This is a genomic window from Leptospira biflexa serovar Patoc strain 'Patoc 1 (Paris)' (assembly GCF_000017685.1).
GTDB lineage: Bacteria > Spirochaetota > Leptospiria > Leptospirales > Leptospiraceae > Leptospira_A > Leptospira_A biflexa.
Map to the genome: position 1 here is coordinate 1,776,544 of NC_010602.1, position 57,671 is coordinate 1,834,214.

Below are 57,671 nucleotides of genomic sequence, written 5' to 3' on the forward strand. Positions count from 1 at the left end.
CGGAGTCGTTTAACTTTAGTTTTTCGATTGCATCCACAAGAGCGTCAAAATCTTCTCCATTGATCGGAAATAATCCTGCAAATACCATTGGTTTTGCATCTTTAAACCCTTTCACATCTTCTGCCGTTTGGCGATTGGCATGCGTGATGGTATCCCCCGTTTTGGCGTCTCCCATCTTTTTCATACCCGCAACCACATACCCTACATCACCTGCTTGGAGTTCCTCACAGGCTACCATGGAGAGACGATTGATTCCCACTTCCGTCACAGTGAACTGACGGCCAATGTTCATCATATGGATCATTTCCCCTTTTTTTAATCGTCCGTCGTATAACCTGACTTTTGCGACGACTCCCATATAGGTATCAAAAAATGAATCGTAAATGAGTGCTTTGAGTGGCGCGTCCACATCTCCTACGGGAGGAGGTAATAAATAACAAATGGCTTCTAAGACTTCCTGAACATTGAGTCCCGTTTTTGCCGAAATGGGAATGGCTTCTTCAGGGTTCAGACCAAGAGATTCCTCAATCATCAATTTGCATTTATCAATGTCTGCCGATGGTAAATCAATTTTATTGATGACGGGTATGATCCGAAGGTCTAGGTCCATTGCGAGGTATAAATTGGCAAGGGTTTGGGCTTCTACCCCTTGGCTTGCGTCGACGATGAGGAGAACCCCTTCACAGGCGGCAAGAGATCGGGACACTTCGTACGTAAAGTCCACGTGGCCTGGAGTATCGATCAAATTGAGGTGGTATATATTTCCATCTTTTGCGTGGTAATCAAAGGAAGCGTTATTGGCTTTGATTGTGATCCCACGTTCCCTTTCGATGTCCATCGAATCGAGGATTTGGTTTTTTTGCGTCCTTTTGTCCGTGACAAGACCAATCTCAAGCAAACGATCCGCCAGAGTGGACTTTCCATGGTCGACATGGGCGATGATGGAAAAATTGCGGGTGAATTTTTGGCGTTCGTTCACGGTTCCCTCTTGTTTTTAAGTCATTTTCCTGGAACGAGGCTCTTTGTCGAAAAAGTTTATTGTCAGAGGCTTAAAATTCCTAAGACTGGAAGGAAATTATCCCTTAGGAGAAACAATTCCCGATGTCCCAAAAAGATAGCATTCGTTCCGTCAGAGCCCGTGAAATTATGGATTCCAGAGGAAATCCAACCGTTGAAGTGGATGTCACTTTAGAAGACGGTTCTTTTGGTCGTGCGGCGGTTCCCTCTGGGGCATCCACTGGAGAACACGAAGCAGTCGAACTGCGTGACGGTGATAAAAAAAGGTACGGAGGAAAAGGAGTCCAAAAAGCTGTCGACAACGTGAATGCAAAAATCTCTAAATCCATCCTCGGGCTTTCCGCAACGGACCAACTCCAAATTGATGGTACGATGATCGCGCTAGATGGAACTGCCAATAAATCCAAGTTAGGTGCAAATGCGATTTTAGGTGTTTCTATGGCAGTGGCAAAAGCAGCTGCAGTCCATGCAGGACTTCCACTATACCGTTACATCGGGGGAACCTTCGCTCGTGAACTTCCTGTTCCTATGATGAATATCATCAACGGTGGTGCCCATGCGGACAATAATATCGACTTCCAAGAATTTATGATCCTACCTGTGTCGGCTCCAAACTTCAAAGAAGCTCTTCGGATGGGAGCAGAAGTGTTCCATAGCCTTAAGACTGTTCTCAAAGGAAAAGGTTTGAACACCGCCGTTGGTGATGAAGGTGGATTTGCCCCAAACCTCACAAGTAATAGCGAAGCCATTGAAGTCATCCTCACTGCCATCGAAAAGGCAGGATACAAACCAGACCTCGATATCAAGATCGGACTCGATTGTGCTGCCTCAGAATTCTATGATGAGAAAAAGAAGAAATACATCCTCAAAGCAGAGAAAAAACCAGAAAAGACGGCAGAAGAACTCGTAGAATACTACTCAAATTTAGTGTCCAAGTATCCGATCATTACTATGGAAGACGGTCTGGACGAAAACGATTGGTCAGGCTGGAAAAAACTTTCCGAAAAATTAGGGAAAAAGATCCAACTTGTGGGGGATGATTTGTTTGTAACCAATATCAAAAAACTCGCACAAGGGATTGATAAAGGGATCGGTAACTCGATTCTCATCAAGGTAAACCAAATTGGAAGCCTTACCGAAACCCTAAGTGCCATTGAAATGGCCAAAAAAGCCCAGTACACGGCTGTTGTTTCCCACCGTTCAGGAGAAACAGAAGATGCGACCATTTCGCACATTGCTGTCGCAACTAATTCTGGCCAAATCAAAACTGGTTCCTTAAGCCGAACCGACAGAATTGCAAAGTACAACGAACTCCTTCGCATCGAAGAAGAGTTGGGTAAAAATGCAACCTATAGCGGAGTGAATACGTTTTACAACCTGAGATAATATGACAGCAACCAAAGCCTCTCTTCTTTTAACCTATGTTTGTGCTTTTCTCTACTTGGGACTTTTGTCTGAGTCTGGGATGGCAGAACGATTGCGTTTGGAAAAGGATCTTTCCCTACTGAATGCAGAGGTGGAGAGGCTTGTGGTGGAAAACCAAGGGTTGGAAGAAAAGGAACGCCGCTTAAAAAACGATACCTATGCCTTGGAACAAGAAGCACGGAAGTATTATCTTCTCTCGGAAACCGCACATGTCCTCAAGTTTGAAGAATTTCCTGAGAGAGCGGTAACAAAACCAAAAAGCCTACCGACCTCACTCCGAGCAGCAGGTTTTGGTGGGGAGTGGAAAGAACCTCCCCTCTTTTTGTTACGATTCTTTTATATTTCTTTTAGTGTTTTCCTGATTCTAGGTGTGTACTACAAGCTGAAACGCTTGCCTCATACGTCTAACCAGAAAAGACTGAACTAATATGCCAGAAGAAGAAACACCAGAAAAAGAAATCACCGAAACCATCCAAGATCTCATTAGCGATAAAAACATGGGAAAGAAGTTCCTGGAAAAACGGAAAATCTTTCTCTGGGGTCCTGTCACTGACGAATCCTCTAAAGAACTCACTGCCAAATTGATGTATTTGGAAATGGTGGATCCTGGGAAACCAATTACTTTTTATATCAATAGTCCCGGTGGTGTTGTCACCTCAGGTCTTGTTGTTTATGACACAATGCAAATGATTTCCTCTCCCGTTCATACAGTTTGTATGGGAATGGCAGCTTCTATGGGATCCATTTTACTCATTGGTGGAAAAAAAGGAAATCGTTACATTTGGCCAAATGGTCGAGTGATGATCCACCAACCATCCATTGGTGGGCAAATCCAAGCACCAGCAACGGATTTACTCATCCATGCACAGGACATTGTCAAAACAAAAGAAAAACTCAATCAAATGTTAGCTGACGCTTGTGGAAAATCCTACGAACAATTGGTGGAAGACACTGATCGCGATTATTATATGGATGCAGAACAAGCACTTGCTTATGGCATCGTAGATAAGATCGTAAACACAATTGACGTCGTCTAACAAAGATTTTAAACCAAGAAGATTTTTAGAAGGTCGACACCTTCAAACTGTCTACAACGTACTCTTTCCTCCAGACAACGCTTTGGAGGATGAGTATTATTCCGAAAGCATCCTCATTCCCACAAACGATGGCACTGGGGATACTTTATGGTTAGAACACAATCCTCCACTTGCAAAAGTTCGAAAACATGCTTCGCCTTGGAACGGTTATTATATAATGCTTGTTCATGGAATGGAAGGAAGTTCTGAATCCCATTATATGGTGAGTGTAGGGAAAGAAGCCCTAAACCGTGGTTATGGGGTGATCCGAATGAATTTGCGTAACTGTGGCAGGGGTTTAGGACTTGCAAAAAAGCCGTATAACGCAGGACAGTCGGAAGACATCGAAGTCGTTTTAAAGTACATATACAAACATTTTACAAAGTCCATTTTGGTTTCCGGATTTTCTTTGTCTGCCAATATCGTCTTAAAGTTTTTTGGTGAAAAGAGAGAACATTATGCTAAGGCATTTACCGCCACTTCCCCTCCCTTAGACTTAAAACGAAGTTGCGATTTTATTGATTCTAGAGCCGGAAATTTTTACCGAGACCATTTTTTAGATACCATGAAAGAAAAGGTGATGTTAGGCATATATGATATTTCAGAAAAAATGAAAGAACAAGTCCTACGCAGTAAATCCTTCTTTGATTTTGATGATTTTTTTACGGCACCAATCGCTGGCTATGCGAATGTTTTGGAATATTACAATATTTGTTCTAGTGTGAAATATTTATCTGGGATTAAAATTCCAGGACTCATTGTCCATGCGGATGATGATCCGGTGGTTCCCTCAGAAGTTTGGCATGAGATACGATGGAAATCCTATCCTTTGATCCAAACTGTACTCACAAAAAAAGGGGGGCATGTGGGTTTTATCAGCGACCCTTCCCCCGATAATCCTGAAGGCAGATGGTTACCCAGGATCCTACTTGATTTTTTTGATTCCAAGATCAAATCCTAACCCTAAAAAATACCAAGGAACGAAACGAAGGACGGTGTACAATGCGTGACCTATTAAAAGAATGTTTATCCGAAGAATCTGGATTCGTAGAATTACGTTATCACCATAAAGAAAGTCGTTCCTTTTTTGCGGAACGAGGTCGAGTAGAATCCACTGCCCTACGGAAACGAACTGGTGTTGGTGTCAGGGTTCTCGAATCGGGTACTTGGGGTTTTGCATCCACTAGCGAAATTTCGAAAGCCTCCATCCAAAATGCCATTCAAATCGCCAAAAAAGCAGCACGGCTATCTTCTGCTCTTAGAAAAGAGAAAATCCCAAATCTACCGAAGGCAAATTTTGCGATCGGAGATTTTATCGGCAAAGGGATCGAAGACTTTCGTGGTCGGTCTGTAGAAGAAAAATTAAAAATGGTTCTCGACATTCAAAACGAAGCTGTAAAACAATCCACCAAACTGCAGTCAGTTGGTTGTGGGTATTCTGAAATTTATGAAGAAAAAGCCATTGTCACGACAGATGGTGCTGATAGTTTTTTTAGTTTGGTACGACCAGAATTTCGAGTCTCTGCCGTCGCAAAAGATGATGGGAAACTGGAATCAGGCTCGCATTCCATTGGTGTGACGGGTGGTTGGGACTGTCTCTTTCGTTCCCAATCTGCCACGGAAATTTCAGAAGAAGCATGTAAAACCGCAGTCGATTTGTTAACTAGCGAACTTCCCGATGGTGGTCTTTCTACTGTCATCCTTTCGCCATCGATTGTGGGACTTCTTGTCCATGAAGCCATTGGGCATACTGTGGAAGCTGATTTTGTGTTATCAGGCTCTGTGGCCCAAGGCAAAATTGGCCACCGTGTTGGATCCGACTTGGTTACGTTATGCGACTCAGGTAATTCTGAGTTTTATGAAGGAGCTGGAGGAACCATTCCTGTGGACGATGAGGGGATCATTCCTACCAATACTGTCATCATTAAAAATGGAATCCTAACATCCTACCTTCATAATCGAGAGACTGCGGAACGATTTGGTGTGGCTCCAACGGGATCTGCAAGGGCCTGGGAGTATGGGGACGTCCCATTGATTCGGATGCGTAATACCTTTTTGTTACCAGGAAATTCCAGTTTAGAAGAAATGATCGCTAGTACCAAAGATGGGTATTATTTAGATGGTGCCAAAAACGGCCAAGCAGATGCCACAGGTGAGTTTATGTTTGCCGTTCAAAAAGCCTATCGCATTCAAAATGGGAAGGTCACTCATTTGTTAAAAGGTGTGACCGTTTCAGGACTTGCGTTTGATGTCTTACAAAATGTAGATATGGTGTCGAAAGAATTTAAGTGGGATTTAGGTTCGGGCCACTGCGGGAAAGGCCAACCTGCGAAAGTAGATGCCGGTGGACCATATGTTCGAACTAAAGTGTTGTTAGGTGGTAAATGATGGATCGTGGTGCGATAGAAAAACGATTGAATCACCAAAAAGATTTACTTTCGAATTTAGTAAAGAAAGCCAAGTCAAATGGAATGGATCAAGTAGAGATTTATTCCAGTTATGGATATTCCGAAGATGTCAGTTTAGAAAAAAATGATTTAAACAACTGTACAGCGAATGAAGAAAATATGTTTGGAATTCGAGTGATCCACGAAGGGAACCAAGGATTTATTATTTCTAATCATATTCCGAGTTTGTACGAGTCCATAGAAGAAGCTTATCAATTGGCCAAAAGCCAAACTACTCCTGATCTTGATTTGATTTTACCTGAAGCCCGACCAATCGACAAACAATTTGATACCTATGATATGACTCTTGATTCAATGGGAATCGAAGATTTGGTTTCTTATGCCAAAGAAGCACTTGGTTGGCGAAATGAGTTTTATGGAAAGGTCAATATTGATTCAGGTGAGTTTTCGCTTAGCAAGGGTTACAAATTAATCGTATCCTCAAAAGGTGTAATGGCACATGAACTTGGTGCGGAACTTTCTGCCTCTGTGATGGGTATGGGTGTGGACGGGGAGCTTGTCGGTAGTTTTGATTACGATTCAGCGAGTGGGTTTCAAAAAGATCAGTTCCAATCACTTTGGAAAAAAGCCTTTTTTAATTTTGGCGATAAATGTATGGGAGCTCTTTATTCGAAACCAATTTCAGGGTTCCAAGGAAAAGTATTATTACCTCCTGAAGCTGTGTATTCATTTTTTCTCGGACTTTTTATTGGATCTTTGAACGGGACAAGTTTACGAAAAGGAAAATCGAAGATGGAAGGGAAATTAGGCGAAAAAGTAGCCTCTTCTCTACTCTCCATTTGGGATGATCCAACAAATATTGGTTTTATGGGATCGACTGGTTTTGATCGCGAAGGAATGCCTACCAGTTTTAAAAAAGTTCTCACCGAAGGGGTTTTGGAATCCTACTTTTATAATACCTATGAAGCTAAAAAAGCAGGGCTTATCACATCCAATGGATCGGCGACTGGTGGGGCTCAAAGCCTTCCTGGTTGTGGACCGAAACAATTACAAATTGCACCAGGTACTTCCTCGAAAGATGAGTTTTTCAAACAACCAGGAAAAACCTTGTTTGTGAATCGAATTTCTGGAACAAAAGATGGTGCTTCTGGTGATTTCTCTGGAGTTGTGAAAGGAGGATACCTTTTGGAAGCGGGTGAAAAAATACCGGTCCGAGAGGTGCAAATTGTGGGCAATGCCTTTGATGCCTTACACCAAATAGAAGCCATCTCAAAAGAAGGCGAATTGCTTGGTGAATCATCCTTTGTGCCCTACCTCTTACTCGATGGATTTACCGTCACAGGTGTTTCGGAAAATTAATCATGCCACAAGAAATTTTAGAAAGGCCACCAGGTGCATCCTTTTTTCTCATCGTATCCTATGAGAATGAAGATACTTTTTTTGAGTTAAAAAATTTAGCTGAAAAAAAGTTTTCTAAAATCATGTATGAATCCATCCTTTTACCCAAATGGATCCCTGATGAAACAGAGAGGGAGTTTGCTTATCCTGGACGATATACAAAGGTTTTATCGTTCAAACAAAGGATTCACAGAGAGGAAATTGTTGAAAAAAAGAAAGAATGTTTGGAATTCCAGATATTACTTCAAAAAAAAGATTTGAGTGTGTTGTTGATTCCGGGTTATGTAACTTCGCATAACATAGTGATAACAAAATCGAAAGATGATTTCCATCGAATGTATTTATTCCAAGGAGTATTTGCGGAGACGGTTTATTATTTTACGAGAGGTGTTTTGCAACCACTCTCTTCCACACAAAGTTATTTTAAAGAAAAGGAAGTCATCTATTTCTTTAATACCTTACGAGAATCCTATGAATTTAATAAGTTTAAAAGCTAATTTTTATGATTTCAAACCTTTTCCATTGATCTCACGTTTCGTAAGTTTGTTTTGTTTTGTTTTTTGTTTTTTTTGCCACGGCACGAATACAAATCCATTCCAGTTTTGTGATAATTTTAATGATCGACTTGATTGTACAGAACCCAAAACAGAAAACGACTTAGTCCTTTTGGATCGGTCAAAATGGAAAAAAGATAACCCAAATTACGAAGATTTTGGAAACTACTTATATTTTACCGCAAGAGAAACCCCAGGTTTTCGTTTGGTACTTTCCAAACCTTGGAATGGAGTTGGTTCCGATGCATTCAAGAACCAGTACATTGCTTATTTACAGTATGGAAATTCGAAAGAACGAATGGAAGGAAACCAATTCAATCCGAATGCGGTTGTTTCCTTTCATTATTTAGGTGCCCTCTTGAAAGAAGAATTCAGACATTTAGGAATTGATTCCAAACCCTTCCAATTGGAGGCTTTAGGTCCAATTTCACTCAACTATCTTGTGAATGTTCCTGGGATGGAGCCCATCTCCAAACAGCGCACCATCCATTTGCAGTGGAAACCATAAAGTTTTACTTTTATCGTTCGATGTACAAAGCGTTTGGATCAAAGAAAAAATCCATAGGCGTATAATCCAAATACAAAAGAGATAACACTGAAAGTGCGATGGCACCAAACACAGGTATGAGTAAGTTGTCATCAATTAAACCTTTTGCCGTTGTATTGGAAAAAAATTCGGTCGCACATGATACAAGGACAGAGACAAAAACAATGACTATGGGAGTCCATGTAAAACCTTGATGGTCATAAAGGGATAAAAAACTTTCCGGATGGGTTTTCGTGAAAAGATACAAAACGAGTATCGAAAATAAAAACGCTGGGATTAAAAAACCAAACACTCCCTCAATGGACTTTCCATTGTAAAAACGGTGTTTTCCATATTTACTTCCCACATAGGCTGCGAATGGATCTCCGATCACAAGGAATAAAATGGCAAGGATGGCGATTTCTGCTGGGAAAAAACAAACAACAATTAAGTTGGCTAAAAAATAAGGAACAGTTCCATTAAAACGTTTTCGTTCCGATTCTTTCATGAGGAATCCGAAGTATCGATAAAAAAAAGCTTCAAATCCGCTATGGGTCAGTCGCACAATTTCTAAAAGAATCAGCCCCAAAAGAAAAAACCCAAGGCTTGTGACTAGAATTGCCCTTGTTGCATACATCAAATCAAATGCACCTTGGAAAGGATCCAAATACAAAGTTACGGGAATGATGAGGCCAAGTACATGCCAAATTTTACGGAAAAAATTAAATCCTGAATTCATTTTTGATTTACCTACTGGGTCTTGAAGCCATTTTAAATGCTGCTTCTTCATTATTTGCAATTGGGAATAAATTACGAACCCCTGCCATTAGAAAAGCCTGTCTTACGCTTAACGGAAGGTTGATGAGGATGATTTTATGTTTTTGTAAGAACGCTTCTTCGTTTAAGGTTTTAAAGGCGATGATGCCTTGGGTGGTGACCATATTTAGCTCTTCCAAATCCAAGATGACCGATCCATGTTTTAAGGAGTTGGTTACAGATTTGATGCATTTTTCTGCAGTGAAGTTGTTTAGATTTCCCTGTAATTTGGTTACGTATACGGTATCAATTTTTTCAGTGGAAACTACTAAATCGTCTAAACTCATAAATTTTTCTAATTTTCTTATTTCATTCTTGCACTCTATTGCAAGTAAATAAAAGTTTTGGAAGGAAGTGCGATTTGAAGGTTACTGTTGCTCATCTTTATAAAAAACTGGACGAACTTGACCGTGATGTGGTGGAACTGAAAAAACTCACGGATCGGCTTGCTACTGACAGGGAATATTCTCCCATTTTGAAAGAAACATTTTTATCAGAAATGGCTAAGTTAGAAGATCAAAAATCAGAAATTTTGGGTCTTCGAGTGGAAAAACTAGGTTCTACCTTAAAACCTCTCAAATCCAAACCAAACCAAGAAGATCCGAAACCCTTGGAACGAGCCAAAGAAGAAGTGACCCTTTCGCTCCCCCAAGAACCCAAAAAAACAGAACGACCCGTTCGCAAATACTAATCAACTTTAAAGACAGAAAAAAGACAAGGAACCCCAATGATTCGAAACAAACTAATCCATCGAGTGATTTTACTCGGTTTCATTCTCCTACCCCTTATCAATTGTTCCAAGGATACAGAAATCCTAGCGACATTTGATGGTGGTACGGTGACCCGTAGAGAGATGAATTTTGTAATTGAAGCCTCCAAACGAGGGAACACGGAACCACAACCAATTAGTGCCGACATCCAAGGGAAAATTTTGGAAAGCATTGCCCTAGAAAAAATTTTACTGAAAGATGCCATTGCCGCTAAAAAAGTATCAGAAGCTGATGTTGCCAAAATCGAATCGTTAGTAAAAGATTTTTTAAAGCTCAATGTTTATATGCGTGAGTATGTCAAAAATGGTTTGAAATCAAAACCATTAGAATTTATAAACTTACAACTAGCACTCGTTCGTGGTGAAGACGAATCTGAAAACTTAAAAAAAGCACAAGAGTTAGCAGATCGTTTGAATACTCTTTCTGATAAAGAAGTAGCGGTTGAGATTTCAAAAGCGACTGACGATATGACTAGAAAACCTATCGGTGGAAAATTGGAACCTTTTTGTACCAATTGTGCAGAAACTCCATTGGAAGATATTTTAAATGAAGTCCGAATCGTCAAAGAAGGAAAATTCATCGCCTACGCAAAACAAGGTGAAGGTAGAATTGTTTATGTAGTTCGTTCCCTTGGAAAAGAAAAAGTACATCCAGAAAGACTCAGGCAATACTTTACTTCTATTTTTGATTCTTTTAGAACAGAAGCCATTGAATATGGAAAAACCCACGAAGATGCAGAAGCCAAAGCAAGTATTGCTTACTTCACTGAAGGGGAATCTTTTGACAAAGCGAACCAATTTGCTTCTCATACAATGAAAGAGTATGAACAAGGATTGTACCAAAAAGAGTTAAAAAAGATCACAGAAGAAAGTGGGATCACAGTGGCAAACCTTCCCAGGTTCACAGGTCCAGATGATGTGGATCCAAAAATCTTCACTCCTGAATACAGTCTGTTTTCCAACAAAGAAGGAAAAAGTTATACTTGGAAAGATTTGAATGCTGATTTTGATGCCATCCCTTCTCAGCTCAAACAAGAATACAAAACAGAAAAAGCAAAAACTTGGGATATGTTGAACCTATTCCAATCAACCATCCTACAAGGAAAAATTGCGGAAACATCCAAACGTGTTCAAAACGTCGAAAATGAAATTGGTTATTTGATGCAATTGGATAAGATGAAAGTGAGTTTGGCACTCAAATCACTTCAGGATGAGATCAAATCAATTCCCGTAAACGTTACAGAAGCGCAAATGCGTGATGCTTATGAGGCAGGTAAGTTGTATGCTTACTCTGACCAAGACCCAAAGAATCCTCAAAATCGAATTCCAAAACCATATGTTGCGGTAAGAGAAAGGATCAAATCCGAAATGGAAGGAACCCAAAGGAATTCTTTCATCGAACAGAAAGTTTCGGGTCTCAAAACTACGTATAATTTGGTGATAGCAAACGATCGTTTAAAGGAAGTTACACTTTAATCTCCCACAAGATTTGGAATATGGCAAAATTTTTTTATTGAATTTTGCCATATTTGACATATTTTGACTGTTAGGGGGGATAAATGAACAATCACATTTACATGCTTCGAAAGAAGAGAGGCATCAAACAGTACGATATGGCAAGGGCTCTGGGGGTTTCTCCGAGTTATCTTTCCAAAATTGAGACTGGTGCCCAAGATCCGACTGAAAAATTCAAGTCATCTTGTGCCAAGTATCTCAAAACGTCCGTTGATAAACTCTTCAATGATAGCGCTGTGGAAGACATCTACCCTGAGTTTTCCAATGGATTGAAAAACAAACTTTGGGCAGTCCGACGGGAGTTAGGAATCAAACAATACGATTTCGCTAAGAAATTGAAAGTTTCGACTCCGTTTCTGTCAAAAGTAGAACTTGGACTTTTAGAACCACCAGAAGATTTTAAGAATCTGGTTTCAAAAGTTCTCAAAATGGAAAAAAACGAGCTTTTTTTAGGCTAAATTGAAAATCAACAAAGCAAGGTCTCTCTGGCCTTGCTTTTTCTCACTTCCAGACAAAAAGATTTTGTCACATAATTCCAAAACCATTCAATAGTCCATGATGAAAGAGAGACAAGCGGAACACCAAGAAGGTTGGGCCAGTCGTGTCGGTTTGATTTTAGCGGTTGCGAGTGGTGCCATCGGGCTTGGGAATTTTTTACGGTTTCCTGGACAGGCGGCACAAAACGGTGGTGGTGCCTTTATGGTACCCTACATCATCAGTTTTCTCATATTGGGTATCCCCGTTTGTTTGGCAGAATGGACCATGGGAAGGATGGGTGGAAAACACGGTCATAGCACTCCTTTTATATTCCGTGAATACCTAAAAGGATTTCCATTACGATTATCAGGAACCATCGGTGTGATGATTTACGTATATTATGTTTTCATTGAATCCTGGTGTTTGGCATATGCTTATTATTTTTTAACTGGCCAAATGTCATTATCTGCGACCACACAAGCTGGTATGACAAAAGAAGCTTCTACATTTTTTATGAACCTGACGGGAGCATCAGAGAATGGATCTAGTTTTCATTCCCCAATCATTGTCTTTTTTCTGATTTGTGTCTTATTTAATTTTTTTTTAGTGTATCGGGGATTATCCAAAGGTTTGGAAGCATTTGCAAAAATTGCAATGCCATTGATGGGGATATGTGCAACCATCATTTTAATTCGAGTCCTTACCATCCCTGGGATTGAAAAAGGGCTTGCTGTGATGTGGAATCCAGATTGGTCCAAATTAACCGAACCAAAAGTTTGGATCAGTGCTGCAGGCCAGATTTTTTTCTCTTTATCAACAGGATTTGGAATTGCTCTCGTGTTTTCTAGTTTTCTGAAGAAAAAAGATGATGTTGTTTTATCAAGTTTGTCGTCTGCTTCGATCAATGAATTCGCAGAAGTTGTGTTTGGTGGAATGATTACCATCCCAGTTGCTTTTTTATTCTTAGGAATGCAAGTAACATCCTTTGGGACTTTTGGGATGGGATTCATTGCCTTACCCTCTGTTTTTGGAATGATGCCTGGTGGGGATTTTTTTGGTGGTCTTTGGTTTCTTGTACTTTTCCTAGCTGCCATCACCTCTTCTGTCACTATGTTACAGCCAGGGATATTATTTCTAGAAGAAGGATTTCGAATGGGAAGGCGTAAGTCCTCATTGATGCTGTTTCTATTTACATTTGTATTATGTTTACCGATTATTTACTTTAACAAAGATTTTGCGGCGCTTGATATCGCCGATTTTTATATTGGAACGATTATGATTTATATTTTGGCTTCCATTCAAATATTTGTCTATGTCTTTAAGATAGGTGTGGATAGAGGAGAAAAAGAGGCGAATGAGGGAAGCTTGATCCCTTTCCCGAAACCGATTAAATTTGTTTTAAAATACATCACTCCTTGGTTTTTATTTTTTATTTTTGTATCCTTTTGTTATATGAATTTGCCTGAATATTTAGATAAAATGAACCCCGAAGTGATGGGACTTCTTGCTGAAAATAAAGGCCAAAATGTTGAGGATGCCAAAACAAAAGCTGTGATTGCCAGATCCGTTGTGATTGGACTTTTACTCATCTACGGTTTTATATATTTTTTGGTCTCAAAAGCATTAGAACATAAAAAAGATAAGGTACTCACTTAAATGACGACACAAGCTGAACTCAATTGGCAAGGAATCCTGATTATGACTGTTTCTTTGGTTTCTGTGATTAGTTTAACTGTTGTCTGTGTGATCCTTCTTTTTAGAAACAGGCATTAGAATTTGGACGTTTCATCTGTTTTTACCAAACAACTTCCAAAACTTTGGAAAGACTATGAAGTCAGAAAAGAACAAATGGAGATGTCTCAGGCAATCGAGTCTGCATTTCAAACTGGTTCCAATTGGGTGATTGAAGCAGGTACTGGGGTCGGTAAGTCGCTTGCCTACCTTATTCCAAGTGCCCTTTTTTCGCTCGAAAATGAATGTACCGTTGTTGTTTCCACGGAAACAAAATCATTACAAGACCAACTTCTTTATAAGGATATCCCTCTTGTTTCTGAGGCTTTAGGGGTTCCCATCAATGCAATGGTTGCACTTGGTGCAAACAATTACCTTTGCAAACGAAAATACAACCGAGTCATGGAACGAGGTGATTTTGGTCCAGAAATGGAATCGTCACTCCCCTATTTTGTCAATTGGGAGAAACAAACGGAAAGTGGGATTCGGGCTGAATACGATGGCTTTTTGTCTAATTCGTTTTGGTCTTCTGTCGCTCGTGAGTCTGACAACTGTTTGGGGAGAAATTGTCCTAATTTTAGTTCCTCGTATTATTTTTTAGAAAAGGATAAATGGAAAAAAGCAAATATCTTAATTGTAAACCATCACTTACTTGCAAGTCATTTGGCAGGTGATTTTAAGCTTTTACCTCCTTTTTCGCAACTCGTCATTGATGAAGCACATGTTTTTCCAGAAATCGTTGGCAAAGCTTTTGGATCAGAAATTCGTTATGAATTTATTTTGAATTTGCTCCATTACCTTTATTTTCCAGAAAAACGTACTGGATTGGTTTTGAAATTAAAGTCGAATGAAAAAATCATCAAACAAATAGAAGCAAGCATTAGTTATGCGAATGATTTATTTCGGATGCTTTTGTCTGCTATTCCTTTACAATTCAATCAATTTTCTAGCCGGCATACGGAACGAATCAAACTGGATAATGGTGCTTTAGAAGATACATTGGCTGACCTTTCTTCAACCTTAGAAGGACTATTATCGAAGTATAAAAAAGATAGTGACGATATGGAAGAAAAAGAGTTGGCTTTGGGTCTGGAGATGGTGGCTGGAAATTTAAAGAAGGTTTCTTCTTTCCTCACTGACTTTCGATTAAAAACAAATCCAAATTTAGTGTTTTGGATTGAACCTCCACCGCAGATGGCAAAAGATCCGTTCTACTATTTGTTTTCCCAACCAAAAAATACAGATGAAATACTAGCAAATACTCTTTTTCCCAATATGGATTCCGTTGTCTTAACCTCTGCTACACTGTCACCTACAGCGGGAAACTTTCAATATTTTTTAAAAGAGGTGGGCACAAGTGAAGTCAAAACAAAAACCCTCAATTCTCCTTTTCAATACCAGACTCATTCGCTTCTTTTTGTACCCAAACAAATTGCCGATCCTGTTTCTGATCCGAAACGAAACAAAATTGACCTTTCCTATTGGATCACTCGGCTATTGAAACTTTCAGAGGGAGACGCCTTTGTATTGTTTACCTCGAATAAATTACTTTCAGAATTATATGAAGAGATTCGAAATTTAGTCCCCTATCCTATTTTTGCCCAAACGGAAATGGGGCCTATTGCCGCCAAACGTGAGTTCCTCGCAAACAAAAATAGTGTACTTTTTGGTGTATCAAGTTTCTGGCAGGGTGTGGATATCAAGGGTGATAAACTTAGAAATGTGATTGTGACAAAACTTCCTTTCCAAGTTCCAACAGAACCTGTTCTCCAAGCAAAAATGGAAGATATGGAGAAAAAGGGAAAAAGTCCCTTTTGGGAAATGCAAGTTCCAAAAACATGTTTGTTACTCAGACAAGGATTTGGAAGACTCATCCGCTCCCAATCCGACACGGGGATGGTGAGTATCCTCGATCCACGGATTCATACAAAATCCTATGGAAAAAACGTCTTGCAAAGTTTACCGAAAGGAGTTCCGCTCATTACGGAATTTAATGATTTAGAAAGAAAATTCCATTTATTGCCGAAGTGATTAGTATGAAGCGAACATTTATTTTGATCTTTTTCTGTTTTGGAATCACAACATTTGCGAAACCCATTGAAGATAAAGATATCTATTCGTCGGTTGTGAATTGGACAGAACAAGTCATTGTCTCTAGTGTCAAAGAAACCATTCCGAAAATTGTATTCGATGAAGATGATCCTGAATTTTTTGGCAAAAATACAGCAACGAGCCAAGGCAAATCCCATTCTATGGCGAGGAAAAAAGCAAAAGAGAAACTAAAAGTAAGGCTTAGCCAGAGACTCGAATCAATGCTTTTTAACGCCGATTATACGATCTTTGAATATACCCAAGTCAACCAACAAGCTAGATTACGACTCAACTCCTATATAGGAGCGGAAAAAGAAGAATACGATTTCCAATTTGTGAAAAATGTCTTAGAAGCTAAGGCAAGCCTACCGATCAAAGGAAAGGATGGGATCCTTGCCCATATACCGATGGAATATGGTACAGAACGAGTTCCTGAATTTAGCGAAGATATGATCCCAGTGGAATTTTCAGGCCTTGTCGTCGATGCAAGGCACCTTTCAGTCAAAAGAGCTTTGTTTCCAAAAATACAAACGGATAGAGGCCTTGATGTTTATTCTCCCTTCTATGTGAAGGATGCGTACGCTATCGAAACAGGATATATTGTCTATCGAGAAGATCAAAATGGAAAAACGTTTGAAAACAAGGTTGGAAAAAATCCTTACTTTGTATTAGCTTTATCGACGGCAGGAAAAAACCAAACAGACTTAGTGATTCCAACTGATGAGGCGGCTAAATTTCTCAGCCACCCGGAATCCAGAAAAAACATCACACGTTGCAGAGTTTTGATTTTAGTTTCTCAGTAAGAGACAAAAACATTTTTTCCGCTTTTCCATACTCACCATTGAATAGATAAGCAAAACCCATATCTTCTAAATCTTTGTGATTCAGGGTTGTTGATTTTTTCTCTAAGTCTACAATGTTTTTGTAAACAGAATCATACATTTTTCTTTTTTCTTCGAAACTAGGAAGGTTTAATTTATTTGGAATGTTTTCAAAGATAAGATTCGCTTCTTTATGGCGGTCCAAAAAGAGTAATGCCATCCCTACCAATTTGTGGATATCAGAATCATTTAACAATTTCATATGATCACGAAACAATTTGATCACTTCATCATATCGTTTAAGATAATAATTGCAGATTAATTCTTCCTTGGTAAACGATAGATCATTCCATTGTTTTTTATATCGAGTGATGATGTTTTTTGCATCCTCATATGCTTCCGCTCGAAAATAGATTTTGATTGCTGTTTGGATGATGGAAAAACAGAGAGGGTTGGCTTGCGTTTGGAAGTACAAACTAAGATTTTTTGTAGCCTCTCCACTTTTGCCTAATTCAAAATTTTGAATGGCATCAACGAGGGGAGCCAGGTTCGAGATTCCTTTCGGAGCAGACGTTGTGACACGACCTGTGAGTTCATAAAGCGCTAAATAGGCTAAATGTTGTACATAAAAATTGTCGAGGTTTCGTTTTGCTAAAACCACAACATCTTCATTGGATCCTACCTCATATAAATCCCAAGCTTCTTTTTCTACAGATGTGTTTAAAACTTGGGTTGCTTGTTGTGCCATAAGGTACCTCTCTTTCTTTAAAAAGATCGGTCTTATGGTTTGTTTTCCTCGAAAAAAAATTATGGTGTCAAACGGTAAATCATCCTTGGAAAAGGAATACACTCCCGAATATGAGGCAATCCACAGATCCAGGCGATCACACGTTCCAGACCCATTCCAAATCCCGCATGAGGTACAGAACCATACTTTCTTAGGTCCAGATACCAGGCATAATCTTCTGGCGGAAGGCCTTCTTCTTGTAAACGTTCTACAATTTTTTCATAGGATTCTTCCCTTTCCGAACCACCAATGATTTCGCCGATCCCATCTGGAGCTATCAAATCAGCTGACAAAACGGTCCTTGGGTCACCTGGATTTTGTTTCATATAAAAGGCTTTGATGGCACGAGGGAAATTTTGAATGAAGATGGCTGTTCCGAAATGAGTGGTGAGGATTTGTTCTCGTTCTGCATTGATGTCTTCACCCCATTCGATACTTTCCCCTGCTTCTTTTAGGATTTGAATGGCAGTTTCGTATTCCACTCGTGGAAACGGTTTGTTTAGGTAAGAAAGCAGAGTTTCCGGGTTTCGTTCTAAGGTTTTTAAGTCCTCTATCGTTCGTTCGACCGTGACTGTCAGAACAGATTTCACGAATCGCTCCTGTAGGTCTAAATTTCCCTCTTGTCCCAAAAATGCAGTTTCTGCTTCTAACATCCAAAATTCCGTTAGGTGTCGTTTGGTTTTACTTTTTTCGGCTCGAAACGTCGGTCCAAAACAATATACCTTGGAATGGGCAAAGGCAGCTGTCTCCAAATAAAGTTGCCCTGTCTGGGCCAGGTACGCTTGGCCCAAATCGAAGTATTCAGTGGAAAATAAAGTCCCAGCCGATTCTCCAATCGAGCCTGTAAGGATGGGGGTATCTATGAGTGTGTAACCTTCGTTACGGAAGAACTCCCTGATGGCAAAGGACAACTCAGAGCGTACCCTTTGGATGGCAAGTTGGCGTTTGGATCGTAACCACAAATGCCTATGGTTGTGTAAAAAATCAGGCCCGTGGTCTTTTGGTGTGATGGGGTAATCAGATGAGGCACCAACGATATGGAAGGATTCCAAAACCAATTCCTCACCGCCAGGAGCCTTTGCATTTTCTTGCCATTTCCCTGTAACCGTAATCGAAGTTTCTTGGGGCAATGATTTGATTTGTTTGAAGAGATCCTCTCCTAAGGACTCTTTTTCGCAGACAACTTGTAAGATTTTTCCATTGGTACGAAGTTGCAAAAATTGGACATGGTTATTGCCGCGAAGGCCTTGCACCCAACCTTTTAATGGTTGGGTATTGTTTGAGAGGGACGGACGGGTCTCTTTTGGTTCTAAACTTGGAATCATAGATGGTTTTTTCTGTTTGCCAGTTCAATTTTCTCTGAAATTTTGAACTTACAGAATGAAATCTAGCATCCTATTAGACGGTAAAGCGATTTCCGAAAAAATCCGAAATCGAATCCAAGAAACATTAGCAAAAGCAAAAGCCGAAGGTAAGGGAATTCCCACTTTGGCAACCATCCTTGTTGGGAATAACCCTGCATCGGAAACCTATGTGAACATGAAGGTAAAAGCCTGTGAAAAAGTGGGTATGCATTCGCGTTACATACGTTTGAAGGAAGAAACCACTACCGAAGAACTCTTAGGCGAAATTCGAAAACTCAATTTAGATCCGAGTATCAATGGAATCTTATTACAACATCCAGTCCCTCACCAAATCGATGAACGTAAGGCCTTTGATGAAATCGCATTAGAAAAAGATGTGGATGGGGTGACAACTATTTCATTTGGAAAATTGTCCATGAATAGCGAAGCCTATTATCCGTGCACTCCGTACGGTATGGTTCTACTCTTACAAGAATATGGAATCGATGTGACAGGAAAACATGCAGTGGTTGTGGGAAGGTCTCCTATCCTTGGAAAACCAATGGCCATCATGTTGACCAATTTGAATGCTACTGTGACACTTTGCCATTCGAAAACAGAAGATTTACCATCACTTGTCAAACAAGCCGATATCATTGTTGGTGCTGTTGGGAAACCGGAATTCATCAAAGCTGAATGGATGAAAGAGGGAGTCGTGATTTTGGATGCTGGGTACAATGTGGGCAATGTCGGAGATATTGAAGTTTCTAAGGCCAAAGATAAATCCTCTTATTATACTCCAGTACCTGGTGGTGTGGGACCGATGACCATTTCTGTTTTACTCTTACAAACGATGTATAGTTTTTTAGGTCAATTTTCGCCTAAGTTGGAGTCTCATGTCGCAAATCGTTAGTTTTGACGAATGTTTTCAAACCGTTCCAAAATTGGATCCTCCAAGTGATTTAGATAGTTTTTGGAAATCTGGAATCGGTGAACTGAAAAAAGTTCCTATCAAAGCCACATATAAAACAGTGCTGAAGGGTTCCTTTATTTGGGAATCTCTAAATGATATCAGTTTTCAAAGTATCGACAATCATGTGTTACATGGTAAACTGGCGATTCCAAGAAAACGTGGAGATCGCCCAGTAGTTGTGTATTTTCATGATTATCTTGCCATCCCTGAGGAAATCCAAAAAGGATATTCTGATTTGGGTGTGGCGCAACTTCACATCACCTTACGTGGACATGGCGATGAAATGGTACAGATGCCGGTGGACCCAACAACTGGCAAATCCCCGATAGGATGGACACCGAATTATTTTGCTCATGGACTGGACCAAAAAGAAGAGTTTTATATGCGAAAACTTTATTTGGATGTCATTAGGACCATTGAATTTTTAAGACTTTCGGATGGGATCGATGGAGACCAAATCATCCTTCATGGTAAGTCCATCGGATCTGCATTGGCTGTTTTTGGTGCAGCATATTCTGATCGAATTAAAGGTTTAATCCTCGAGACACCTTCTTTTTGTTACATTGATAAAGAACAAATGTCTTTAAAAGGAAATCCATGGGTAAGAGAACTCACGCCATTTTTTGAAAAAAGAGCAACGAAAAAAATCGATTATAAAAAAGAGTTAGCTTATTTTGATGCAATGAACTTTGCCAAAAAGATTAAAATCCCTGCCCTATTTTCATGTGGTATGGAAGACCAAATTTCGCATCCCAAGTCTACCTTCGCATTATTCAATCATATGAATTGTGATAAACGAATGCAAATTTATCCAACGGAAGGAAATGAAGCAGGCAAAGAAAAACAACCACAAGCCAACCTTGAGTTTGTAAAAGAAATTTTTGGATTATGACAACAATTCCCTTCTTCTTTCAAAATACCAAGTCTGGAAAAAAAGAGCCCTTCCAACCAAAAGATCCAAATTCTGTTACGATTTATTCATGTGGACCAACTGTTTATAATTTTGCTCATATCGGAAACATTCGATCATTTTTGTTTGTCGATGTGCTGAGACGTGCTTTATTACTAGGTGGGTATAAACTGAACCAATCGATGAATATCACTGACATCGATGATAAAATCATAAAAGAATCCATCAAACAAAACGTCAGTGTAGAAGAGTTTACAAAACCTTGGACAGATGCTTTTTTTAAAGATTTGGAAACCTTACAAGTTCAGAAATTAGAACATTATCCCAAAGCAACTGAGTCCATTGATGATATGGTTACTCTAGTAGAAACATTACAGTCAAATGGACTGGCCTATGAAAGAGACGGGAATGTCTATTTTTCGATCCAAAAATTCAATCAGTATGGTGAATTATCCAAGATTGATGTCTCAGGAATGAAATCGGGTGTCCGTTATGATGCGGATGAATATGAAAAGGATGATGTAAGGGATTTTGTTTTATGGAAGAACCAAAAAACAAAAGAAGAAAAATGTTGGCATACACGAATTGGAATGGGAAGACCTGGGTGGCACTTGGAATGTTCCGCCATGATTCGAAAAATTTATGGTACAGGTATCGATATCCATACAGGTGGAATTGACTTACTCTTTCCACATCATGAAAATGAATTTGCTCAATCAGTAGGTGCCTATCCAGAAGAAACATTTGTTGGAACCTGGCTTCATTGCGAACACTTGTTAGTTGATGGTGAGAAAATGTCAAAAAGTAAAGGGAATTTTTATACCTTACGTGACATTTTAAACAAAGGTTTTGAACCTCGCGCCATCCGTTTTCATTTGATTTCAGCTCATTACAGGAGTAAGTTAAACTTTTCCTTGGGGAAATTAGAAGAGTCGAAAGTGGCATTAGACAGAATTCAGAATACAATCTTTCGTTTATTGGAGTTAAATCCTTCAGTGGACCTAAATACCAATGATTGGAATCAGATTCACTTTACCGATCCAGAAATACAAACCTTGGATTCTGATTTTTTAAATGCAATAGCAGATGACTTGAATGTTCCGAAGGCCCTGGCGACTCTTTATGAATTTGTAAGACTCGTGAACCAATCCTTGGACCAAACTAAAGAAAAAAATGCAGATGAGTTTTTTAAACAATGTTTAGGTTTCTTTTACAAAATAAATTCTTTATTTGCAGTATTTTCGTTTGAAAAACAGAAGGAAACATTAGATGGAATTTCAGAAGATTGGATTTTGGATCAAATCGCCAATCGAAAACTTGCGAAACAAAACAAGGATTTTGCGACAGCTGACAATATTCGAAAAGAGTTGGAAAAAATTGGTATCCTTCTCACAGACACAAAAGAAGGAAATACAACATGGAAAAAAGCCCAGTAGAAATACTCTTTGGTAAACGAAATTTTTTCGAATTTTTAGAATCATTGGAACAAATGGCTCCAGAACGGGGTATCAAAACCATCCGGGAAGTCATTGTTAAGGATGGAATTGGAAATGAAGAAAAACAAAGGATCAAAGCCTATCTTCCTAATTCCGTAAAGTTTACAACAGTTTCTGCAAGGGAATTGGATCGGATTGCCCAAGATAAAAACCACCAAGGTTATGTGATCATTCGAACGAAACAAAAATCTTATTTATCTCTTGGATTTGAACAATTCAAACAAAATATAAAACCGAACGAAGGTCCTGTTTTGATCCTAGACAGAATCCAAGATCCTGGAAATTTAGGGAATTTATTACGAACAGCTGAGTGTATGGGCGTTAAACATGTGTTAATGTCTGATAGGGACACTTCCCCTATCACTCCCGTTGTGGAAAAAGTTTCAGCAGGTGCCATTCACCATATTCAAATCTACCGAGTCGCCAATTTGAAACATGGAATCGATTTTTTAAAGAAAAATGAATATTGGATTCTAGCCACTGACGAAGAAGGTGAAGAAGGGATATGGGAAACGTTACCAGATGTATCACAAATGGCTGTGATCATGGGAAATGAAGGAGAAGGAGTCAAAAGAATTTTACTTGAAGATGCTGATTATGTAGCTAGAATTCCATTGTATGGCGCTGTTACATCCTTAAACGTGGTGGTAGCTTGCGGAATTACTTTGGATAGGCTTCATCATGCTTCCTTATAGCAGAATCCGAATTGTTTTAGTATTCCTTGTATTATTTCTATTCACTTCCGAAGCCTGTATTTATGATTTTTATCGAAAGGAATTTGTTTCGGAAGATCAAAAGAATGATGAGGCTTTGTTACTTGCCTTCTTCGGTCTTCTTCCCAATCCGAATCAAAAATTATTCGGATTCATTCCCGGTAGTTCACGTAACCTTTCCAATGCTCAATTTTTAAATGCCGAATGGGTTCCGAAATCCCATAAAAAAAAGTTGGTTTGGGTACACGGTTGGAACCCAGCGGAACGGGATGCCGATCCCATTACCAATGATCAGAAAAAAATTCAAAATATAAAAAATACATTCTCAAATGGAATGGTACATTTCCAAGAAGGGAGAGATTCTGCTAGTTCAGAATTTGATTTGTACTTATATACCTATCGAACTTCAAATAGTATTCTCGTAAATGGTCGACAGTTTCATTCCACGTTAAGGGCTACTTTTTCCGATTCGGATTCGGTTTACATTGTTGCGCACTCGATGGGAGGACTTGTCACAAGAGTGGCTCTGGCAAAAGAAACGGGAGAATTACCTTTTGTTCGTTTGGTGGTCACACTCGCAAGTCCACAATACGGCTCCCCCTTTGCATCCAAGGGTTTTTTGGGATCCAATCCATTTACGAATGAATTAGGATCGTATTTGGTGGATACCCAAGGTGGTAGTGAACTTGCTTATACAAATCAAGGAAATTTACAACCCGTAATCAGTGGTGCCAGTAACCTTGTTTTAGATGTGTTGAATGATTCGTATTTAAAATCAGGACTCAATGTAAAATTCATAAGTTTTGCAGGAGTTTTGAGTAATTGTACGCTCGGTGAAACATTTTATTACAATACAGGTTGTAACATTTTATCCAATGCCGGATTGAACCAATCAGATGGGATTGTACCCTTAAATAGCGCAAGGCTTGGAAATTTAGGTTTAAAACAAATTAATGTGAGTGATTGTGATCATTCGATGATGGCATTCCAAACAACAAATATTGATGATTCCAAAAGTTTAAATTTGTTTTCCCAAGTGATTTCAGAAATTCGAAACAATCCCTAACTCTAAAATCACACTGAATTGAATCATTCATCGTTTTGTAAGTGTTTGATGGAAAAGAATAAACCGAAACAACCGAGTAGAAAAAACAGGCTCCCCCATTCTACGTATCCCTGATTCCATAATATGCATTGGACAGAATACAACCCACCAAAGACAAAACAAAGTCCAGATAAGGTTCCCAATAGGGAGACATGGATTTTATTTGCATGAATGGTTTGTGTCAAATTTGGATTCTGTTTAAAAAAACCTTTCCAGAAAAAGTATGGTGGTTTTGATTTTTCATAAAACGAGAATAGAATTTCTTTTTTGGTTCCAGGCAAAATATAAGTGGAAACAAGAAGGAAAATTGCCGAACTCATCGCTGTATATAAGATTGAATATGGAAATGAAATTTTTAAAATGATCGAATATAGAATGTACAATAATGGCGAAAGAATTAACGCCAAAATTTCAGTCCAAGCTGATACGCGCCAAAAGTACCATCGAATGATGAGTACAAATCCAATTCCAGAAGAGGCTTCTAATAAAAACACCCAAGCTCCCTTGATGGTTTCCATTCCATAAACCGCAAGTATAAAGGAAAAAAAGGCAGTGATCAATTGGATCATATAAGAAAACTTTATATAATTGGAATCTAGTTGTTTGTTTTTTGTGAGAGGTTTCCAAAGATCATTTACCAAATAAGAAGCGCCCCAATTCAAATGGGTTGCAAGAGTTGATAAATAGGCAGCAAGAAAGGCACTTAACATAAGCCCCATCATTCCATTTGGCATACCTTCCTGTAATACCATAAGAAACCCTTTTCCACTTTCCACTTCTGATAAATTAGGATATAACACAAGTGAGACGAGAGCGACAAGGATCCAAGGCCATGGTCTTACAAAATAATGTGCGACAACAAACCAAAGACTTCCTTTTAATGCCGCATCTTCATTTTTCGTAGCAAGAATCCTTTGGGCAATGTAACCACCACCTCCAGGTTCGGAACCTGGATACCAACTAGACCACCAAAGTATGGTGAGTAAAATGAGAAAATGATCCCAAGGCAAAGATCCATTTTCTCCGTTTGGGAAAAATAGTATTTTGTGATCAGGTAGTTTGGATTTAAGAGATTCCAATCCACCAATGGAAGGAAGTTGGATGGCAAAGTATGCAAACATGATACAACCAAACCAAGCTAGGAAAAATTGGAAGACATCGATGTACGAAATTCCTCGTAATCCAGCAATGGCAGTGTACATCACACCGAATAATAGTAAAAATATCAAAATTAGATTCGGATTGTAACCTGGAAAGAATACAGGAATGATTTTTAACATGGCTAGATTGACCCAGCCAAGGATGATTAAATTGAGTAAAAATCCAATGACGAAGGCTTTGAATCCTCGGAGGAATTCCGCTTCTTTGCCACTGTAACGGATTTGAATCAACTCAAGGTCAGTACTGGCACCAGATCGTTTCCAAAGTTTCGAAAAGAAAAAGACGGTGACAAAACCACCGACAGACATATACCACCAAATCCAATTACCTGAGATTCCCTGTGTCCGGATGATTTCTGTGACAGCAAGTGGAGTGTCAGCTGCAAATGTGGTAGCTACCATCGCAGTGCCTGCTACAAACCAACTCAAACTTCCTTCTGCTTGGAAATATTCTTTGGTGGAGTTGGATTTGGAACGAAACCGAACGAGGATTAGGAGAATGATTATAAATGGAAAGAAAAAGAAAAGATAATCTAAGATATGAAATGAATTCATAATCTAACTTTGATTCCCATCTCTTTCATGGTTTGTTTAGTTTCTTGGATGGAAAATTCTCCAAAGTGAAAGATAGAGGCTGCAAGTACAGCATCAGCTCCACCTCTTAAGATCACTTCTGCCATATGTTCTGGATTACCAGCACCACCAGACGCAATGATTGGGATCGTTAGATTGGAAGTAAACGATTTCATAAGATTGATATCGAATCCGTCTTTGGTTCCATCTTTGTCCATGGATGTCAGTAATATTTCACCGGCTCCCATTTCATGCGCCTCTTTTCCCCAATCTAATGCTTCTCTACCAGTTTCTGCTCTACCACCATTCAGATACACTTCGTACCGTTTGCGTTCTGGATGAAACTTAACGTCAATGGCACAGACTATGCATTGTGATCCGTAAATTTCACTTGCATCTTTTAAGAGTTTCGGATTTTGGAAGGCACTCGTATTGATGGATACTTTATCAGCTCCTTTATTGAGCACTGCCTTTACATCCTCGATTGTTCGAATGCCACCACCGACAGTGAATGGGATAAAAAGTTTGTTCGCCACTTCTTCGACGAGATGTAGTAGAATGTCTCGTTTGTCGGAAGAAGCAGTGATATCTAAAAAACAAAGTTCATCCGCTTTGTTTTCTTCGTAAGCGACAGCACAAGAAACAGGGTCTCCTGCATCGATTAAATTGACAAATTGAACTCCTTTAACGACCCTTCCCCCTTTGATGTCCAAACAGGGAATGACTCTTTTGGTAAGTTCATCCATTTTATTTGATCTCTTTTGGTAAGGAAATCTGACAAATGTCTAACTTTGATAATGATTTTGCAAACCCGAGTAATTTGTTTTCATCAAAATGAGATGTTGTCAATTGGACTCCGATCGGTAGACCATTTTGATCCAATCCCGCAGGACAACTGATCGCGGGAACTCCAGCCAAATTCACAGAAGTGGTTAATATATCAGCTTGGTACATTTGAATTGGATCTTTCGTTTTTTCTCCCACTTTAAAGGCTGTGGTAGGAGAGGTAGGTTGCAAAATGACATCAACTGTTTTAAAAAATTCTGCATACTGTTTTCTGATGAGAACTCTTGCCTTCTGTGCCTTTCCATAATAAGCATCATAATAACCAGAGCTAAGTGAAAATGTACCGAGTAAAATTCTTCGTTTCACTTCTTTTCCAAACCCAGCACTTCTGGATTCAGAATACAAATCATCTAGTTTTCCAGAAGTTTCTTTTCTAAGTCCATATCTGATGCCATCAAAACGGCTTAGATTAGAGGAACATTCGGCAGTAGCGATAAGATAATACACTGGAATCGCATACTTTAATAATGAAAAATCTAAAGGAACGAGCTCGGCACCTTTGCCTTCTAAGGTTTTTAAAATTTCCAGATAACGAGCGTTCACATCTGGTGAAAAATTAAAATCCTCAGTTTTCATGATTCCAATTTTTTTGCATTTCCAGTCAATTTCATTCACAGATTTTGATTCGAATTGATTCACTTTGGAAGTTGTTTGGTCTTTTGAATCGATCCCTGATAGGATTTCAAGTAGATCACTGATTCCATCCATATCATTTGAAAATGGACCAATTTGATCAAGACTTGATGCATAGGCAACAAGGCCATACCGTGAAACTCTACCATAGGTTGGCTTTAATCCCCAAATTCCACAGAGGGATGCAGGTTGGCGGATGGATCCACCAGTATCCGAGCCGAGGGAGATTGGTAACATGGATCCGGCAACTGCTGCCGCAGAACCACCGCTAGAACCTCCAGGAATTCGATCTGAATCAAATGGATTTTTGGATGTTTGGAAAGCACTGTTCTCTGTAGAGGAGCCCATTGCAAATTCGTCCATATTGAGACGAGGGAATAATACAAATCCTTTTTCCTTTAACTTGGAAATGACTGTTGCATCATAAGGTGATACAAAATTCTCTAAAATTTTAGATGAACATGAGGTGACTTCACCTGTGATACAGATATTATCTTTGATGCCAATGGGAATTCCATCAAATTCAGAGAGAAGTTTTCCATTTTTACGTCTATCATCACTTTCTTTAGCTTGTTTGAGGATTTTTTCTTGGTTCAATTCCAAAAATGCTTTTAGTTTCGAATCAACTGCATTGATCCTTTCTAAGTAGGCAGATACCAATTCTTCCGAAGATAAAGATCCTTCATTTAATCTTTTTTTGATTTCAGAATAAGTTAAAAATATTAAATCTTTCATGTTTCAATTACCTTAGGAACCACCACATAACCATTTTCATACGAAGGAGAAATTTTTGATAAGTCTTCTCGTTTTAATGAGTTTTCACTTAAATCCTTTCTGAGTTCGTAAAAAATCTGTTCATAAATTTCATCCTCACCTACTTTTGATGTATCTAAGTTTTTAATTTCATCTACATACTGTACAATTCTAGAGAAGTCACTTAACATCCCGGAAATCTCGTTTTCTTCGATGTTTAATTTTGCTAGATTCGCAATGTTTTTTAATTCTTTTTCATCCATATGGTTTCCTTAATAGGCATTCCTATCAATAATCGCTTTGAGTGGGGTTAGTAAAATGATCTTAATATCGAGTAATAAGGACCAGTTTTCTATATAAAATATATCTGCTTCGATTCGTTTCTCTATGGAAGTATCACCACGAAAACCTTGCACCTGCGCCCATCCTGTAATTCCGGCTTTGGCAGCATGTCTACGCATGTATTGGTGGTGTTCATTCCGAAACTTTTCTACATAAAATGGTCTTTCTGGTCTTGGTCCGACCACAGACATATCTCCGAGTAATACATTAAAAAACTGGGGAGTCTCGTCGAGGGATAACTTTCGTAAGATGGCACCTATTGAAGTCACTCTAGGATCGTCTTTCACTGTCCATAATGTATCAGATTTTTCTTTTGCTTGCACAACCATAGATCGAAACTTAATCATTCCGAATACTTTGTTATCCAATCCAACTCTTTCTTGTTTGTAAAAAACGGGTCCTTTGCTTGTTAATTTTACAAGTAAGGCAATGAGTATATAAAAAGGACTGAAGAGTAAAATAAAAAATAAGGAAAATAAAATATCAAAACTTCTTTTTAAAACTAAATTGTAACCCAATCGGAGAGGAATGTTTCGGATCGAAATGATTGGAATCCCATCTAATACTTCCACTCTTCCTTTTGCTGTGACAATCTCTTCATAACTAGGAATTACTTTTAAATCAATACCGTGAAAGTCTGCGATATCGATGACCTCTTTCAGTGAGTCTCCTTCCTCATGTGACAAAGCGTAAACAATTAGATCAATAAGGTTGTTTTCAACATAATTTTCTAATTTGGATGTGGTGGTCACTGTTTGAACTGATTTGGGAGATAAGTTTTTTTTACCAGAAACAAATCCTTTGACCGTATAACCGTAGATAGAGTGTTTTTGTAATGTTTTTGAAAAATTAATTGCAGATTTTCCAGTTCCAATGATCAAAACTGATTTTAAATTATATCCCTTACTTCTTAGATACTGCATGAGTGCACGTAATAAAAAATGAGAAAAGGAAGTGAGGATAATCGTACAAATTGCAAAATATCCAATGACAAGCCTAGAAAAACTTTCTCCACGAAAGAAAAATAGGAGTGAGAGAACCACCAAAAGGTTTAAGATTACACCTGAAATGATGGCAAACAGTTCATCTGAAAACGACAGTCCTCTCCTCGGATGGTATAAATCAATGGATAAAAAGGAGAACACTTGCGAAAACCCAAGGACAATTCCAAGGATCAAATAATTGAGCGGATCGATTGTTTGGATTTGAAAACTAGAATCTGGAGATAAATAATAACGAAAGATATACGCTGTTAAAAAACTCGTAAGACCAATAAAAAAATCAGTTACTAGGAATAATAATTTGAAGGATTGACTTCTTTCTTTTAACATTGTTTTCTTATGCTCATTCCGATAAATCGGTTGTTGTTCCATCTAATGGACGTTTTCTGAATCGATACAATCTTACCCTTGTTGCTTGTGCGGATGCGGAATCTCCAAAACTGAAGTTCGTTAAATTAACGGATAAATAAACGGATTGGTCATAAAACGTTAATTGATTATTGAGAGCAAGTCCACCAGGTAAGGCACGAAGATTCATGCTATATCCCAATCGGTATTCCCAGTTATGTAGGTCCATTTTAAAGGTCATCATAAATCGATTGATATTAAAAACCGTTTTTTGCCTTTCCGTTTGACCGTTGGCACCAGTTCCTGATGCTAAATCTTCCCAAATGGTGGTTTGGTCATAATTCGTACCTGTTTGAGACGTATATAGTTCGGGACTTGTATTCAAGGCATAAAATTGACCTTGCGCTAATGCTGTTAATCTCCAAGGTTCTGTGACTCTTGAGTCTAACTCCAGTTCAACGCCTGTATACCTTGTGACTTTCACATCCGTTTTAAAAAAGAAACGGTAACTATCCAAAAAACTATCCTTATAAACATGATACCATGTGGATCCAATTTCTAAACTACGAAAGGCACGAATGATGGGCCATGAAAACCCACCCATTTTATATGATACTGTTAAATTATTAGATAAAGAACGATTTTGTGGAGTGTGGTGAACGTAATCATTATTGATAAAAATACCTGAATAAAAGTTTCTTTTTCTTTCTAATAAACTTGGTCTTCGCGTAGAAAATCCATCAACGAAATCGAAAAATCCTCCAATCCGAACCACAGTATAATACCATCGTTGCATATTGGTAAGTCCTGGATTGTAAGTAGAAGAGAACTGTCTTAAGTCTCGAATGGTTCGAACTGAGATATCCCAATCATTCAAAGCGTAACTTTCCAAAGCGAATTCTGCCTCATGTTGGCGTAAATTACCAAGAATTGGATCTTTGGCTTCCGCTTTATCGGCATCTAATCTTCTGTAGGTGGTCGATAGAAAAATTTCAGGAATACCCATACGAACTGTATGGGACTGTCTCACATATTGGTATGATTGTTGTTTGAGTAAAGTTGCGTAAGCTTTGTTTACATCACGATCAGGACCATTCAATTCACTCCCAGAACCAGGAAATTCCACTGTTTGTTTGGTCGCTCCCATATAAACAGATGGAGTGAAAGACATATAAGTTCCCATGGCAATGGGAGAACGAAGGCCTGTTTCTCCAATCACATTGGTTTGTGAACGTAAAACAAAGTCTTGGTATTGGCTTCTAGGGTCCACAATTCCTGTCGTTGGATTTACCTTTTGTTGAGGTGGTCCATAGATTCTGTTGATATTTGTTTGGAATAACATATCCCAATAGATGGGACTTGTGGTGCCAGGGATATTACCAACGTTACTTGAGTTCCGAATGGTGACAGCAGGTAAGGTATCTTGAGCTGCAAAGTATTGGTTTGCTTGGATTTGATAAATCAGTGTTCGGCTCATGGAAATCCCAACACTTAGATCACCACGGTTTTCCGTATAATTAAAGTTCCAATTCAGTAAGTTTCGAATGAGGCCAAACCTTACATCTCGAAAGGTATATAAAGACTGTAATGAATTGGATGGTTGGTATCTGTTACCAAATTCATAATCAAACAATCGGTTACTATAGTTTTCATACTGTAATTGAAAGTTACGAGTGTAATCTTTTGAAAAATCATTGAACTTTGCATTCAATCGTAAATCCGCTTTCCACCATGGATCATAGTTAACGCCTGTATTACGATAAGGTAATCCGGAATTGGGAAACATCTCCCCACGATCAACATTATTGGTAACAGCTACATTCCCAATCCCACCGTTTCGAAATCGATCTTCATAGACTGGAGTGATTGCATTGTTTTTATAATTGGCATATCCTAAATTGATATTATAATTTAAGATAGGAGATACTTTCCACATCTCCAATTGGGCAGCCTGTCCTGTTTTTTCGTACATATCAAAACGAAACTTATATCCATTTGCTAAAAACAAACTATTGGGATAGGAATCAGACCATTGGTATGAGTTTTGCCAAAACCAACCTTGTGTATTGTTTTTACCAAACTGTGTTGTGACACCATTCCCTGATTCTGAATTGTACAAAAAAGGTAACATGAATAAGGTGGTTCCACCCACTTTATAGGACACCCATTGAGCAACAACCGTTCGGTCATCATGAATCACGATTCGTTTTGCTTGGAATGATTCGTGAGGAAGTTCTGCGTTACAGGCTGTAAAATATCCCATTTCCAAAAGGTAACGTTTTTCATCCAAACGTTTGATCTTTTGACCAATAAAGTGGGACGGGAACATACTGAGTTTTGAATTGTAGACAACACCTTGGTTTAATTTAAGATCATAAATCATACGATCTCCAATCACCTTGGTATTTCCATCCTTGTATTCTACGCCACCTTCCGCATAAATTTCTTGCCGATTCGCATCGATCGAAACAGAATCGGCGATGAGTTCCCCTGCTTTGATTTTGACTCGGACCTTACCTCTTAAAACAAGGACTCCCCCTTTTGTTTTATCGATATTCATCAATTGACCTTCTGCCGCATTTTGAATTTGGATGGGAGGCCCTTTTTTCGGTTGTGAGTTGAGTAGGGATTCAGGAGTTAACGGAAGTTCTTCTTGTGGAACCAATGCCTCTCGCAGACGTTCCCGTTTGCTGTAAATCGTTCCCGTCGGATTGAGTCCTAAATTACGGAGGTTATCTTCTACCTCTCGATCGGTCATCGCATCCACAGATTTACGAACAAGTCCCCTTTGGATTTGTGCAGAGGTTTGTTTTCTCTCTTCTTCTTGTTGGTTTTTGGAAGGTAAGGTTTGGTCCGGGAATAGTAATTTTAACCCATTGGTATCCTGTGCCAGAATTTCCATTCCGATCAGAAAACCACAAAATAATATGAGAAAATGAATGGATTTTTGCACAGCGGGCTTTGGAAGTATAGAACGAGAGTTTTACCCCTATCGAAAAAATCAATGGAAAACCAGGTTGAAATTCGAGGCGGAAAGTTGTAATTTCTTTGAAAAAGAGGTTGCCTAAGTTTCCGATGAATGGACATAATCAAATGGCTCGAATCCTTGGGCATAGGTGAGTTTTGAATGGCAAAAACCTACTCTGGAGAACGAATTCCTGGTACACTTAGGTACACTCTAAAAATTAGAGAGGGAAACGAAGAACACATTGTCCAAGTCCCGGAGCCCTCCATCCAAATCCTAAGTGATGGTTTTGGACCTGAGGAAAGCGCCAATCGATTGGCCCTCGCCATACTTTTAGATTTTACGAAAAACCCTCAAATATCGTTTGCCTATTACAAAGATTTTAATTTTTTCTTAGCGGGACTTTTATCCGAGGACAATTGGTTGTTACATTCCAATCGAATCGATTTATTTTTTAAGTTATTAGAACGCCCAAGTTTGGAAAAAAAACCAATCTTATCGGGAAATCATTAAGTTCCGATCAAACAGGTTTGACAATCGGTAGAGTGAAGACCCAAGCAGACGTTGGTTCTTCTCGTATCAAATTACCTTTGTGTTCGGCGATGATACTCCTTGTGACATCTAGTGAGTTCATTTGGGAGATTCCCATCATCAAATCTTCAGCTCCATTGTCTTTGATTTGGATCTGCACAAATTCATTCCCATCTCTTTCCACGACTGACATTGAAACAGCTATCTTTCGTCCTATGGAATCTTCCCTTGTATTCACACGAAGTCTTGCATCTTGCATCAAGTTGAGAAGGACTTGTTTGATTTTTTGAGGTTGGCAATAAACATGAGGCACATCTCCCATTTCCAATTCACATTGGATCCCTTCCTTTAAAAAATATTGGTGTAGGAATGATCGTGTGTCATTTAAGATGCTCACTAAATTTGAATAGGTCCATTGGGAACTCGTAGATTGGGAGTAAGAAACTAGGTTTTTCACAATCTTTGCGATTCGTTCTGATTCTTCGCTGATTTTATCTGCCTTTTCTTTGAGTGAAGGATTCGAGTTTTTTTTTGCTTCTAATGCTATGAGATCTGCTAAATTGAGAATCGAAGTGAGTGGATTGTTAATTTCATGAGAGATCCCCGAAGCAACAAGGGCTATCGTTTCCCATTTTTGATTTTCAGCCAAACGACTCTCCACCACTCGAATGTGTTTTTGCACTTGGGATTTGTAAATTGCCATTTCCACCGAAATATAAAGATCCCTGCTATTGAATGGTTTGATTAGATATCCGAAAGGTTCCGTCGTTTTGGCGCGATTGATGGTTGCTTCATCTGAATAGGCAGTGAGATAAATGACAGGAATTTCCTTGGTTCGTTTGATCTTACTTGCGATTTCAATGCCATCCATCGGACCATTTAACATGATATCCATTAAAACTAAATCAAAGTGTTCTGATTCAATCTGTTCAATTGCATCATTGGCTTCGGATACATAAATCGCATTGTATCCATATTGTTTTAAGGTAGAACAAATATTGATCGCAATGATCCTCTCGTCTTCCACAACGAGGATCTTTTTTACATCCGTTTCTTTTTCATTTCCCACAATTGATGTCATCGTTTTACAAAACCAGTCCACACAATCAAACAGAATAATTTCCGTTTGTCAACAGAATCCAGACAACAAATCTCTGTATTGTGGAAACGGATTTAAATGAAGCCCAAAAGCAGGTGGTTTTAGCACCAAAAGGGCCTATTTTAGTGGTTGCGGGTGCAGGGACAGGGAAAACCAAAACCTTAGTTCATCGACTGGCCCACTTGGTAAAGAATGGTACAAATCCTGAATCCATCCTTCTTTTGACCTTCACACGGCGAGCAGCAAAAGAAATGTTAGGGAGGGCTTCTCAAATTTTGGATCACCGAATGATGTCTGTTCGAGGGGGAACTTTCCATTCGTTTTGCCATTTGTTTTTACGTAAGTATGCAAATGCCCTATCTCTAGATTCTCATTTTACGATCCTAGATGAAGAAGATACCATTGGTTTTGTGGGAATGGCAAGAGACCAAGTGGTCACAACTGGAACAAAAGTTCGATTCCCCAAAAAAGAAACACTGGCAGAAATCTTTTCTTCTTGTTTTAACTTACAAGTCTCACTCGAAAAATACTTACAAAAAGAATACCCAATGTTTCTTGGAATCACAAAAGAAATCCAAGAAATCAAAACAAAGTTTAGTGATCTGAAATTAAAACACAACTCTCTTGATTTTGATGATTTATTAGACTTCACTCGAAAATTATTGATGTCAGATGAATCCATTCGTGAGCGAATGTCTTCTGTTTATGAATACATTTTAGTAGATGAATACCAAGATACGAATCGTATCCAAGCTCATATCGCTTGTTTACTTGCAAGTAAACACCAAAACATTTTGGTTGTAGGTGACGATGCTCAATGCATCTACGGATTTCGAGGTGCTAGTGTTCACAATATGTTGGATTTTCCCAAAATTTTTCCGAACACAAATACCATCCAACTGACCAAAAATTACCGAAGTGTTCAGCCGATTCTGAATCTTGCAAATGCTGTTTTAGAAAAGAGTTCTGAGAATTACAAAAAAAATCTTGTATCCGCTTTTCCTAAAAATTCCAAGAATCCTTACTTAGTACAACTTCCGTCTTTGGAAGAAGAAGCGGAATGGACAAGCAATCAAATTTTGGAACTCTATGAGGAAGGGATAACTTTGTCAGAAATGGCAGTTTTGTTTCGTGCTGGTTTTTCATCCCACCTACTCGAAGTTCAACTAAACTCCAAAAAAATTCCATATCGGAAATATGGTGGAAGGCGATTTTTTGATTTGGCCCATGTGAAAGACATGATCGCCTATTTAAAGATCATTGAAAATCCAAAAGATATTTTGTCTTGGAACCGAATTTTACTATTAGAAGATCAGATCGGAAAAAAATATTCGATTCTTTTATTCAAAAAATTAGAATCCAATCAATTCCAATGGAAAGACGATGAACATTTTTTCCTAGGATTACCTGAGACGACAAAGGATTCTTTCTTGAAACTCATGCACTGTTTGGATTCTGTATCACCTGTCATTCATTCCACACAACAAATTCTCGAACGTATCCTTGCCTATTATTTTCCTCTTTTGGAATCCAACTACGATGATGCAGAAAAACGAAAACAAGACCTTGATGCATTGGTTCTTTTATCCAAACAGGAACCAAAATTATCTGATTATTTATCCAACCTAATCTTAAATCCTGTGGAAGGAAAAGAAATCGGAACTTCCAATGAGGTGGAGGATGAGTTTCTCACCTTATCCACCATCCATTCTGCAAAAGGATTGGAATGGAAGTATGTGTTTACCTTGCAAGTAGTAGAAGGAAATTTACCACATAGCCGCATTCGTACGACAGATGAATTGGAAGAAGAAAGACGTTTGTTTTATGTGGCAATTACGAGAGCAAAAGAAGCCCTTTTTCTTACAAATCCAGCCTTTAACGACAAAAATCGATTTACGCCCGTTAGTCGTTTTTTATCGGACTTACCAAAAGAAAATCAATTATTACAATTTTTAGATCCCAAAAATGCACAAAGTCCAAAAGAAATCCCAAAGGATGGCCAAAAAGAGCCTTCAAACGAAACCTTCCAAAACATACAAAACTACTTTTTGAATTGATTTTTCTCCAAACACTGTAGAAAATCAAAGGCATTGGGGGAATTATGAAGAACCATTACCAAACCATAATCATCAGTTCACTATCGTTATTATTATCCTTCGCCTGTGCATCTAGTGATCCAAAAGACGCAAGCGATGCAAAAAACCAAGATACAAAATCAAACTCTCGTAACGTAAATTTAGAGGATCCTGAAAAAGGTGGCAAAAAATTTGGCTGCATTGAAGGAAACTGTGTGAATGGAGTTGGTAAATATGTTTATGAGAATGGAGATATATATACCGGTTCATTTAAAAATGATTTGAGGGACGGAACGGGAAGTTTTGTCTACGCAGATGGTGAAAAATTTAACGGAACCTATGCGGAAGATAAAAAACAAGGTCCTGGCGAATACAACTTCAAGAATGGAGACAAATACGTTGGTGAGTTCCAAAATGGACAGATCAACGGAAAAGGTACGTATAGTTTTAAAGATGGGAAATCAGTTTCAGGTGATTTTACCTCCGATGGCCAAGAAGGGATCGGAGTTCTCTTAGAGGAGGGTAAATCCAGAAATTGTAAAATTTCAGGAAGGAAATTATTATGTGAATGAAAGGGTTCACAGATTGCAGTTCGGTTTTTTCCCTGATTGGACTGCTGAATCATACAAGGCCATCGCTTTTGGCATGGCTTCGTTCAATTGGCGCATCCTAGTCTCGTCAGAAGGATGAGTCGAAAGAAGTTCACTTGGTTTTCCACTCCCAAGGGCACTCATATTTTTCCAAAGGTTCACACTCTCTCTCGGATCAAATCCAGCCTTTGCCATTATTTCAAGCCCAATCAAGTCTGCTTCTGTTTCATGTTTTCTTGAAAATGGCAACAAAACTCCAAATTTTGCACCCATACCCAATGCGCCAGCCACAGTTGGTTTTCCGAGTGTTTCCAAAATTTTAACAGATCCTGATGTCAATTGGTTTTGTGAAACCCTTTCGTTTCCATGCCTTGCAATCACATGGCCTATTTCATGTCCAATGACAGCCGCTAGTTGGTCTTTGTTTTTTGCAACGGAAAACATTCCCGTATAAACTCCAATTTTTCCGCCAGGTAACGCAAATGCATTGGGAGTGTTGTCGCGAAACACAACCACTTCCCAATCACTCACACCTGTTGTATCATTCGTAACGGTGAGTTGGTTCTGGACAATACACTTAACATATCCATTTGTATTCGGTCTTGGATCAATTGGTGTTTTGGATTTTAGGTCTAAAAATGCCTGTGCACCCATTTCATTCATTTCTTCATCACCAACTAAGGTAATTTGACGCCTTCCGGTTGGGGAAGTATTACACTGAACAAATGACAATACTATGAACAAAAGAATTTTGATTCCTTTCATTGATTCTCCTTCTGATAAAACTGATCTAAAAATGGAATGATTTCAGGAAAAGGGATTGGTTTTGATAACCAATACCCTTGGATTTCATCACATTGGTATGACTTAAGAAGTTCCAACTGTTCTAATTCCTCTACTCCTTCCGCGACCACAGAATAACCTAGGTCGTGTGCCATATTGATAATGGAAATGAGTAAAAAACTTTCCTTGGACCCAACATGAACATTATTTAAAAAAGACTTATCAATTTTTAAAATCGAAAGTGGAAGTTTTTCCAAATACGATAAGGAAGAAAAGCCGGTTCCAAAATCATCCAAAGCAACTTTGACACCAATATCAATCAAATTCGAAAGGATCGGTACAGTCTCTGATAAATTTTTCATGGCCAAACTTTCGGTGATTTCTACCTGCAAGGATGTGTAGGGAATATTTCTTTGTTTGTGTAAATCTACAATCCAATGGAAGATGTTTTGATCAAAAAACACCTGAGGGCTTAAATTGACGGCAATTGATATCGGTTTTCCATTTTTAATCTGTACTTCTTCGATCACATTTGCACTTTGTTCTAAAACAAAACGTGTAATAGGAACAATGAGTCCTGAATCTTCTGCAAGGGGGATGAATTCTGCCGGAGACACCATTCCACGTTGGGGATGGCGCCACCTAACGAGCGCTTCCCAGTGTCCAATTTTATTGGTCTTTAAATCTAAAATTGGTTGGTAAAAGACTGAAATTTCATTTTGGTTGAGAGCTTTTTTAAGATCGTTTTGGATTTCCAGTTGGAAATGGATTCTTTCCTGCATTGCCTGGTTAAACACAGAGACAAGCCCTACTTTCTGCGATTTTGCATGGAACATGGCAATCTCTGCATTTCTAAGTAACACATCAGCTTCCTTTCCACCAAGTCCAAAACCTGAGATCCCACAAGAAGCCGTTAAATAAATTTCATAACCACCGATTGGAATTGGATCACCAATGTATTCAAGCAAACGGTATGCATAATCGACAGCTTCTTCAATGGAGAGTAAGTGATTGAGGAGAATGGAGAAATTATCTGCTCCCAGTCTAGTGATCACTGCTTCTTTATCAGAAAATTGTTTCAATCTTTGGGAGAATATGATGAGGATCTTATCACCTGCCTCGTTTCCGAGTGAATGATTGATCCTTTTAAAGTTATCGATATTGATACAAAAAAGAATTGGATACCCATCGTTTTTGATATTGTATGAGAAAATTTTTTGTTCAATTCTTGCCAGATACAAAGCTCGGTTGGGTAAACCTGTGAGGTTATCATAAAATGCATCATGTGTTAGTTGTTCTTCTGCTAATTTTCGATCTGTGATGTCGTGATGGATGGCGATGTATTGGAATACAGATCCATCGGTTCCAATAAAAGGAACTATCGTTGTGTCGACCCAGAAGCTTGATCCATCTTTTTTCGTGTTGAGTATTTCTCCACGCCAAACCTTACCTTTGTGGATGGATTCCCAAATTTTTTCCCATTCCTCTTTGGTTTTATTTTGGCATTTAAGGATGCGGTGGTTTTGACCGAGTAACTCTGTGACAGGAAAACCTGTGGCATTCGCAAATGCTTCATTCACATAGGTGATGATTCCATTGGCATCGGTGATTGATACGATATTGGCTTGGTCCAAGGCAAATTTTTGTAATTGGATTTCCTTTAAGGATTGGAATAAAAAAGTTTCCGTTGTATTCTTCTCTTTCCTATATACGAGCTCTCTCCTCTCCCGTTCTAACACTTCAGCCAATCGAAGTAATGTTGTACGGTCGATGATGTCGTTGACACCTGATTTCATGTACTGGAGGTTTTTCTGAAAGTCTTCTTGGTCGGAGATTAAAATGACAGGGATGTCGATTTTTTTTTCATTTAAGAATTTTAGATACAAAGAGATTTCTAAATGAAAGGGTTTTCGTGTGCTACATAGGATGGCATCCCAATCCTCTTCTAATACAGTCGATTCGAACGAACCAAACGATTCCACAACCTTGTAAAGTGGGCTAAGGCCATTTGCCTTCATTTCACGAACGATATCGAAAACGCTACTGGAATCGTTTTCTAAGATTAATACACTGATTGGGCTTCCCATTTTGTTTGCCGAAGTGGCGGTTCTCTCGGTTTAGGATGGGGAAAAATCTAAAAATCTCAACCTAAAAATGATTCGAAATTTCTTTGAATTCTCGTCGAATTGGCGTGTGCATCCCAAGGTTTTTGAAACAAGTTACATCCGGAAAGAGCATTTAGAACATGAGCTACGTAAGTTACTCATGGATATGAATGATTTGGATTACAGAAACTTAAATGACTATGACAAAGGTGGGTATGATGGATTCAACCAAGCCATTACCCTTGTCTTAAAAAAATTGCAAAACTAGGGTTTTTTCTAGTAGTTGGGTTGACCGATCGCAGTCGGGAACCATTTCTACAAAAATTCTTTACAAAATTTGTGTTAAAACAGATAGTATACGTGCCAGTAGGAAGTTCAATGAATTTCACAACAAAACAAGTTAAAAATCATACAGTTGTTACTCTAGAGGGATCCCTCGATATTTATTCTGCACCCGCACTTAAAAAAGAGCTCCATAAAATCATCGATGACGGAGCAGAATCAGTAGCAATTGATATGATCAATATCAAATTATTGGATTCATCTGGAATCGCCTTACTTGCGAATTTACAAAAGAAACTCAAGTCAGAAGAAGGACAGTTTTTCCTTTTGAATGTCAGCCAAGATGTGATGGTCATTTTGAAACTCTCCAGTTTGGATAAGTTTTTTACCATTCTCGGCGCAGAGGGAGAACTTCCATAATCGAATCTCCTCTGTCCTGTAACGATTAGAGTCGAAAGAATTTTACTTCGGCTCTTGTGACAGAACTTTCCGTATCTTTCGAAAGGATCCAATCCCCACTTTGATTTTGGTTCCACTTTGTTGACTCACCCGCAATTCCATTACTTGTCCCGAGTTTGATTTTTCCTTTTTTGGGATTTGTGGACTGAACGGAAATAATGAGATCATATGGCAAATTCAAACCAAACGTTCCTAGTTTCAAGCTGGCAAGATTCCCTTCAATTTGCACTTCATCACAAACAACTTCACGACCATCTCTTAATTTTACTTTTAGTTTGATCGGAAGGTTTGGTTCTTCTTTTTGAGTTAGGTTTCGTGGTGGATCTGGGATTTTTTTCTCCGCCACTGTCTCCGGTACAAGAGGGATTTTTTCTTCCGAAACAACTGCCGCTAAATTTTTAACTTCTTGTTTCGAATCCTCTAGCGAAATTTTAATTTCTTCTTTGATTTGATTGAGTTCTTTTGTTTCTTCTTGTGATAGATTGGATGTGTTTTCTGTTTTCAGAATTTTTTCGATGATGACAGGTTTTAAAAATAAACTTTTCCCCTCTTCAATATTATCCGCCGCTTTTGCATCACCTAGTTTATTTGCTTCCTCCTTTGAAAAAGCCACAAGGGATTTGTTTTCCTGGTAAAAATTTCCGATTAATAATAACCTTCGATTGGCACGGATTGCCACTTCTTTGTTTTCTTTTTGTTTGACTAACTGGATGTATTCTTTTACCGCATTGGAAGTTTTTCCTAGTTCTTCCATCGATCTTGCTTTGATATAAGATTGGTCATTGGTTAAAACTGGTAAACTTTCTAAGGTTTTTAACGTTTCTTCGTAATCACCACTTTGAAACAGAGAGTAAGCCAGTTCCTCAGGTGATTTTTTTTTGGATTTTAATTCTTCTTTTTTCTTTTGACCATCTTCTAGGAAACTAATGAGAAGAGATGCGTTCTCTGCATAATGAGAACCTGGAAACAAATCAATTGCTTTGTTGAGTTTCACAAAGGCTTTTTCCCGCTCTCCCATCATCACCAAACAATATCCATGGTGTAATAATGTGAAAGCCATCTCATCGGATAAAGTGGATGTGATGGATTCTTCCAATTCCTGGTATTTTTTGGAAGCAATGGGATACTTCCTTGTTCGTTCCATATAAAAAGCAAATTGGAGACGAATGATTGTATTTTGTTGTTCTTCTAACTCTAGAGGTGATTTTAAATTGAGAAATCGAACAGAATTGATCACATATAGACCAAATCGATCTTTCCAACTCATTTTTAAATCCAAACCTTCCGTTTCGGAGTTCATGATCCCTGATTCCAGGATATTTACTTTCACCTCCGTCATATAGTCGTCTTTGGATAAAAACATTTGTTTCAAACGTTCTCGTAACGTTTGGGATGAAAGTTCATAATTCATGAGTTGGTCTCGTAAGATTCCAAATCGTAATTCTTGTAACTTAACACTCACAATGGCTTCTGAAGCCATAGCAAAGAACAAAAATAGAAAACCAAAAAGAGAGAAAAAGAAAAACTTTTTCATTCTGGTACATCAAGGACAAGCATGGTAACATCATCCTTATACTCTTCATGTTTTTCTTCGAGTAAGGTCATCGCCTTCTCAACAATTTCTGCATTCGTCAAATGGATATTTTCTAAAACAATTTCAGTAAATCGTTCTAAACCAAAGAGTCCACCTTCTTTGATCGGTGTTTCCACCACTCCATCAGTATAAAGAATGATTTTATCCCCAGGTTCCACAGGAAAGGAATCAAGAGAATATTGAATATCATCCCCCATACCTAATGGTGGACCTGAACTATCGATAAATCGGACTTCTTTTGTAGAAGGTCGAATGATAAAAGGTGCATTATGACCTGCATTCACAAATTTAACCACACCAGGCTCATCAAACACTACAAAAACTCCCGTCGCGAAGAAGGATGCTTGTAATCGATTGGCAATCACTTCCCCAAGCGAATTGATGGCATGGATGGGAGAAGGACTTTCTTTCATGATGGCTTGTAAAGACATTGCCATAACAACTGTGACAAGTGCTGCAGACACTCCATGCCCAGATGCGTCTGCCAAAAAGAATCCGTAAAAATTCTGTTCGGGAACTTGGAAGTATTGGTATAAGTCACCTGATACTTCACGCATGGGTCGATATAATTTTCCAATATTGAATTTTTTGAATTTTTTAACAGAAGGCAAAAATAATTCCTGAACTTCCTTTCCAATCTGAAGTTCCTGATTGATTTCTTGGTTTAGTCGCGTAATCGTTGTTACCTTGTTTTGAATTTCTTCTGCCATTTGGTTGAATGACTTACCTAAACTGTCGAGTTCGTCTTCACTTTTGAATTTCCAATTGACTCGGGATTCTAAATTGCCAGTGGCCATGTCCTTGGAAGCAATTTCTAAATCACCTACTCGTTTGAAGATAGCACGATAGACAAGGATTGCAAAAATAATGTGGAACAAAACACCCCAGATCACTGCATACCCAACTTGGATATAAAGTTGTTTCAAACGGTCTTGGATGGATGAGATATTAAAATGTGTGTATAAAAAAACTTCCTTTCCATCGGAGAGTCGGATGGGCAAAAGAAAATTCACTGTAAAATCGGATTCGTTCAATTCGAGACTGTAACGTGCCTTAAATAAATTTCCTTCTTTGTCCGAGGATACTTCCTTTGTTTTTTTGAGTACGGATTCCTCGATCGGATCTCCATTTTTTTCCACTTCTGGTTCCAAATGAATGATCTGTCCTTCCGAATCAAAAATGGAAAATTTGGATATTTCATAAAGTTTCAAGGTTTTTCGGAAGACTTCAAAACCTTCGTCCCTCTCCCGAGAAAGCCCTATCGACTGAATGTCTGTTAGAATGGTATTTGCTAAATTTTCAGATTGGAATTGGAAGTTTTTTAGGAGCAAATCCGACTGGTTTTCGAAGATCATCACAGTAAAAAAAATGATATTGAGAAAGGCTAAGAGAGAATAAAAGAGTCCAATCTTAAAGCGTAAGGAATTCGTCGTTTTGATTTTGCTTTTGTTCACGGCAATTACTAGTATTGTCGATAATCAAGTGATAGAAATCTATCACAAAATTGAGATTTTCCATTGGTTTTAAAGATCTACATAACAAAGATTCGGAAGTTTGGTCTGGTGTTACTCCTCCTAGGATGGCTTCCACCCTTTGTGATGCTCCATGCAGACAAAATTCGCTTAAAATCGGGGGAAGTACTGAATGGAAAAGTAGTCAATGTGACACCGACTCATGTGGAATGGACGGACCAAGGCAAACGATACAAGTTTGCAAATGAAGAGGTACTTGGAATCGACGTTGGGTATGACGGATTACCTGCCTGTGCCGATTACAAAACCTTTGGTGTGGAAGATTGTGACCTCATCCTCACTCGGCTCACGAAAACCAATGCAAGTTTTTCTAAAAAAAGTAGTCCCTTGGAATTGGAAATCATCCCCTTAAAAAAAATCACAACCTTACAGGTGAAAAAAGAATCGGGATTCCCTGTCGACCGTTACATCCAGTTTGGTGCCAAAGGGAGATGGGTTTTCAGCAATAAGGAAATCTTTGGAATGTATAAATCGCTCGAACGTGGCAAAATGACATTCGAAACAGAGGAAAAAAAATTGGAATCGGCGGAGGCACTTGATTTTGAATCCTTCGAATACCAAAACAAATCGGTCATTGCCAAGGTCATCAAAGAAGAAACTCCCAAGGTGATTCCAGGTTACGCATCCGTTTCCGAAAAAAAGTATGGGAAAGCTGCATTGCTCTTTGGTACTGCGTTTTTATCTGGGATCGGAATGGCTTACGAGTACAATATGTCCGTTAAAGCAATCAACCAAGACATTGAATACATTCCCACGGGAGATGGTCGTGTTTTTTTATTTGCCAATACTTTAGGAAATGATCGCTATGATTTTCATAGACAACGTTTTACGGTGTATGCGGTCGTATTTGCATCGATTCTCACTTACAGTTTTATCGATAGTTTTTATTTAGGACAAAGGGAATCAAATCAGGATAGTTCCCAAGCGGTTTATTTGAAACCGACAATCGATTATAAGCCCCATTCGAGTTTTCATCAGTTTAACACGACCATATACAAACCAAACGAATTTTTGTTATACGGCTTTAGTATTGAAACAAAGTTTTAATCTAGATTTGATTCATCAAAACTAAACTTGTACTTTTCTGAGAAATAAGTTTTTTACGTTTTGTTTGAATCGAAAATAATTCCATTTCAGCAGAAACGAATAAGGTATGGAATCGAGTTCACACATTACCCCACAATTTCCTTCCTCATTTTCTCGACTCCAAAGGATTTTCCCACCCAAACCAGCAAAACAATCCAAACCTAGCCATAAATCAAATTTCGCTTTTGTCTCCTTGGGATAATTTTGGGAAGTAGGAAGGTAAAATAAATTAGCTTTGATGTGAAAGATGGCAGAATTTTCTTCTTTGTCCTCTACATGCATATCCACAGAACTAAAGAGTGGAACGGCAAGCATTCGATCCCTAAAAAAATAAGGATTTAAAATTCCCGCGAAAAAAAACATGAGGGCAAGGACAATCGGGTACATCACAAACAAAGCGAAATAATCTTGTAAGGCAAGATCGGGAAACTTCCGAGATATCCACTCGGGTGCGTCAAACAATAGATAGATGGAAAGTATGCCTGGAATTAGAAAAAAAATGGTGAGGACAGAGTGTCTTATATTTGGGTATTGGAATAACCGAATCCCAGCTGTTGAAATGTGTTTTTGTACATTTTGAATCCAACCTTCATGTCGATTGTGCCGACTCAAAATTTCATATTCTTCCATACTCATATTCATTAAATTTAAAATATGACCAGGGACAAGGATCCTTGATTTTGCAATGGTGATTTCCAATAGAAAAAATAATGATAGGATACAAATGGGTAAAATCACAAGTAAGTCAATTTCTTGGAAAAGGGAAAGATTGTACAAACCATGGAAAAAAACACAGATAAAGAATCCCGATAGTAAATTCCCCCATTTAAAAATTGGATTTTTGTGGAAAAGAAACATCATCGTAAATGCACCGACAAGTCCACCATTCATCATATGGATTGGCAGAGCGGTGATCGATCGTAAAACTTGTGACCATAAACCTGTATTGATGAAATACAAAATATTTTCAACAAGTCCAAACCCACCTCCAAGGACCAACCCATAGAAGATCCCATCCGTCACAGTGAACTCATCCTGGTTTTTACTAAAAAATAGATAGATGCCTAACAGTTTTGCAAATTCCTCCACAAAAGATGAAAGGAAAAACGAATTCCAAATCGGTCCCCCATTCGGGACGAGCTGCAAAAAAACTGCCTGTAGTCCAATCGCAATCCCTGCACTAAACAAGGAAAAGGCAAGCGCTGTGTACTGTAAAAATCCCTCTGTGAATCGGTAAAAATGGAATCGATAAAAGGAATAATAAAATGCTAAGGTACAAAGATTGATAAAACAAATGACCAGACTAGAGATTGATATTTGTATGGACATTCCTATAAATTAACGACAAATCTGAGTCCAAAAATGAATCAAATCTACTGAATTCATTTCTTAAACCAGTCGTTTGACTGCTTTTCGTAATCCATCAATGGTCAATGGAAACATCGGTACAACATCTTCGATCGCCTCGATGGTCGGAGCTCCCCAAAATCGTTTGGGTTCCGGGTTTAGCCAGACGGAATCAGGAAAATACCCTACGAGTTCCCTCAAACATTCCAATCCACTTTTGGCTTTTTTTTCCTTTTCTTCCTTAGTGTGTGAATGATACGCATAGAGATTGTAAGGTGTTCCCATCAATTCATAGGGGGCCATGTAGGCATCCCCTACAAAAATAAGCTTCGTGTTCTTTCTAAATTTTTCTTCGAAATGTTTGATTGAAATTTTGGATTGGAACTCATGATTGGCATACAAATATTCATGAAAGATATTATGGAAAAAGTAATTATGCACTTCCTTGAAGTGATACAATCCACGGCTCGCACTGAATAATTTACTCACCCGATCAGAATGTGGGGTCATACTCCCGCCGATATCCATGATGAGGACAAGTCGTAGTGAATTCTTCCGTTCTCTCTCCTCAACCAGTTCAATTTCTCCTCCATTTTCGCAGGTTCGATCAATGGTTTTATCCACGTGTAGTTCCCGCCTGCCTTCTTTTTTTAAGAACCTAAGTTCTTTCAAAGCCAATTGGATGGACCTTGTGTCTAAAATTTGATCTTCCCGGTAGGCTTTGTACTTCCTTTCATTCCAAAGACTGACCCCAGACCGGTTCCCTTCTCCTTCCGTATTGCCCCCGATAGAGAGTCCATTGGGATTAAAACCTGAGTTTCCAAAAGGACTGGTTCCGGACGTCCCTACCCATTTACTCCCGCCGTCATGCCGTTCTTTTTGTTCGGCAAGTCGTTTTTTTAATTCTTCCAATACCTCTTCCATACTTAAGTTGGGTGCATTTTGTTTTTGATCGTCAGAGAGGTGTTTCGGGATATTTTCTTCCAACCACTCCATTAAAATGTCTCGGAACTGAATTCGTTGTTCTTTCCAACTTCCAAACGTTTTAGCAAACGCTAAGTCATAGGAGTCGTAATGTTTTAAGTCTTTCGCAAAATTAAGCCGACCCACCCTGTACAATTGTTCCATAGAAATGGAGCCTGTGGGGTCTGTTAGTTTTCTGATACTTTCTAAAAATGCGATGAGTTCTCCTGTAGAACAGGGAACCGTTTCTCGTCGAAGATTGTAGAAAAAATCAAGGAACATATTAGTTTAGATACACTCTGTAATCATCTTCGGACTTAAATAAAGTACCCGCGAATGGGATTTTGTTTGATTCCAGGGATTCACCAGAGACAAGCAAAACTTGGATCCAATCGAGTAACTCACTTGTGGACGGTTTTTTTCTGAGACTTTCTATTTTACGAATCGAGTAAAACATAGCGAGTGCTTTTTCCATAAATTCGGTTTCGATGGATGGAAAATGGGCTTTGATGATTTCTTTCATCGATTCTCGTTTTGGGAATTCTATGTAGTGAAAGATACATCGTCTTAAAAACGCGTCCGGCAATTCCTTTTCGTTATTGGAAGTGATGATGACAATGGGACGTTCTTTTGCAATGATGTGTTCTTTTGTTTCTGGAATAAAAAATTCCATTTTGTCCAATTCGAGGAGTAAATCATTCGGAAACTCAATGTCGGCTTTATCAATTTCATCGATGAGAACCACAGCTTTGTTCGGTTGTTGGAATGCTTCCCCAAGGGCCCCGAGTCGGATGTAATTTTTGACATCTCGGACGCGGATCATTGCTTCTTCTTCTGGAAACCGGGAATCGTTCAATCGCGAGACTGCATCATAAAAGTACAATCCCTCTTTGGCAAGGCTTGTGGACTTGATATGCCACCTGTAAAAAGGAAGTTTTTTAGTTTCCGCCAGGAAACTTGCCAGTAGGGTTTTTCCCGTTCCAGGTTCCCCTTTTAAAAGGAGCGGACGTTTTGTGATCTCAGCCACTTGTACTGCTTCTTTTAACTCTTCGGATAGGATGTAATCTGCCATGTTCTTTCCTTTTGGACTCCAATCTTTTTCGAAAAACGGGGGAATCTACTAAAAATTGCTTTTTGAAAGAAACTTCTGTTCCTATAGTGAGAAATTGGAACGATAGTAAACATATATGGGCGATTTCGATAATACAAAGCGGGCCATCGGCGTTGGTAAACTGGACGATTCTCAAAGAAAGGATATGTTCAATAAGTTTAAGAGCGCTGGTGGTGAAGTCATCAAAGAGAAAACACCTCCGAAAGAAGATGATAGCAAAAAGAGTCGTCCTGAACCTAAAATCAGACAGAGTACGGTTTCTCGTGGATCCGATGAAGGTCGGTCTGGAAGCCGTGGCGGAAGTGGGAGCAGCGGAAACAATTCCAAACAAGATTCCAATTCTTTGAAATCGCAAGCTGACTCTAAGGCTCAGTATGAAAAAGAAATCAGTAGTTTTGCCGCTCGTTTTTCAATCAAATTAAAATGTTGGTTAGCAAGAGTTACCTCTTTTGGTTCGAGTGACCTCACACCAAAATTTATGCATGATTTTTCCATTCGAGGAAAACAGGCACTCATAGAATTACAATACAGTGGGAATGAATTACTCGCAAACCAACAATACTCCCCTCAGCTCAGTAAAGCTCTCGATCGTATCAACCCTCTACTCGTCGAACTTTTGGCGATGGGTCAAAAATTATACAATGGTCCTGAGCTAACAGACATTACTGAACCCATAATGACTGCCCCTGAATCTCCTGTGGCAATCGAAAGAGTCAAAACTCAAATTTATTCACTCTTCAAAAGGATGTACATCCTTTACCCTTACCAAGAAACTTTAAAAAAGTCTTTTTCGCAAGCATATGACGAATTACAAAAGTTAGAGGGAAAACCTTCCCTCATCTATGCAAACAAAAAACGAAAAGTATTACAAGAAATTGATACTTTATTCGATGGATTTTTTGACCGATTGTATTTGGTCGTGATTCGAGCAGAAAACAAAAATATACCTCTCGTTTCCCGTTACATGGAAAACCTATTAGGAATCACTCCGGAAGAGAAACCTGGACAACGCAAATCCGGTGAAAATGTGCCAGGTGGAAAACCTGTCGAAACAAAAGAAGAAAAAGACGCAGAAGCAGCCGCCAAAGAAGAGGAAAAGAAAGAAGAAGAGGAAGTTCCTTTATCCAAAGAACATGCCTATGGTTTACGACTCATGCAGATGTACTCCATTCCAAAACTTCGGAAAAAATTTGATCCTAAAAACGAATATGCAAACATCCCAGATGCAGATAAAGCACTGCTTGCTCTTTTTTATTTTTATGAATTTGATGATGAATATTCGTTTGTAATGACCACAAAAAAAATCGATATCAAACCTGGTTCGATTAACGGTGTGAAGGTGGACTATAGACAAAAGATGTTGGATATTTATGAGAGTACTCGTACCATCATTGACCAATTTCGAATTTACCATGATATTTTACGTGAATTAGAAAAACACAAAGCAAATCCTGGTGCCAATTATATTGAAGCATCAAAAAAACTAACAGGGATAGAACAAAAAAGAACTGGTCAGTCCCGAACGGTTCGTATGGCGATCAAAGAATTCAGCTTAAAATCAAGAGATTCTTTACTCACCCTCATCAAAGATATGAAAGGGAAAAAAGAAATTGTCGCCAACATGAATGATGTGTTGACCTTAGATTCCATGGAGTCTAGAAAAAGACTCAATAAAAAACCAGTTAAACAATGTATTATGGAAGCATATTGTTACCTACTTGCTTTACATGATCGAATTGAAGCTGGTGATTTGTATGGTGGTCTTGTGGAGCTCACACCTGAGCAGATGAAGGCTTCCTTTGGTGTGGATTCAGAAACAGCAAAAGAAACTGGATCTCCTGATGCCAGTGATTTAGAAAATGACACACAAACGGAAAGTAATGGGAAAACCAAAGAGAATCCGGCAGAAGAAGTAAAGAGTGCTGAACTAACTGATGAGCAAACAAATGACAGTTTAGACGATCTTTCAGATGATGACATATTACCAACAGGAAATCCATTTTAATGGCAGTCATCAAAATCGCCCTCTATCAAAAGAACTTACACAAACGATTCACTTTAGACGAAATCATAAAAGTGCAACAAAGTAAGGCACAGTTTTTACTTTTACCTGAAGGGTTCCCACATTTGTTTCAAAGTGTTTCGCCGATCGATGGTGCAAAACATGAAAAAGAATACCAGGACCATTTATTAGAAATATCTGAAAAATTTTCAGGTGTCATCCTTGGTGGCAGTCATTACCGAAAGAATGAAAATGGAAAATTAGTTTCTGCCCTACCTATTGTACAATCCTTGGTACTCGTTGATTTTTATGAGAAAAAAACACCAAGTACCACAATTGATGTAGGTGTTGCAAGCGGATCAACCGAATCAATTTTCATTATGGGTGGTTTGCGATTTGGATTATTATTAGGAGAGGATTTAAACAACGATTCCATATGGAGTGAGTTTCAAAAAGAAAATATTGAAATTATTTTCCACCTAGATGCAACGAATCCAAACAAATCATATGAAGAAGATTTGAGTTTTTATGAATCGTTAGCCAAAGAAAAGAACATCCATCTGGTTCGCGTTTGTGGTCCAAGTGAAGGGAAACCAGCTCGCAGTTTGTATGCATCTCCGTCTGGGATCAATTGGAAAGTTGGAAAATTGGAAGAAGACAAAGAAGTGTTTAAAACTCTTTCCGTCAATGTAATGCGAAGTTACTTACTCTAAATTCATTTTCTCACAAATCCATTTCAAAAACAAAAGACCACTTCAAGTTCAAAACTAAGATTGGAGGATTAAATCTTTATCCAATCTTAGGATTCGTTTTCAATGATCGAATCAGAGTTGTATGTGGGATTTGGATTATTTTTTATCCATCTCTTTCCAGTCCATTGTAAAGAGTAAAATCACAATGCCGATGGAGACACAGGAATCAGCCACATTAAATGCAGGCCATCGATCAAATAATAAAAAATCGGGCCATTCAAAATCCAAAAAGTCAACCACACCTATGAATTCAATTCCTGGTTTTTCTGGTGTGAATCCAAATCGAAATCCACTGCCTGGAATTTTCACAAAAAACTTATCCAAAAAATTTCCGAAAGCACCTGCCATCACAAAATTCCATCCCCAAGCATTGCCTAAGTCAGAATTTTCCCAGCGATAAAATATTAAAAAAACAATCGCAAAGCCTGTCGCAAATAAAGAAGGCAAAGCATTGTCTTGGAATAATCCAAACACAAAACCAGTATTAAACGTTAACGAAAGTCGAAAAAAATCACCTAACACAGGGATACTTTCATGAGCATACATTTTTGTAATGATGACGTACTTTGAACTTAAATCTAAAAATAGTCCGAAGGCAACGAAGGCCAAATATCCAGGTTTAAAGACAGAGAAAAATGGTGTTTTTGGTAATTTCATACTGAAGTTTTGTAATCTTTTCCGTTTATTTTTGTTTCCAATAACTTAGACTAGATTTGGCAAGTGACCAAAAACAAAGTCCTGATAGTATATAAAAAATTATGCTTGGTTCTTTCCATAATTTTTCCGCATAATACATTCCAAAAAAGAAAAATAGTGAGCCGAGTGTACCAAAGGTAAAAATTTCCTTTAGTTTCAATTCTTCCTGTTTGTGGTCCTCTTTGGCTGTAAATTCCCCTCGGTTCCATTTGTACAAAAAGTCATTCAATTCTCTCGGAAGGGAAAACAAACTCGTTAGAAACTCCTCTCCTTCATCTTTCCAAAGCCTTTTGAATGAACTTCCTTTGAGTACAATTTGAGAAAACGGTTTTTCTGCATATTCAATCATCGATCGTGTTGGGTCCAAAAACGAAAAGTTCCCAAGTAATAAAGCGAGTACACGGTGTAAACTCAGGAAATTGGGAGGGAGTTTGAGACTCGATAACAGACGTTTGAGGCTTACTTGGATTTCTTTTAGAAATCGTAAGTCATCTCCCGGTCGAAGAGTATCCAAACTCAAATTTCTAAAATGATTGGTGTCTGCCAAGATCCGATTTAGTTTTTCCAGAGAATATTTTACAATTTGAGTGAGTTCCTCTTTCGTGAGCGAATCGGTGACAGCACCTAATTCGTATAAAGATTCAGAAACTAGATGGTAGTCCTTTCTCATGGCGCCGACTAAGATTCGTTCCAAAATTTGAGTTTCTTCCTCGGAAATGGATTGGACTGCTCCAAAATCAATAAGACAAAGTTCCCCAGTTTCCATAAAAATTAAATTTCCTGGATGTGGGTCCGCATGGAAAAAACGATAATCAAAAATCATCAGAATGTAAGCTTTGATCAATTTATCCAAATTTGGATTTCGTTTGGTGAACATTGGTTCCGATTCTAATTCGTATATTTTTTTCCCCTCTACGAATTCTGTAACCAATGTATGTCGACCACAAAGTTCATCGATTGGATTTGGAATATAAAAGTCCTTTTCCAATGCAAACATCTGTTTGAGTAATTTTAGATTTTTTAATTCCGAGCGGAGATCCAATTCAGAATGGATCATGGTTTGTAATTGGTCCACGACTTCCTTTGCTGAAATTCGCACGACAAAACGATCTACAAGCCATATCACTTTGGAAATTGTTTTTAAATCCGATTTAGCTGTTTCTTCAATGCCTGGATATAAAGTTTTGATTGCTACTTTTTTGTTTTGGAAGATTCCAATATGAACTTGAGCGGTCGAAGCACTGGCATAAGCATTTGTATCCAATGATGCAAAAATTTGATCCATTGGTTTCCCGAAACCTAATTGCCAACGTTTATCAATTTCATTAAATTCACGTGGTGGTATTTTATCTTGAAGGTCTTGTAATTCCCATAAAAATTCTTCAGGAAGGATATGGAACAAATTACTTACGAATTGTCCAATTTTGATGTAAACGCCACCTAACTGAAAGAACAAAGTTTTTGTTTCGAGCCCTTTTGCTTTTAGAAACGAAATTCGTTTGTTTTCATAATTTTCTTTGGAAAGGATTCGTTTCGAAATTTTTGATAAATATAAATATTGAATGTATGTTTTCAGAACAAATGAATAAACAGAGACAGATCGATTTTGATCAGATTTCATTTTGATTGCCTATAAATGGATTCGATACTTTCTAAAATTTGAATATTGTCAGCGAGACTTGCTTCCATTCTGGTTGTTTCGCCATGGAATACTTCTTTGATTTCTTTGTAGATCCCTAAAAAGGCATTGGACGACTCTGGTTTTGGAAAGTCCTTGGGTTGGTAAGTTTCTAAACTGCGGAATCCTTGGTACAATTTTGATGGTACAGACCTATAGAATTGGAAACCATCATTGGAACAAATGATTCGTTGGGAATCTGTGTGAATGTCCAATTCAAACTGAAAATAATCTCGACCACCTGATACATCCAAAATGATTTCCACCTGGGATTTGGTTTGGAAATAAGCAAATGCTCTTGTTTCAACAGAATTTTTTTTGGGTCTTTCTATTTTTGCTTGGATGAGTTTTGGTTTTTCCACCAACCAATGGATGAGGTCGACAGCATGTGTTCCATCATGTAAGAGAGGTCCACCACCAAACTTAGAGAAAGCGATTCCAGGATTTTTAGCTGAAGTGAACACAGAAGCTCGGATGGATTTGAGGTGACCCAAATTCCCTTTTTTCAATTCGTTTTTTACATAGAAATAACTGGGATGGTATCTCCTCTCATGATTGATCCAAATGTTAGCATTTTTTTTCTTTCGAAGGGATTCCAATGTTTTGGCACCGGAAACTGACATCGCTACTGGTTTTTCAATGAGAATCTGCTTGATACCCATTTGCATACATTGTTTTGCATAAAACTCATGGGTATGACTTGGAGTGGCTATGATGGCTAGATCGATGGAAGTGCCATCCAAAAAACGAAGGGATCCATCAGGAATGGATTTAGTTTTTCGTTTCCATTGAGTTTCAAAGGATTGGCAGGCGACTGGTTTCGAATCTAGGCCAAGGAGAAACTCAAAATGGGCTTTTCCCCAAGGAGACGATAAGACTCCCATGTGCGTACAGGGCTTTTTTCGATAGGGGTCAAGTTCTAGTTTGGAAGCGATTCGTCCAAGACCAATGAGAATCGTTTTGATTTTAGTTGGTTTCATCTAAGTTTTTCTTTATAATCTATCTTTCTGGGAGAATCTGGTTCAAGAAGCTATGATCGCACCATTTGAATATTCCCTGTCAACTATTCTAAGTTTGTTTTCTTTGAAACCAGTTTGGGAGAATCCAATGAATCCAAAATTCTTTTGGATTTCGACTTCTTCTAAAGAAATTCAAAAAAACACTCTCTTTGTCCCCCTTCGTGGAGAACGAGATGGCCATGAGTATATTGCCGATGCGTTAAAAGCTGGTGCCACAGGTTTTTTATGCGAAAAAAATCACCCGATCCTAAAAAACCTTTCGAATGAAGACCAGAAAAAAGCCATCTTCGTAAAAGATACTTTGATCGCCCTTGGAACTTTAGCGAACTTTCATCGAAACCGATTTTGTCCCATCGTCATTGCCATCACTGGTTCTTCTGGGAAAACATCTACAAAAGATCTGTTAGGTGGACTTTTTTCATTTTTAGGATCAAAGTCTCTTGTGGTTACGGAAAAAAACTACAATAATGAAATCGGAGTTCCTTTCACTCTCTTTCGTATCACGGAGCGAACACAAGTTGTGATCTGTGAAATGGGAATGAACCATAGAGGCGAAATAAATCGGTTATCAAAAATGGCTGAACCCACACATGCTTTGATAACGAACATTGGCTCCGCACATATAGAAAATTTAAAATCAAGGGAAAACATCGCGGAAGAAAAAATTGATATCATCAATGGTTTACGCCCAAATGGAGTTCTGTTTGTGCCAGATGATTTGGATTTTTTAGGACGAGCAAAACAAAGGACCAAAAAATCAAATGTGAACTTGAAGATATGGAAACATTCAAAAAATCCGGAACTGAAGGTGAATATAGTCCAAAAGAACGGATTTTTGTTAGAATGGAGAATGGAAAAGATTCAATGGAATATCCCTGGTTCTAAATTATTGAGTAATGTTCGAGGAATGATCGCCGTTGGAAATTTCTTTCAAATTCCCGATGTAGAAATGAAAAAAACAATTCGGACTTACAAAAGCCCAAACAAACGACTCAATATTAAAAAAGGATTTTATACCATCATTGATGATAGTTACAATGCTAATCCTGAATCGATGTTGTCGAGTATTGATGCAAGTATACAATATGCACAAAACAAACCCATCGTCTGGGTCCTTGGAACAATGAAGGAACTTGGAAAGTTTTCAAAATTCTATCATGAAGAAATCGGAAAAAATTTGAAAAAATACCCAAAAGGAACCTTACTTGGATTTGGTGATGATACATTACCAATGGTCAAACAAGTATCCAATGGAAAACACTTTCAATCAAAAGTGGATTTAGTTGAATTCATTAAAAAAGAAATTCCAAAACAAGCAGTGATTCTCGTAAAAGGATCTCGCTCTATGAAAATGGAAGAAATTGTCTCGGAACTAGTTTCATTTAAAGGTTGATCGAGAATGAGGTTTTTTTAGATTCTACGTATGACAAACCCTTTACCGAAAGTTGCTGTAATTATGGGATCATATTCCGATTGGGACACCATGAAGGAAGCCTGCGAAATTTTAACTGAGTTTGGTGTACCTTTTGAAAAGGAAATTGTCTCCGCACATCGTTCTCCTGACAGAATGTTTCAATTTGCGAAAAATGCAAAAAACAATGGTTTCGGTGTCATCATTGCAGGAGCGGGAGGAGCCGCACATTTGCCAGGTATGACGGCATCCCTCACCACATTACCAGTTTTAGGTGTTCCAGTATTATCAAAAGCATTGAATGGAATGGATAGTTTATTATCAATCGTCCAAATGCCAAAGGGAGTCCCTGTCGCAACCCTTGCGATTGGAACAAGTGGTGCTGCCAATGCAGGTTTACTTGCTGTTCGTATCTTATCCCTACTTGATTCCAGTCTTTCCAAAAAATTGGAAGACTATGCGGATCAAAATCGTGAACAAGCTCTTTCGAAAAATGACCAACTGGTTTAGGAATCATTGATGAAAATAGGTGTTTTGGGATCTGGTCAGCTCGGCCAAATGATGTGTTTGGAAGCGATTCCACTTGGACATGATTTCTATTGTTATTCGCCCGATCTAAATTCTCCTTCTGAAAAACTGGGGGCCAAGGCAACCATTGCATCTTATGATTCCATTCAACAGTTAGAATCCTTCCTTCAAACGATCGATGTATTGAGTTTTGAGTTTGAAAACATACCAAAACCAACTCTTGAATTTTTAAAAAACCAAAAATTGATCGCCATTTTCCCACCACCACAAGCACTCATCATTGCCCAAGATCGATTTTTAGAAAAAAATCATTTCCGAAAACTTGGATTTGAAACCGCAGAATTCTTTCACCTAACCAAAGCTTCTTCCAAATTTGAAATTTCGATCCCATTTCCTTGGATCATCAAAACATTACGATTTGGATATGATGGGAAAGGCCAAGTCAAAGTGAATCATCAGTCAGAGTATGAATCCTTTTTACAATCGGCGTTTTTGAAAGATGAGTCTGAATATCTAATTGAAGAAGTGATTCCCTTTCAAAAGGAAATCAGTATTTTACTCACTCGTTTTCAAAATGGTGATATTGTCTGTTATGGTGCTGTCGAAAACGAACATAAGAATCATATTTTAGATCTATCAATTTTCCCTGCCAGAATCCCTGTGGGTCTCAACTTAGAAGCAATTGAAATGGCGTCAAAATTAGCAGAATCTTTACACTATGTGGGAACGATGGGTGTTGAGTTTTTTTTGAAAAACAATCAATTGTATCTAAATGAATTTGCTCCAAGGCCACACAATACAGGTCATTTCACCCAAGACTGCCAAAGTTTTTCTCAGTTCTATTTGCATGTACAAGCCATTACGGGAAACACTCCCCCAACGGATGTTAGGCCAAAGCCAACACTGATGAAAAATATCCTTGGGAATTCATTCGAAGAAAGCCTAGAAATTGCAAGTGAACTACAGAAAGATGATCGTTACCGGTTGCATTTATATGCAAAGGAAGAAGCAAAACCAGGAAGAAAAATGGGACATTTGAATTTTAAAGGAAGTTTAGAGGAAGTAAACCCCCTCTTTCATGACCTCTAAAATTTTTTAATCATTAGATTTAAGAAACAAGTTCCATTCCCCAATCCCTCACATTTCCAGCTCCCAAACACAATAAAAGGTCTCCTTTGTTCAGATGAGATTTGATTTGCTCCAAGTCTTCCCTAATATTACCATCTAACATTGTAGTTTGGCTTCCAGTCAGATACGGTAAAAAGCGATTCGAAGTAATCCCTTCCATTGGGTTTTCCCCAGCGGAATAGATGGGAAGTAAAAATACAAAATCTGCACCGAGAAGTGATTTCGCTAGATCTTCTAACAATAACTTTGTGCGAGTGTATCGATGAGGTTGGAAAATCACATGGAGTTTTCCTTTGTTTTTGATTTTATCTTTCAAAGATTGAATCAC

General features: G+C 38.5%; 53 protein-coding genes (2 of these 53 only partly in view). 30 read left to right on the top strand and 23 right to left on the bottom strand.

Annotated features, from left to right (window positions below; all coding sequences use genetic code 11):
• A protein-coding gene (gene lepA / locus LEPBI_RS08415; protein WP_012388687.1) for a translation elongation factor 4 crosses the window boundary here: on the bottom strand, positions 1-979 show its 5' portion. Its footprint begins 827 nt before the window's first position; the window shows 979 of its 1,806 coding nt (coding positions 1-979); its start codon is at positions 977-979; its stop codon lies beyond the left edge, outside the window.
• A gap of 122 nt (positions 980-1,101) precedes the next feature.
• Between lepA and eno the strand changes: the two genes are divergently transcribed.
• Genes eno through LEPBI_RS08455 form a run of 8 tightly spaced genes read left to right on the top strand, consistent with a single transcriptional unit; the run spans position 1,102 to position 8,386 of the window.
• Positions 1,102-2,403, top strand: a complete 1,302-nt coding sequence (gene eno / locus LEPBI_RS08420; protein WP_012388688.1) for a phosphopyruvate hydratase — start codon at positions 1,102-1,104, stop codon at positions 2,401-2,403.
• Between the two features lies 1 nt (position 2,404).
• Complete coding sequence (locus LEPBI_RS08425) at positions 2,405-2,869, top strand: FtsB family cell division protein (RefSeq protein ID WP_012388689.1); 465 nt, start codon at positions 2,405-2,407, stop codon at positions 2,867-2,869.
• A 1-nt stretch (position 2,870) separates the two neighbouring features.
• The gene (locus LEPBI_RS08430) at positions 2,871-3,479 is read left to right on the top strand and encodes a ClpP family protease (RefSeq protein WP_012388690.1); all 609 of its coding nucleotides are present in this window, start codon (positions 2,871-2,873) and stop codon (positions 3,477-3,479) included.
• Positions 3,466-4,479 carry a YheT family hydrolase gene (locus LEPBI_RS08435; protein ID WP_012388691.1) on the top strand — a complete coding sequence of 338 codons (1,014 nt, stop codon included), beginning with the start codon at positions 3,466-3,468 and terminating at the stop codon, positions 4,477-4,479. Before LEPBI_RS08430 ends, LEPBI_RS08435 begins: the two co-directional genes overlap by 14 nt.
• Before the next feature lie 41 nt (positions 4,480-4,520).
• Entirely contained in the window at positions 4,521-5,906 is a 1,386-nt protein-coding gene (locus LEPBI_RS08440; RefSeq protein ID WP_012388692.1) for a TldD/PmbA family protein, read from the top strand.
• Complete coding sequence (locus LEPBI_RS08445; RefSeq protein WP_041770004.1) at positions 5,906-7,285, top strand: TldD/PmbA family protein; 1,380 nt, start codon at positions 5,906-5,908, stop codon at positions 7,283-7,285. The genes LEPBI_RS08440 and LEPBI_RS08445 overlap by 1 nt, the downstream gene beginning before the upstream one ends.
• 2 nt (positions 7,286-7,287) lie before the next feature.
• Positions 7,288-7,821 carry a DUF4416 family protein gene (locus tag LEPBI_RS08450; protein ID WP_012388694.1) on the top strand — a complete coding sequence of 178 codons (534 nt, stop codon included), beginning with the start codon at positions 7,288-7,290 and terminating at the stop codon, positions 7,819-7,821.
• Positions 7,796-8,386: a hypothetical protein gene (locus LEPBI_RS08455; protein WP_226992919.1), complete on the top strand. Its 591-nt coding sequence runs from the start codon at positions 7,796-7,798 to the stop codon at positions 8,384-8,386. Before LEPBI_RS08450 ends, LEPBI_RS08455 begins: the two co-directional genes overlap by 26 nt.
• Positions 8,387-8,396: 10 nt before the next feature.
• On the opposite strand, the gene LEPBI_RS08460 is transcribed toward LEPBI_RS08455, so the two are convergent.
• Both LEPBI_RS08460 and LEPBI_RS08465 read right to left on the bottom strand, forming a co-directional pair.
• Positions 8,397-9,143: a diacylglycerol/polyprenol kinase family protein gene (locus tag LEPBI_RS08460; RefSeq protein ID WP_012388696.1), complete on the bottom strand. Its 747-nt coding sequence runs from the start codon at positions 9,141-9,143 to the stop codon at positions 8,397-8,399.
• A 7-nt stretch (positions 9,144-9,150) separates the two neighbouring features.
• A complete protein-coding gene (locus LEPBI_RS08465) occupies positions 9,151-9,507 on the bottom strand; it encodes an STAS domain-containing protein (protein ID WP_012388697.1) in 357 nt (118 codons plus the stop codon).
• A 74-nt stretch (positions 9,508-9,581) separates the two neighbouring features.
• Between LEPBI_RS08465 and LEPBI_RS08470 the strand changes: the two genes are divergently transcribed.
• From LEPBI_RS08470 to LEPBI_RS08495, 6 genes are all read left to right on the top strand, one after another.
• On the top strand, positions 9,582-9,911 hold the full coding sequence (locus tag LEPBI_RS08470; protein WP_012388698.1) for a hypothetical protein: 330 nt from the start codon (positions 9,582-9,584) through the stop codon (positions 9,909-9,911).
• Positions 9,912-9,947: 36 nt separating this feature from the next.
• A complete protein-coding gene (locus tag LEPBI_RS08475; RefSeq protein ID WP_012388699.1) occupies positions 9,948-11,465 on the top strand; it encodes an LIC12015 family putative lipoprotein in 1,518 nt (505 codons plus the stop codon).
• A gap of 101 nt (positions 11,466-11,566) precedes the next feature.
• Entirely contained in the window at positions 11,567-11,962 is a 396-nt protein-coding gene (locus LEPBI_RS08480) for a helix-turn-helix domain-containing protein (protein WP_041769816.1), read from the top strand.
• A gap of 100 nt (positions 11,963-12,062) precedes the next feature.
• Complete coding sequence (locus LEPBI_RS08485) at positions 12,063-13,637, top strand: sodium:neurotransmitter symporter family protein (protein WP_143708647.1); 1,575 nt, start codon at positions 12,063-12,065, stop codon at positions 13,635-13,637.
• Between the two features lie 120 nt (positions 13,638-13,757).
• Positions 13,758-15,743, top strand: a complete 1,986-nt coding sequence (locus LEPBI_RS08490) for an ATP-dependent DNA helicase (protein WP_012388703.1) — start codon at positions 13,758-13,760, stop codon at positions 15,741-15,743.
• A gap of 5 nt (positions 15,744-15,748) precedes the next feature.
• Complete coding sequence (locus LEPBI_RS08495) at positions 15,749-16,606, top strand: hypothetical protein (RefSeq protein ID WP_041769819.1); 858 nt, start codon at positions 15,749-15,751, stop codon at positions 16,604-16,606.
• Here LEPBI_RS08495 and LEPBI_RS08500 read toward each other — a convergent pair.
• Entirely contained in the window at positions 16,569-17,372 is an 804-nt protein-coding gene (locus LEPBI_RS08500) for a hypothetical protein (RefSeq protein ID WP_012388705.1), read from the bottom strand. The genes LEPBI_RS08495 and LEPBI_RS08500 overlap by 38 nt on opposite strands.
• A gap of 59 nt (positions 17,373-17,431) precedes the next feature.
• Positions 17,432-18,736, bottom strand: coding sequence for an asparagine--tRNA ligase (gene asnS / locus LEPBI_RS08505; protein ID WP_012388706.1), 1,305 nt, complete (start codon positions 18,734-18,736; stop codon positions 17,432-17,434).
• A gap of 55 nt (positions 18,737-18,791) precedes the next feature.
• On the opposite strand from asnS, the gene folD reads away from it, so the two are divergent.
• From folD to LEPBI_RS08530, 5 genes are read left to right on the top strand one after another with little or no spacing between them, the layout of a single operon-like run.
• Positions 18,792-19,667 (top strand): bifunctional methylenetetrahydrofolate dehydrogenase/methenyltetrahydrofolate cyclohydrolase FolD, encoded by an 876-nt coding sequence (folD, locus tag LEPBI_RS08510; protein WP_012388707.1) that lies wholly within the window; start codon positions 18,792-18,794, stop codon positions 19,665-19,667.
• On the top strand, positions 19,651-20,619 hold the full coding sequence (locus LEPBI_RS08515) for an acetylxylan esterase (RefSeq protein ID WP_012388708.1): 969 nt from the start codon (positions 19,651-19,653) through the stop codon (positions 20,617-20,619). Before folD ends, LEPBI_RS08515 begins: the two co-directional genes overlap by 17 nt.
• Positions 20,616-22,073: a cysteine--tRNA ligase gene (cysS, locus tag LEPBI_RS08520; RefSeq protein WP_012388709.1), complete on the top strand. Its 1,458-nt coding sequence runs from the start codon at positions 20,616-20,618 to the stop codon at positions 22,071-22,073. The genes LEPBI_RS08515 and cysS overlap by 4 nt, the downstream gene beginning before the upstream one ends.
• Positions 22,055-22,828, top strand: a complete 774-nt coding sequence (gene rlmB / locus LEPBI_RS08525) for a 23S rRNA (guanosine(2251)-2'-O)-methyltransferase RlmB (RefSeq protein ID WP_012476276.1) — start codon at positions 22,055-22,057, stop codon at positions 22,826-22,828. Before cysS ends, rlmB begins: the two co-directional genes overlap by 19 nt.
• Positions 22,815-23,912, top strand: a complete 1,098-nt coding sequence (locus LEPBI_RS08530; RefSeq protein ID WP_012388711.1) for a lipase family alpha/beta hydrolase — start codon at positions 22,815-22,817, stop codon at positions 23,910-23,912. The genes rlmB and LEPBI_RS08530 overlap by 14 nt, the downstream gene beginning before the upstream one ends.
• Positions 23,913-23,935: 23 nt before the next feature.
• Here the strand turns inward: LEPBI_RS08530 and LEPBI_RS08535 are convergent, their stop codons facing one another.
• Genes LEPBI_RS08535 through LEPBI_RS08560 form a run of 6 tightly spaced genes read right to left on the bottom strand, consistent with a single transcriptional unit; the run spans position 23,936 to position 32,509 of the window.
• Positions 23,936-25,666, bottom strand: a complete 1,731-nt coding sequence (locus LEPBI_RS08535; protein WP_012388712.1) for a sodium:solute symporter family protein — start codon at positions 25,664-25,666, stop codon at positions 23,936-23,938.
• Entirely contained in the window at positions 25,663-26,430 is a 768-nt protein-coding gene (gene hisF / locus LEPBI_RS08540) for an imidazole glycerol phosphate synthase subunit HisF (protein ID WP_012388713.1), read from the bottom strand. Before hisF ends, LEPBI_RS08535 begins: the two co-directional genes overlap by 4 nt.
• A gap of 1 nt (position 26,431) precedes the next feature.
• On the bottom strand, positions 26,432-27,898 hold the full coding sequence (gene gatA, locus LEPBI_RS08545) for an Asp-tRNA(Asn)/Glu-tRNA(Gln) amidotransferase subunit GatA (RefSeq protein ID WP_012388714.1): 1,467 nt from the start codon (positions 27,896-27,898) through the stop codon (positions 26,432-26,434).
• A complete protein-coding gene (gene gatC, locus LEPBI_RS08550) occupies positions 27,895-28,179 on the bottom strand; it encodes an Asp-tRNA(Asn)/Glu-tRNA(Gln) amidotransferase subunit GatC (protein ID WP_012388715.1) in 285 nt (94 codons plus the stop codon). The genes gatA and gatC overlap by 4 nt, the downstream gene beginning before the upstream one ends.
• A 9-nt stretch (positions 28,180-28,188) precedes the next feature.
• Complete coding sequence (locus tag LEPBI_RS08555) at positions 28,189-29,589, bottom strand: undecaprenyl-phosphate glucose phosphotransferase (RefSeq protein WP_012388716.1); 1,401 nt, start codon at positions 29,587-29,589, stop codon at positions 28,189-28,191.
• Between the two features lie 13 nt (positions 29,590-29,602).
• On the bottom strand, positions 29,603-32,509 hold the full coding sequence (locus tag LEPBI_RS08560) for an LPS-assembly protein LptD (RefSeq protein WP_081431662.1): 2,907 nt from the start codon (positions 32,507-32,509) through the stop codon (positions 29,603-29,605).
• Positions 32,510-32,734: 225 nt separating this feature from the next.
• On the opposite strand from LEPBI_RS08560, the gene LEPBI_RS08565 reads away from it, so the two are divergent.
• Entirely contained in the window at positions 32,735-33,085 is a 351-nt protein-coding gene (locus tag LEPBI_RS08565) for a hypothetical protein (protein WP_012388718.1), read from the top strand.
• Positions 33,086-33,092: 7 nt separating this feature from the next.
• On the opposite strand, the gene LEPBI_RS08570 is transcribed toward LEPBI_RS08565, so the two are convergent.
• On the bottom strand, positions 33,093-34,184 hold the full coding sequence (locus LEPBI_RS08570; RefSeq protein ID WP_041770006.1) for a response regulator: 1,092 nt from the start codon (positions 34,182-34,184) through the stop codon (positions 33,093-33,095).
• An 80-nt stretch (positions 34,185-34,264) separates the two neighbouring features.
• Here LEPBI_RS08570 and LEPBI_RS08575 point away from each other — a divergent pair, with 80 nt between their 5' ends.
• Both LEPBI_RS08575 and LEPBI_RS08580 read left to right on the top strand, forming a co-directional pair.
• Positions 34,265-36,259: an ATP-dependent helicase gene (locus LEPBI_RS08575; protein ID WP_012388720.1), complete on the top strand. Its 1,995-nt coding sequence runs from the start codon at positions 34,265-34,267 to the stop codon at positions 36,257-36,259.
• Between the two features lie 44 nt (positions 36,260-36,303).
• The gene (locus LEPBI_RS08580) at positions 36,304-36,849 is read left to right on the top strand and encodes an MORN repeat-containing protein (protein WP_012388721.1); all 546 of its coding nucleotides are present in this window, start codon (positions 36,304-36,306) and stop codon (positions 36,847-36,849) included.
• A gap of 6 nt (positions 36,850-36,855) precedes the next feature.
• Here the strand turns inward: LEPBI_RS08580 and LEPBI_RS08585 are convergent, their stop codons facing one another.
• Both LEPBI_RS08585 and LEPBI_RS08590 read right to left on the bottom strand, forming a co-directional pair.
• On the bottom strand, positions 36,856-37,632 hold the full coding sequence (locus LEPBI_RS08585) for a M48 family metallopeptidase (RefSeq protein WP_012388722.1): 777 nt from the start codon (positions 37,630-37,632) through the stop codon (positions 36,856-36,858).
• Positions 37,629-39,737, bottom strand: a complete 2,109-nt coding sequence (locus LEPBI_RS08590; protein WP_012388723.1) for a GGDEF domain-containing phosphodiesterase — start codon at positions 39,735-39,737, stop codon at positions 37,629-37,631. The genes LEPBI_RS08585 and LEPBI_RS08590 overlap by 4 nt, the downstream gene beginning before the upstream one ends.
• Before the next feature lie 106 nt (positions 39,738-39,843).
• Between LEPBI_RS08590 and LEPBI_RS08595 the strand changes: the two genes are divergently transcribed.
• On the top strand, positions 39,844-40,023 hold the full coding sequence (locus tag LEPBI_RS08595) for a hypothetical protein (protein WP_012388724.1): 180 nt from the start codon (positions 39,844-39,846) through the stop codon (positions 40,021-40,023).
• Between the two features lie 110 nt (positions 40,024-40,133).
• Positions 40,134-40,457, top strand: coding sequence for an STAS domain-containing protein (locus LEPBI_RS08600; RefSeq protein ID WP_012388725.1), 324 nt, complete (start codon positions 40,134-40,136; stop codon positions 40,455-40,457).
• Positions 40,458-40,482: 25 nt separating this feature from the next.
• On the opposite strand, the gene LEPBI_RS08605 is transcribed toward LEPBI_RS08600, so the two are convergent.
• Positions 40,483-42,030 (bottom strand): tetratricopeptide repeat protein, encoded by a 1,548-nt coding sequence (locus tag LEPBI_RS08605; protein ID WP_012388726.1) that lies wholly within the window; start codon positions 42,028-42,030, stop codon positions 40,483-40,485.
• Positions 42,027-43,544: a PP2C family protein-serine/threonine phosphatase gene (locus tag LEPBI_RS08610; protein WP_012388727.1), complete on the bottom strand. Its 1,518-nt coding sequence runs from the start codon at positions 43,542-43,544 to the stop codon at positions 42,027-42,029. The genes LEPBI_RS08605 and LEPBI_RS08610 overlap by 4 nt, the downstream gene beginning before the upstream one ends.
• Positions 43,545-43,652: 108 nt before the next feature.
• Between LEPBI_RS08610 and LEPBI_RS08615 the strand changes: the two genes are divergently transcribed.
• Positions 43,653-44,669 (top strand): LB_137 family protein, encoded by a 1,017-nt coding sequence (locus LEPBI_RS08615; protein ID WP_226992735.1) that lies wholly within the window; start codon positions 43,653-43,655, stop codon positions 44,667-44,669.
• A gap of 21 nt (positions 44,670-44,690) precedes the next feature.
• Here LEPBI_RS08615 and LEPBI_RS08620 read toward each other — a convergent pair whose 3' ends face one another.
• From LEPBI_RS08620 to LEPBI_RS08630, 3 genes are read right to left on the bottom strand one after another with little or no spacing between them, the layout of a single operon-like run.
• Entirely contained in the window at positions 44,691-46,037 is a 1,347-nt protein-coding gene (locus LEPBI_RS08620) for a PrsW family glutamic-type intramembrane protease (RefSeq protein WP_012388729.1), read from the bottom strand.
• Positions 46,038-46,097: 60 nt separating this feature from the next.
• On the bottom strand, positions 46,098-47,300 hold the full coding sequence (locus tag LEPBI_RS08625; protein WP_012388730.1) for a vWA domain-containing protein: 1,203 nt from the start codon (positions 47,298-47,300) through the stop codon (positions 46,098-46,100).
• A gap of 1 nt (position 47,301) precedes the next feature.
• On the bottom strand, positions 47,302-48,090 hold the full coding sequence (locus LEPBI_RS08630; RefSeq protein ID WP_012388731.1) for an AAA family ATPase: 789 nt from the start codon (positions 48,088-48,090) through the stop codon (positions 47,302-47,304).
• Between the two features lie 115 nt (positions 48,091-48,205).
• Between LEPBI_RS08630 and LEPBI_RS08635 the strand changes: the two genes are divergently transcribed.
• Positions 48,206-50,134, top strand: a complete 1,929-nt coding sequence (locus tag LEPBI_RS08635; protein ID WP_012388732.1) for a hypothetical protein — start codon at positions 48,206-48,208, stop codon at positions 50,132-50,134.
• Positions 50,134-50,844 (top strand): amidohydrolase, encoded by a 711-nt coding sequence (locus LEPBI_RS08640; RefSeq protein ID WP_012388733.1) that lies wholly within the window; start codon positions 50,134-50,136, stop codon positions 50,842-50,844. Before LEPBI_RS08635 ends, LEPBI_RS08640 begins: the two co-directional genes overlap by 1 nt.
• 135 nt (positions 50,845-50,979) lie before the next feature.
• Here the strand turns inward: LEPBI_RS08640 and LEPBI_RS08645 are convergent, their stop codons facing one another.
• The 3 genes from LEPBI_RS08645 to LEPBI_RS08655 are packed head-to-tail and all read right to left on the bottom strand — an operon-like array spanning position 50,980 to position 54,237.
• A complete protein-coding gene (locus LEPBI_RS08645) occupies positions 50,980-51,540 on the bottom strand; it encodes a lipoprotein signal peptidase (protein ID WP_012388734.1) in 561 nt (186 codons plus the stop codon).
• 25 nt (positions 51,541-51,565) lie between these two features.
• On the bottom strand, positions 51,566-53,200 hold the full coding sequence (locus LEPBI_RS08650; protein WP_012388735.1) for an ABC1 kinase family protein: 1,635 nt from the start codon (positions 53,198-53,200) through the stop codon (positions 51,566-51,568).
• Positions 53,197-54,237, bottom strand: a complete 1,041-nt coding sequence (locus LEPBI_RS08655; protein ID WP_012388736.1) for a Gfo/Idh/MocA family protein — start codon at positions 54,235-54,237, stop codon at positions 53,197-53,199. The genes LEPBI_RS08650 and LEPBI_RS08655 overlap by 4 nt, the downstream gene beginning before the upstream one ends.
• 127 nt (positions 54,238-54,364) lie before the next feature.
• Between LEPBI_RS08655 and LEPBI_RS08660 the strand changes: the two genes are divergently transcribed.
• Genes LEPBI_RS08660 through LEPBI_RS08670 form a run of 3 tightly spaced genes read left to right on the top strand, consistent with a single transcriptional unit; the run spans position 54,365 to position 57,304 of the window.
• Entirely contained in the window at positions 54,365-55,669 is a 1,305-nt protein-coding gene (locus tag LEPBI_RS08660; protein WP_226992736.1) for a UDP-N-acetylmuramoyl-tripeptide--D-alanyl-D-alanine ligase, read from the top strand.
• Positions 55,670-55,699: 30 nt separating this feature from the next.
• Complete coding sequence (gene purE, locus LEPBI_RS08665; protein ID WP_012388738.1) at positions 55,700-56,197, top strand: 5-(carboxyamino)imidazole ribonucleotide mutase; 498 nt, start codon at positions 55,700-55,702, stop codon at positions 56,195-56,197.
• Between the two features lie 9 nt (positions 56,198-56,206).
• Positions 56,207-57,304, top strand: a complete 1,098-nt coding sequence (locus LEPBI_RS08670; RefSeq protein WP_041769823.1) for a 5-(carboxyamino)imidazole ribonucleotide synthase — start codon at positions 56,207-56,209, stop codon at positions 57,302-57,304.
• Positions 57,305-57,323: 19 nt separating this feature from the next.
• On the opposite strand, the gene murC is transcribed toward LEPBI_RS08670, so the two are convergent.
• Positions 57,324-57,671, bottom strand: the 3' end of a protein-coding gene (gene murC, locus LEPBI_RS08675; RefSeq protein ID WP_012388740.1) for a UDP-N-acetylmuramate--L-alanine ligase. 1,062 nt of this gene lie beyond the right edge of the window; only the last 348 of its 1,410 coding nucleotides appear in the window; its start codon lies off the right edge, out of view; the stop codon is at positions 57,324-57,326.

What these genes read in the sequence shown, in the direction of transcription:
- LEPBI_RS08660 (WP_226992736.1), top strand. Translation starts at nt 54,365, where the DNA reads ATGAATCCAAAATTCTTTTGGATTTCGACTTCTTCTAAAGAAATTCAA.
- LEPBI_RS08480 (WP_041769816.1), top strand. Translation starts at nt 11,567, where the DNA reads ATGCTTCGAAAGAAGAGAGGCATCAAACAGTACGATATGGCAAGGGCT.
- LEPBI_RS08600 (WP_012388725.1), top strand. Translation starts at nt 40,134, where the DNA reads ATGAATTTCACAACAAAACAAGTTAAAAATCATACAGTTGTTACTCTA.
- rlmB (WP_012476276.1), top strand. Translation starts at nt 22,055, where the DNA reads ATGGAAAAAAGCCCAGTAGAAATACTCTTTGGTAAACGAAATTTTTTC.
- LEPBI_RS08605 (WP_012388726.1), bottom strand. Translation starts at nt 42,030, where the DNA reads ATGAAAAAGTTTTTCTTTTTCTCTCTTTTTGGTTTTCTATTTTTGTTC.
- LEPBI_RS08485 (WP_143708647.1), top strand. Translation starts at nt 12,063, where the DNA reads ATGAAAGAGAGACAAGCGGAACACCAAGAAGGTTGGGCCAGTCGTGTC.
- LEPBI_RS08555 (WP_012388716.1), bottom strand. Translation starts at nt 29,589, where the DNA reads ATGTTAAAAGAAAGAAGTCAATCCTTCAAATTATTATTCCTAGTAACT.
- LEPBI_RS08535 (WP_012388712.1), bottom strand. Translation starts at nt 25,666, where the DNA reads ATGAATTCATTTCATATCTTAGATTATCTTTTCTTTTTCTTTCCATTT.
- LEPBI_RS08515 (WP_012388708.1), top strand. Translation starts at nt 19,651, where the DNA reads ATGTCGCAAATCGTTAGTTTTGACGAATGTTTTCAAACCGTTCCAAAA.
- LEPBI_RS08620 (WP_012388729.1), bottom strand. Translation starts at nt 46,037, where the DNA reads ATGTCCATACAAATATCAATCTCTAGTCTGGTCATTTGTTTTATCAAT.
- LEPBI_RS08530 (WP_012388711.1), top strand. Translation starts at nt 22,815, where the DNA reads ATGCTTCCTTATAGCAGAATCCGAATTGTTTTAGTATTCCTTGTATTA.
- gatA (WP_012388714.1), bottom strand. Translation starts at nt 27,898, where the DNA reads ATGAAAGATTTAATATTTTTAACTTATTCTGAAATCAAAAAAAGATTA.
- LEPBI_RS08645 (WP_012388734.1), bottom strand. Translation starts at nt 51,540, where the DNA reads ATGAAATTACCAAAAACACCATTTTTCTCTGTCTTTAAACCTGGATAT.
- LEPBI_RS08585 (WP_012388722.1), bottom strand. Translation starts at nt 37,632, where the DNA reads ATGAAAGGAATCAAAATTCTTTTGTTCATAGTATTGTCATTTGTTCAG.
- LEPBI_RS08635 (WP_012388732.1), top strand. Translation starts at nt 48,206, where the DNA reads ATGGGCGATTTCGATAATACAAAGCGGGCCATCGGCGTTGGTAAACTG.
- LEPBI_RS08590 (WP_012388723.1), bottom strand. Translation starts at nt 39,737, where the DNA reads ATGGGAAGCCCAATCAGTGTATTAATCTTAGAAAACGATTCCAGTAGC.
- LEPBI_RS08565 (WP_012388718.1), top strand. Translation starts at nt 32,735, where the DNA reads ATGGCAAAAACCTACTCTGGAGAACGAATTCCTGGTACACTTAGGTAC.
- asnS (WP_012388706.1), bottom strand. Translation starts at nt 18,736, where the DNA reads ATGATTCCAAGTTTAGAACCAAAAGAGACCCGTCCGTCCCTCTCAAAC.
- gatC (WP_012388715.1), bottom strand. Translation starts at nt 28,179, where the DNA reads ATGGATGAAAAAGAATTAAAAAACATTGCGAATCTAGCAAAATTAAAC.
- LEPBI_RS08440 (WP_012388692.1), top strand. Translation starts at nt 4,521, where the DNA reads ATGCGTGACCTATTAAAAGAATGTTTATCCGAAGAATCTGGATTCGTA.
- LEPBI_RS08455 (WP_226992919.1), top strand. Translation starts at nt 7,796, where the DNA reads ATGAATTTAATAAGTTTAAAAGCTAATTTTTATGATTTCAAACCTTTT.
- LEPBI_RS08625 (WP_012388730.1), bottom strand. Translation starts at nt 47,300, where the DNA reads ATGTTCCTTGATTTTTTCTACAATCTTCGACGAGAAACGGTTCCCTGT.
- purE (WP_012388738.1), top strand. Translation starts at nt 55,700, where the DNA reads ATGACAAACCCTTTACCGAAAGTTGCTGTAATTATGGGATCATATTCC.
- LEPBI_RS08670 (WP_041769823.1), top strand. Translation starts at nt 56,207, where the DNA reads ATGAAAATAGGTGTTTTGGGATCTGGTCAGCTCGGCCAAATGATGTGT.
- LEPBI_RS08425 (WP_012388689.1), top strand. Translation starts at nt 2,405, where the DNA reads ATGACAGCAACCAAAGCCTCTCTTCTTTTAACCTATGTTTGTGCTTTT.
- LEPBI_RS08475 (WP_012388699.1), top strand. Translation starts at nt 9,948, where the DNA reads ATGATTCGAAACAAACTAATCCATCGAGTGATTTTACTCGGTTTCATT.
- eno (WP_012388688.1), top strand. Translation starts at nt 1,102, where the DNA reads ATGTCCCAAAAAGATAGCATTCGTTCCGTCAGAGCCCGTGAAATTATG.
- LEPBI_RS08460 (WP_012388696.1), bottom strand. Translation starts at nt 9,143, where the DNA reads ATGAATTCAGGATTTAATTTTTTCCGTAAAATTTGGCATGTACTTGGC.
- LEPBI_RS08495 (WP_041769819.1), top strand. Translation starts at nt 15,749, where the DNA reads ATGAAGCGAACATTTATTTTGATCTTTTTCTGTTTTGGAATCACAACA.
- LEPBI_RS08445 (WP_041770004.1), top strand. Translation starts at nt 5,906, where the DNA reads ATGGATCGTGGTGCGATAGAAAAACGATTGAATCACCAAAAAGATTTA.
- LEPBI_RS08560 (WP_081431662.1), bottom strand. Translation starts at nt 32,509, where the DNA reads ATGGAAATTCTGGCACAGGATACCAATGGGTTAAAATTACTATTCCCG.
- cysS (WP_012388709.1), top strand. Translation starts at nt 20,616, where the DNA reads ATGACAACAATTCCCTTCTTCTTTCAAAATACCAAGTCTGGAAAAAAA.
- LEPBI_RS08640 (WP_012388733.1), top strand. Translation starts at nt 50,134, where the DNA reads ATGGCAGTCATCAAAATCGCCCTCTATCAAAAGAACTTACACAAACGA.
- hisF (WP_012388713.1), bottom strand. Translation starts at nt 26,430, where the DNA reads ATGGATGAACTTACCAAAAGAGTCATTCCCTGTTTGGACATCAAAGGG.
- LEPBI_RS08500 (WP_012388705.1), bottom strand. Translation starts at nt 17,372, where the DNA reads ATGGCACAACAAGCAACCCAAGTTTTAAACACATCTGTAGAAAAAGAA.
- LEPBI_RS08465 (WP_012388697.1), bottom strand. Translation starts at nt 9,507, where the DNA reads ATGAGTTTAGACGATTTAGTAGTTTCCACTGAAAAAATTGATACCGTA.
- LEPBI_RS08570 (WP_041770006.1), bottom strand. Translation starts at nt 34,184, where the DNA reads ATGACATCAATTGTGGGAAATGAAAAAGAAACGGATGTAAAAAAGATC.
- LEPBI_RS08630 (WP_012388731.1), bottom strand. Translation starts at nt 48,090, where the DNA reads ATGGCAGATTACATCCTATCCGAAGAGTTAAAAGAAGCAGTACAAGTG.
- LEPBI_RS08430 (WP_012388690.1), top strand. Translation starts at nt 2,871, where the DNA reads ATGCCAGAAGAAGAAACACCAGAAAAAGAAATCACCGAAACCATCCAA.
- LEPBI_RS08580 (WP_012388721.1), top strand. Translation starts at nt 36,304, where the DNA reads ATGAAGAACCATTACCAAACCATAATCATCAGTTCACTATCGTTATTA.
- LEPBI_RS08655 (WP_012388736.1), bottom strand. Translation starts at nt 54,237, where the DNA reads ATGAAACCAACTAAAATCAAAACGATTCTCATTGGTCTTGGACGAATC.
- LEPBI_RS08450 (WP_012388694.1), top strand. Translation starts at nt 7,288, where the DNA reads ATGCCACAAGAAATTTTAGAAAGGCCACCAGGTGCATCCTTTTTTCTC.
- LEPBI_RS08650 (WP_012388735.1), bottom strand. Translation starts at nt 53,200, where the DNA reads ATGAAATCTGATCAAAATCGATCTGTCTCTGTTTATTCATTTGTTCTG.
- folD (WP_012388707.1), top strand. Translation starts at nt 18,792, where the DNA reads ATGAAATCTAGCATCCTATTAGACGGTAAAGCGATTTCCGAAAAAATC.